The following is a 57671-nucleotide window of genomic DNA, read 5'->3' on the forward strand; positions in this document are numbered from 1 at the left end:
AAAGATTGAAGATTTCAATTTTATCTTGTTTGGATAATTTAGCCATAATAAAAACCTCGAAGTTGTCCTAACTTCGGGGTTCATACCATTTTTAGAAAAACGACTTTTTCATACTAACTTGTTTTTACCAAAATATTTAAATGTTATTTGACTACCTAAACTAATTTAGTTTGCCATGTGGCGGTGCAAATAACTACCTGCCATCGACAACGTAAAACAGATTATAAAATATAGCAGTGTTAATGCTGCAAACATTGGCACAATGTAATTAGCATTTTGGCCATAAATTACTTGTGCATGCTGCATTAACTCTGGAACCACGATAATCGTGGCTAATGATGTATCTTTAATTAAAGAAACGAACTGGCCAATGATAGTTGGAATCATGTGCCGGTATGCTTGCGGCAAAACCACATGCCACAGAGCCTGAACGAACGACATCCCGGTTGAACGAGCACCTTCTATTTGACCAACCGCGACTGATTGAATCCCGGAGCGAACAATTTCCGCTAGCATGCTTGATTCAAAGATTGTCATTGCAATTACTGCTGAAAGAATTGCACCCGGTCTTAAACCGATATTGGGAAGACCAAAGTAAGTAAAGAAAATAATCAACAATAAGGGTAAGTTACGAACTAAATCAACCACAAAACCAATAATCGCTGAAATAAACTTTATTTTAGAGTAACGGATTATACCTAAAATTGAGCCTAAAACAAAGCTTAGCACAATCGCAATTACTGAAATAAATAATGTCACGGCTAAACCTTTTAGTAGAAAACCAAAGTTTAGCCAAGATAAAGCTTCAATCCATGTTTGCATCTTTTTAGTCGCCTCCCTTAAGCTAACTTCTTTTCTAAATATTGCATGTAGTAGCTCAGTGGCATGGTGATGAGCAAGTATAAGACACCAATTACCAAGTAACTGTTGATTGTATCAAAAGTAACAGACGCAATTGCATTTGCCTGGTACATTAAGTCAAATCCTGCCACAAATGCCAGTATTGAAGAATCTTTGATCAGATTGACAAATTGATTGCCTAAAGGTGGAATCACAATTTTTATCGCTTGTGGCAAAACAATATACTGCATTGCCTGCTTATACGTCATTCCAGTTGAACGAGCTCCCTCCATCTGTCCACTTGACACAGATTGAATACCTGAGCGAATGATTTCAGCAATAAAAGCCGCTGTATAAAGGAATAAGCCAATAGTTCCAGCAGTAAAGCCGTCCATTTGCACAAAGTACTTGGGAACAATCAAGTAAAAGAACATTACGATAATTAGTAAGGGAATATTTCGAAAAATTTCGACATACGTCTTACCTATTTTATTAGCAAACTTATTCGGAATAACTTCTAATAATGCTATTAACACGCCAAAGATTAAGCTAAAAATCAGTGTTAATAAACTGGCCAGTAGCGTCCAGCCAAAACCATCAAAAAGCTGATTACCAAAGTGACTGAAAATATTAATCATTTGTAATACATCTCCTTATAGTTAAAACCTGGTACTTGACCAAACCACTTCTTGATTAATCGGTTATATTCACCACTACTGTAAATATGGTCAATCGCACGATTAATTGCTTTATGAAATGGTTCCTGATTTTTATTAACTGCAATACCATACGGCTCCTTGGTAAAAGTACCGCCGCGAACTTCTAAACTGTCTGGGCTTTGAGCGGCTAAACCATATAAAACGCCATTATCACTTGTTAAGGCATCACCTTGGTGTGATTTCAAAGCGGAAACTGCTTGACCATAGTCTTGCATGGCCACCACTTTGGCCTTAGGCGCCACTTTTTTGATTACCTCAACAGAATTGTCGCCCACGATTCCGATAACCGTTTTACCATTTAAATCGCTTGCTTTTCTAATTTTTGAATCTTTAGGGACTAGTAAAGACTTACCTGCCTGAAAATAAGATTTAGAAAAACTAATCACTTTAGCCCGTTCTGGGGTAATTGTTAGTGTCGCAATCACCGCATCAACATTGCCGTTTTTGAGCAAAGGAATTCTTGATTGTGAAGTTGCCAAAGTAAATTTTGCTTGACCCTTAGGGCCTAAAATTTCTTTGGTTATTGCCTTTGCCATATCAATATCAAAGCCTTTTTCTTGGTCATCTCTAATATCAATTAAACTAAATAATCTTTTATCACCTTCAACAGCCCAAGTTATTGTATTGGTGGAACGAACGTTTTTTAAAGCTGACTGATCAGTCACTTTCTTACCACAACCAGTCAGCATGAACGCACTGAAAATTATGACTAGGGGCCACAGTAGTTTTTTCATGCTGGCCACCTCCTAGTGCGAAATAATTTTGCTCAGAAATTGCCGAGCTCGTTCTGTCTTAGGTTGTTTGAAGAAAGCCTGACTTTCATCATCTTCTACGATATGACCCTGGTCCATAAAGATAACTCGGTTAGCAACTTCCTTGGCAAAACCCATTTCGTGGGTCACAATCAGCGATGTCATATCACTTGCTGAAGTTACCTTTTTAATTACCTGTAAAACATCGTCAATCATTTCTGGGTCAAGAGCTGAAGTAGGTTCATCAAATAAAAGTAATTTAGGCCGCATGGCTAAAGAGCGTGCAATCGCAACTCTTTGCTTTTGACCACCAGATATTTGAGCAGGCATATTTTGCGCCTTATCTTCTAGGCCAACCATTTTAAGTAAATCCATCGCCTGCTTTTTATTTTCTTCTTCCGGCATATGGCTAACTATACGCGGTGCAAGCATAATATTTTCTAACACATTTTTATTTTTATAAAGGTTGAAGTGTTGAAATACCATTCCTACATCTTGACGCAATCGGTTCGAATCGGTCTTAGGATTTGATAAATCTTGATTATTAACTATTAACTTGCCGCCCTGAATTGATTCCAAACGATTGACTGTACGAATTAGTGTACTTTTACCCGAGCCAGAAGGACCGATTAAAACTACTGTTTCACCCTTATCTATCTCCAAATTAATATCGTGTAAAGCGTGAAATTTTCCGTAATATTTTTGCACGTCGTGAAATTCTATCATTGACATTTTTAGTGCTCCTTTGTGTTATGCCGATCATTAACCAACTAAAACACATCATGCTTTTCTTAACAATTGATTGAAAAATCAAAAGTGCATCCCGTCAACACTACATTTTGTTACCCGACCTGCAAAGTTCCAGCAGATTTTATCATTAATGTTCAAGTTGCTATTCTACAATTGTTGGCCTCTTAAATAAGTAATTAAAATTTAAATTTGCTATTTTAGTCATTTCTTGAATATGACTTAACATCTTGTTTAATTTCGGTTAAGAATTCGTCAAAGCTCTTAGCTACTTCTTCTTCGGTACCATAGCGACGAACGTTGACATTATTTGCTTCCATTTCCTTGTCACCCAAAACTAAGGTATATGGTACTTTTTGGGTTTGCGATTCACGAATCTTATAGCCCAATTTTTCATTGCGCAGATCAGCTTCAGCCCTGAAACCTTGCTTGTTGAGCTCATCGCGAACCTTCTTAGCATACTCTGAATGAGCATCGAGATTGACTGGAATTACTTCCACTTGAACTGGTGCAAGCCAAGTTGGAAAAGCACCCTTATAAATTTCAATCAGATAAGCAATGAACCGTTCCATCGTACCAACGATTCCGCGGTGAATCATGACTGGACGGTGTTCTTCACCATCTTGACCCACATAAGATAGGTTGAAGCGTTCTGGCAACATAAAGTCTAATTGAATAGTTGACATCGTTTCGTCTGCACCCAAGGCAGTCTTAGTTTGAATGTCAAGCTTAGGTCCGTAAAAGGCAGCTTCGCCTTCTGCTTCAACGTAGTCAAGACCCATATCATCCATTGCCTTTTTCAGCATTGATTGACTTCTTTCCCACATTTCATCATTAGCAAAGTACTTCTCGGTGTTCTTTGGGTCACGATATGAAAGTCTAAAGTAGTAATCAGTGATATCAAAGTCCTTGTATACTTCCATGATCAATTTCAAGATCTTCGAAAACTCTTCTTGAACTTGATCAAGAGTTACAAATGTATGACCATCATTTAAAGTCATTTCCCGAACACGTTGCAAACCTGATAAAGCACCGGACTTTTCGTAACGATGCATCATTCCCAATTCAGCAATTCTAATTGGTAATTCACGGTATGAACGAATATGATGCTTGTAAATTTGAATATGTGATGGGCAGTTCATTGGCCGAAGTTCAAGCATTTCACCGTCGCCCATGTCCATAGGTGGAAACATATCATCACGGTAATGTGCCCAGTGGCCCGAAGTCTTATACGCATCAACGTTCATTAAGACTGGCGTATAAACATGTTGGTAACCATCAGCGACTTCCTTATCGATAATATAGCGTTCAACAACGCGACGAATTGTTGCTCCCTTTGGCATCCAGTAAGGAAGACCAGCACCAACCTTAGGATCAACAAAGAATAAGTCTAAATCACGGCCAATTGTTCGGTGATCACGCTCTTTGATCTCTTCACGGCGCTTAATGTCAGCGTCAAGATCTGCTTTTTTAAAGAAGGCAGTTCCGGAGATTCGTTGAAGCATTGGGTTAGAAGATTGACCTTGCCAGTATGCGCCGGCAACAGATAGTAACTTAAACTGCTTAATTTTACCTGTATTTGGCAAAAGTGCTTCAAAACCAAAATCCACAAAGTCACCTAGCTTGTATGCGTGGACTTCTTCATTTTCTTCTTTTAATAATTCTAATTTAAACGGATCATCCTGATATCTATCAGCTAATTCTGCTTTTGGTAAAATTACTGATTCAATTTTTTCACCAGCTTTAACCGCCTTTTTGACAGCATTTTCTAGTTGCGGCAGTTCACTGATTTTAATTTGGTTTTCCTTGTCAGTATCAACGAAAAAGCCATCATCATCAGCTGCATGTTCCCCAAAATGAAGTTCAGGATATGCCTTTTTAGCAACAGCTTCAAATACAAATGCTACTGTTGCACGCAAAACACCTAAACCTTCTTCATCTTTATCAGTAATAATTGCCACTTGGGCATCTTGGTTAAGTTCAAAGTCAACCGGTTGCAGCCTGCCATCAACTTTCCCGGCTAATGCCGCCTTACCAAGTGAAGTTGAAATGCCGTGTGCCAATTCACCGATTGTAATTGCCTGGTCAAATTCACGCTTTGATCCATCTGGCAAAGTAATTGAAAAACCCATATATACCTCCAAAATTAAAAACAAAAAAAGTCCCAGTGCACTTAATTGCACTGGGACGCATTTAACGTGGTTCCACCCAAAATTCAGTTAGTCAGACTAACCCTCTTAATATGAATTGATAGTGGAATTCACCCATTTTAATTACTTTTTAAGTTTGAATGATTGGGGTAAAACTCATTTGTGCAACTTTCAGAATACTGTTCCACTCTCTGAATTGAGTCCTATCATGTTCATTCATTGCATTTTATTATACATGCTTAACTTGTAAATGCAAGAAATTTTTAAAAAATTCTGGGAAAAAGGTTATGGAACTTGAATCAGTCAGCTTGAAAATATTTTGCTTGTTCATAATACAACTGCTGATATAGGCCTTTCTGACTCATCAACTCATCATGCGTGCCACGTTCAATAATTTTTCCGTCTTTTAAAACTAAAATACAATCACTAAACTGTGTCGAACTCATTCGGTGTGATATAAAGATTGCCGTTTTACCAGCCGTTAGTTCGTTAAACTTGCTAAAAATATTGGCTTCAGCAACCGGGTCAAGTGCGGCAGTCGGTTCATCTAAAACCACCGCTGGCGAATCACGATACAGCGCCCGAGCAATGGCAATTTTCTGGCGCTCGCCGCCGGAAAACTCCACCCCGTCTTCATCCAATTCCTGCGAAATATTCGTTTCAAGTCCTTGCGGAAGTTGGTTAATTCGGTGAAACAGTTCAACTTGACTAAGTATTCGCCTCATTTTCGCTTGATCAAAAGGCGCACCCATTAAAATATTATCCTTGATTGACCATGCAAAAAGCGTGAAGTCTTGAAAGACCGTACCAAAAATCCGCTGATAACCAGTCAGATCTAGCTGCCTAATGTCTTGCCCATTTAATAAAATTTGCCCCTTGCTGGGCTCATAAAGGCGTAAAAGCAGCTTGATCATTGTCGTCTTGCCACTGCCGTTAGGACCAACAATCGCAATTTTTTCACCCATAGTAATTTTGAAATTAAGGTCTTTTAAAATGTCTTCTTGGTCTTCAGGATATTTAAAATAAACGTGTTTAAATTCAAACGTTAATTTTTCAATCTTATCTGTTTTTTCACTGTTTAAACCAGTCTCATCTTCTGTTTGCATCAAAGTAATGTACTGCTGAACAGTTGCCAGTGAAGCATTGCGGCTATTCCAGGCATATAACATGCTGCTCAGATTATTGATGATTACCTCCAAATAACCGACACAAGCAATCATCGTGCCCAACAACAGCTTGCCCCTTAAAACGCGAACTGACAAGATGCAGTACATTAAACCGATTACTATACTGGTAATAATATCACTTAAATTGCCAATGCCATCGGCCTTTAATTGATATTTCGTATCTTCATTCACTTGCTGATTGATGTCAGCAGCAGCTTGTTTTGCGACTAAATCATCTGGATCATATATCCGCAACAGCTTGGCGTAATTAACATTTCCAAACAGAATGTTGGAAAAATAGTCGAGTGCACGATTGAATTGAATATTAAAATCAAAGAACTTAAGCATTACTTTATTGCTCTGTTTGGAACAAAAAATAGCAGCCATTATTGGAATTATGATTAAAACGCAAATGACAAAATTGGAGACAAAATAAATAGAGTAGTTAGGAACAATGATTAAAGCATTGACTAATAAGCCACCAGCAATAACTAGGGTCAGAACTAACTGAGCCACGCTATTTACTAGTCTTGAAACAAATATTTCAAAACCACCAGTGAAATCCAGACCGTTTTTGGTCGCGCTATATAACTTGCGAAATTTGGCACTGATAAAAGTACTGTAACTAACCTCCGTTAATTTTTCCGTCATATCAGCATAGGCATTTACGTTTAACATTTGCCTACCTTTTTCAGCTTGCTGTTCTATCAAAGCTTGAAGAATTTTTATTATAAATAGTAACAGTAAAAAAATTATTGTGAATAAAAATAATTTATTTAATGTATTTGCTCGGGTTTTACTTAATAAGTTAATAATGATACCTAAAAAACTAATTACCAGTATTTGATTTAAAACATTTAATAGGGCTGTCACAACTTGGTAAAGAATAATATGTGGATATAATTGATTAACTGTACGCAGTATTTCAAAGGTGTGGTTATTTCTTTTCATTTTTAACCTCCTTTTGGTAATACTTTTTCTGTAAATTAAACAGTTCACGGTAATCGGGAGAAGCAGACATTAATTCATCATGAGTACCCCGAGCGATGATTTTTCCTTTATTCATCAAAATAATTTGGGTGGCAAACTTAGTAGAAGCAAGACGGTGCGAAACAAAAATGCTCGCTTTATTCTTAAAAAGCTCGTGTATTTTCTGGTAAAGCTTGCTTTCCGCCAAGGCATCCAATGCAGCTGTTGGCTCATCAAGGATAGTCAGTATGGTATTGCGATAAAGCGCCCGCGCCAAAATGATTTTCTGAGTTTCTCCTCCAGATGGCGTGATTCCTTCATCGTCTAGATAACGCGTCAATTCAGTTTGCAAGCCTTGGGGAAATTTGGCAATTACTTTCGGTAAATCCGCTCTAACAATTGTTTTTTCTAACAATTTAGGTTTGTTATTTTGCTTGATCGTAATATTGTTTTCAAGGGTGGCCGCAAGCAAAATATTTTCTTGAAAAGCTGGTGTAACCAACTTTTGATAATCTGTTAAATCAAGCTCAGATATATCGTGACCATTTAATAATATCTGACCGCTGACCGGTTTGATTAAACCAAGAATTACCAAAGTCAGCGTGGTTTTTCCCGCACCATTAAGTCCAACTAAAGCCAAGTGAGTGCCGGCTTTTATTTTGAGATTAATGTTCTTTAAAACATAGTCATTCGAATTGGGGTATCTGACTGCTACATTTTTCAGTTCCAAAGAAAAGTTTTTCCCATTCATCTTAATATTTGGCTGCTTTTTAACAGGAGTATTTGACAAATTTGTCAATATCGGATCAAGATAGGTGCGGCTTTTAGTAATATCGCTGTCCGCATTCAAAAGTAGTGACAGACTATCACTTGTTTGCTTAATGAAATCGTTAAGCATTCCCAAAAAGGAAAACAAAAAAGAAAATAAAACAAGGTTAATTTTTCCATTAAGAGTTTTAGCTATTAAAAGAATATAGATCGGTACACTGCAAACAAAGTTTAATAAAAGCAGTATTATCTTCAAGTTAAAATTATTTCGCGCAATTTTTTTCTTCAGATTCGCTACTTTCTCTCGATAATTTTCAACTTTTTTTTTTAACAAATTTGACATCTGGTAAATTCTAATTTCCTGGCCAGCAGCTATGTCAAATGATTTTCGATAGATATAATTTGCTTCCAAATACGTCTGTGATAAGTTGGCTTGCAACTTTTTTCTCTTTTCAGTATAGTGAGGAATTATTTCTAGAGATAGGCAGACTGTTATCAGTACCAAAAGAGGGCACCACCACGCAATCAAAAATGTCAAAATACACACTAAAATCAATGATAGCGCATTTTCCAAAAAACCGTTTAAACTAGGCGTAAACATGCCAACCCCACTGTCATCATTGTCATAGCCATAAGCTGCGCTTTCTTGACGCGCACGGCCTGTTTCAGCGTTAATCACTTTAAAGTAGGGCAAATGAATAAAGCCCCGTCCCTCTTCAGCGACCAGATTCATCCGGGTATTAACGCCATCCCAGAAATTTTTCGTTTTTAATAAGCCTTGGGCCCAGTTAATCATTCCAGTGATAACACTAAGTATAATTATTATAATTAGTCCAGCAGTAACTGAGTCCTTTTGTAAAAGCAAGGCCATAACAATTGAAGGAAAAGCAGTAGTTAAAAACTGCTGAATAATGCCAAAAGCGACTGACAAAAAAGAGTTAACAGTCATTGATTTTTTCTGGGTTTTAGTCAAATTTTTTAGCCATAAAAAATTATCTTTTATTTGGGCAAGCTTCATTTCGGATACCTCACTTTGTCCGGCAAGTAAGTTAACAATATTGATGACAAATCGTTGATGCCTCATATTTAATTCTGCTAAAAGATTTTTGATAACCACAAAGTTTATCTTATTTTAATAATTTATTTATTATTTTATTATATTATAGTCATTTTATTAGAGTCGTGCAACTAAGTTAGCAAACAAATTAAGATGAAAATCTATATACCAGTTTGATATTAGGAATGATTTTTAAACAACTTTTCACTTAGCAACTACCATTTTTAAAAGGGCTCTTTGTCAAATCCTGTTGATAGAGTTTTATAATGTTTTGAAAGAGTATCAGGCTACTAAGTAGCTTGATGCTCTTTTCTTAATCTTAGTTTTGGGCTCTTCTAGTATAATCCGAGCAACTAAATGATTAAAATTGCGATAGCCATAGGCTGTGTGTTCAATCTGCTTAATTTTGCGGTTGGTTCCTTCCAGACAACCGTTGGACTGACTGTACGTAGCTGCATTAAGCAGATCAGGCAAGCAGCGTTTGAAAGTTTTACGCGTGATTTCCATTTGCCAGCCCAATTTATCTGAACGCTTGAGACAGGTCCTTATTTGCTTAACATCTTTTTCTTTAAGAGCCTGGCGCAGATCCTGCATGAAGTTGTAAGTATTCTCCAGGATTGGGTCAAGCGCTAACCCGTCTGCTACAACCTGGGCTTGCGTCAACCGATCCTTGAGGTGCCAATTGTAGCCGGGATGCTTTCTTTCTAACTGGTCAAAAGGCTTAAGGTAGAGCTTCCAAGAATATTTAAGTAAGCGGTAGCTGCGGCTGGACTTGGGATACTGTTTCATCACCTGAATCCGGCAGGCATTAAAGGAACGGTTGAGCATCTGAACAATGTGAAAACGATCTAGGACCACTTGCGCGTTAGGAAAAAGCTCCTTGACCATAGCGGCATAAAAGTAGTTAAGGTCCATGGAGACCGTTTTAACCTGGCGGCGGACAAGTTCCGGATAATGTTTGAAGTAGGTCATGATGGTTTGTTTATAGCGTGTTGGCAGAATCTTAACTATTTGGTGAGTGCTTGCATCTAGGGCAATAAAGTGCAACTTACGTCCAACACCGCAGAATTCATCGAAGGCTAGATGCTCGGGCAGCCAGTTATCGTCGTCATGAAAAGGACTGCTGTATTGCTCAAGAACTCGTTGGATGGTATTAACGGAAACATTAGTAAAAGCGGTAATGGAGGTCATGGTCCAGTCGTCACGCAAGCTAGACAGAATCTTGCGTTTAACGTGGTTGGTAATTACTTATCAACAAGGCTGGTTTTGGCCATGTCGCTTTGTCCGCAGTCGCGACAGATATGCTGCTTGGCTAATTTAAGTATAAGTGGCCGACTGGCATCGCTGCTCAAGTATCTGACTTTGACCGGAGCGTAGCCATTACGCCAGATATGAGCCGAATGACAATCAGGACAAGTCGGCAGTTTAAGGTTGCAGCAGGCGACAGTAGTTACTACTGAATCAATCGTTTCAGACTTAAAAGCAAGAAATTCAAGATTAGGGTCTTTAATATTGAGCAAAAGTTTAATACAATTAGATAGAGAGGTCATAAGAAAACTCCTAAATAGATCTGAAGAGTGGTTTCAAAGGATTATATGGACAGAGGACTTAGGGCCTCTTTTTTGTGTGCAAAAAAATCCTGCCAATAGAATACCATAGAAACTAAACTAAGATAATCTATCAACAGGATTTAGTATAAAGCCTTTAAAACAAAATAACCGACCAGCTCAACTAACATTGAACTAGTCGGTTATTTTTTTACTTTTAATGCTTAATTTGCAAATAAGCATTTTACAATGTTCTTAACGGCGCCTGTTTGGTCCAGAAACAATGACTTCTTTAGCCAAAGTACGTACACGTTCCATCAATCTGGCAGCCTTAATTGGATCAATAGCATTTTTGGTTTCCTTAAAGTGCTCTTCCAAATCATCCATTGAAAAGTTGGAAGAGAAAAATGTCGGTAGTTGATTATCCATTCTTGATTGCAAAATAACAGCCAAAACTTCATCGCGTGACCACTGGCTCAAATTTTCAGCGCCAATATCATCCATAATTAGTACATCACAGTTTGCAATCCGGTTAATTTCAGTCATTAGACTATTATCATTAAAGTGACTGGATAAGCTGGCAATAAAATTAGGTACATGGATAAAGATGACGTACTTGTTCATCATCGCTAAAGAATTAGCTAAACCAGCCAGGATAAATGTTTTACCGACACCAAAGTTACCTGATAAATACAGGCCTTTTTGATACGCATTCTGCGAATAAGCCGCCAAAAATTGCCCGATCTCAGCCATTGCTTGCTGACGCTGCGGTGTTATTTCCACCTGACTTAAACGAACATCATGCAAGCTGCTAGGCAAATTAATTAGACGCAAGTGCTTTTTAGCTGCAAGTTCACGATCATGTTCCAACTTGCTATTTTCAGGAGCATAAATGATATCAATTGCATTTGTATTCAAGATTAATTTAGGCCGATAACCCTTGGTCACCGGATCTTTTTTATTCTGCTGATCTAGGTAAAATTCGAATAAAGCAGACATGCTTTTATCAATCATTTCAGAGGTTATTTTATCTTGATTTTCACTAATAAACTGTTTAATTTTTGGCTCGGATAGAATCTCGGCCCGAATCTTAGCTACATCAAGATGGTCGGCTTTTTTCTTGTCTAAAAAATTATTGATTGACTTCATTTTTTCACCTACTTCATGCCATTTTGATCTTCAAATTTTTTGAAAAAGTCTTTTAAGTCAGCTGAAGAAACATCAGACTTAACACTAGATTTTTTCTTACTCCAATCGGTACCTTTTTCAACGCGTTTATTTTGCACATAACGGGGGTACTTAACCTTATTTTGCTCCCTTTTTTGCATATATTCAATTGCTTGGGCCCCATCTTTAACACCATGTTGAAGCCAATCATGTAAAATCCGATTAGCCAAGCGGTATGAAATATTCGGTGCACTTTTTAAGCAGGCATAAGTTAAGATATTAAGCAAATCAGCTGGGATTCCCTTTTCATTATATAAACTATCAAGTACTTTATATTCACTGGCATCAACATAATCATGCCGATCAGTCTTCAACCGGTACAAAAATTGAGCTGGTGATTTACTTTTAGCTAGCTGCAATACTTGCTGCTCATTTTTACTCAATTTAGCATTTATCGGTTGATCATCATTATATTTCTTAGTCTCTTGCTTAATTCGAGCCCTAGTATGAGAGCCGTGAATGCCACTAGCAATCGCTTGTTTAATTTGCACTATATCCAAGTGATAATCACCGTGAATACTTGTCAGGGCCTCATCGACAAATTCTTGTTCTGTTAACCCGTAAGTGCGCATTACAGAGCGGATTGCTTCCCGATTACGGTCAATCTCCGTTCTTGGAATCTGGTAAATTTCAAATTGCTGTTTCATGAAATTCCAGTCAACCGTATCATGCTCATTAATAGTAGCTTTGATATTATTGTCTGTTTTATTTTCTTTTGCGGCATATTTGACATCAACTGAAGGCTCAATTGCTTCTTGCTCAGGCAAACGAAAAACTTCCATAAACGAAGCAGAGATATCATCAGCATTCTGCATACCATTAACTTGGTTCTGCTTAGACTTACTTTCACGAGCAAAATCTTTACTTAATTTTTGAAAGGCAGAAATACCAACTTTTTCTTTAAGTAAGCTTGCTAAAAGAGGCGTTGAAAAAAATTCACTGCTGCTAGGGATGCAGGTTAAGCGAAAAATCAGTACTTGTCCCATGATTTCATTATTAAGTAAACGCGTCTGAACTAGGCCAACGCCCTCGAGTTTATGTAAAGCAGAAAATAAGTGCTTAACATCACAGTCAAGCTGTTCTTGCAGAGCATAAATACCCGTTGAGTCCGATAGCATTGCATGCGCATTAAAATCCGCATTTAAACTAAAATATAAGGAAAATGCTAGTGAACCAATCAGCGGCTGATAAAGTTTAACCAGAACTCGCACATCTTCTGGGAAAATATCAACTCGGTTAGCAATAAAAAATGGTTGTTTGGGATTAGGGGTCTCAAACATTTCTAGTTCCCCTTCTCTCGCTTAGCAATCATATCCTCCATTGTTTTCATGAAACTAGACATATCTTTAAATTCACGGTAAATGGAAGCAAAGCGAATGTAAGCAACATCATCTAGTTCAGCCAATTCATCCATCACTAGTTGACCGATTTTCTTCGAAGAAATCTCACTTACTCCCTGCTGTCTAACCTTATTTTCAACGTGATCAACCAATTGCTCGAACTGCGAGCTTGTAATTGGACGCTTTTGACCAGCTGCCATGACACCATGCAAAATCTTTTTCCGGTTAAAAGGTTCCCGGGTATTGTCATTTTTGATTACCAATAATGGTGTTGTTTCAATTCGCTCAAAAGTAGTAAACCGAAAACCACAGTTTTCGCATTCACGCCGTCTTCTAATAGCACGATTTTCATCACTCGGTCGAGAATCAATCACGCGCGAGGCATTTTGCCGACAATTAGGACATTCCATACTGGTCCTCCTTTATTAATTTAAGTAGCAGCTCGTTTAATTTGTCTTCTAGTTCTTTTATTGTACCAGTATTTGTAACAACATAATCAGCTAATTTTTGCTTTTGCGCCAAAGGCATCTGACTATTAATTCGCTTTAATGCTTCAGCTTCAGTTATGTGATTGCGCGCCATCAAGCGTTTTACTTGCATTTTTTCAGGTACAGCAATCAGCAAACTGCGGTCACAATAGCTTAAACCACCTGACTCAAATAATAACGGTGCATCTACTATGATAAGTGGCTCATTTTCCTGTTTATGTTGGCTAATTTTAGTCTCGATTTCTTGAAAAATCAACGGGTGGGTAATTTCATTTAATTTAGCTAAGTCTTTAGGTGAATTAAAAACTAATTTACCTAACTTTGCGCGATCAATTGCTTTATTTGCTGCTAAATACTGATCGCCAAAATAATTAATTACTAAATTGTAGCCCTTTTCACCTATATCTAAAATATGGTGAGCAATTAAATCACTATCAATTACTGGAATATGCTTTTTTATAAAAAAGCTATCAGCTGTACTTTTACCGCTAGCTATTCCCCCAGTAAGACCTAAGACAATGGTCATTGATAATTCACCTGACATTTAGGACAATATGTTGTTCCACGACCATTTACCTTGATTTTTTCAAGAGGGGTTCCACATCTTGCACATGGTTCACCTTTATGCCCGTATACCCGCAACATTTTCTGAAAGCCGCCAGTTTCACCATTAGCATCCAGGTAAGTGTGCACGGTTGTCCCACGCTCAGCAATAGCTAATTTGATCAAAGAATTAATATTGTCATGCAATTGTTTCACTCTGGAAGGTGGAATCTTATTGGCCATACTTAACGGATGAATTCTAGTTAGCCATAAAACTTCATCGACATAAATATTGCCTAAACCGGCAACTACAGATTGATCAAGAAGCGTATTTTTAATATTTTTCTTTTTATGCTTAAGACAATTTGCAAAATAAGCAACCGTGAATTTATGAGAATTAGGTTCAAAGCCCAGTTTACTAATTCCTGTTGTTCTTTTTTCTGTTCCAGTTTTAACTAATTGCATTCGGCCAAATTTGCGGACATCATTATAACGCAAGGCTGTATTATCAGTAAAAGCAAACTGTACGTGATCATGTTTATCTTTCGGTGCAGCCACGTCAACTAGACGATACTTTCCTTCCATGCGTAAATGAGAAACTACAGTTAAATCATTCGTCAGCCGAATCAATAAATACTTTGCATACCGGTCAATTGCCACTACTTCTTGACCCGTAAGCTTTTGAACGAATTCTGTTGGATCACTAGCAATAATTTTGGGATACCACAGCGTGATTTCTTTAATCGTTTTTCCTTTAATTAAGGGGAGAAGAGTACGGCGAACCGTTTCTACTTCCGGCATTTCTGGCATTTATTATTACTCCTTATTTTGCATCAAACCAATTATGACCGTACCCTGAATCAGCAACAAGCGGAATATCAAGAGTAACGGCAGACTGCATTACCTCTGGGACAATCTTTTTAATTGTTTCTATCTCATCTTTTGGCACATCAAAAATCAACTCATCATGAACCTGAACCACCATTTTAGTCTTAAGGTGTAAATCATTCAATTTCTTCTGCATATTGATCATCGCAATTTTAATAATATCAGCAGCGGAACCCTGAATTGGTGAGTTAATTGCAGTTCTTTCCGCAAAAGACCGCACATTATAATTCTTTGCATGAATATCAGGCAAGTACCGTCTTCTATGCATAATTGTTTCTGCGTAACCTTTTTCGCGAGCAAATTTAACGGCCTTATCCATATATTCTCTAATTTGCGGGTATTGCTCAAAATAATTATCGATAAATTCTTTGGCTTGTTTTCTACTAATATTCAGATTTTTCGATAAGCCATAATCCGAAATGCCGTAGACAATACCAAAATTGACTGCCTTTGCTCGACGCCGCATTAATGGCGTAACATCATCGGTTGATTTCAAGTGGAATATTTTCATTGCGGTATGAGCGTGAATATCGTAGCCGGTTCTGAATGCTTCTTGCATTTGTTCATCACCAGAAACTTGAGCCAAAACACGCAATTCAATTTGTGAGTAATCACAAGAAAAGATATAACCATCAGGTTCACTAGGAACAAAAGCCTTTCGAATTTGCTTACCTTCTTCTGTTCTCGTCGGAATGTTTTGTAAATTAGGATCAACCGAAGATAGGCGTCCAGTTGCCGTTAGAGTTTGCAAATACCGTGTATGAACTCGGCCATCTTTTTGAATAACATCTAGCAGGCCATTAACATAAGTCGACTGAATTTTAGCAATTTGTCGGTAAGAAAGGATTTGCCCGATAATTGGATTTTCATCTTTTAACTGGTTCAAGACATCAACTGATGTTGAATAACCGGTTTTAGTCTTTTTAATTGGCTTGAGCCCCATTTTTTCAAACAGAATATGACCAAGTTGTTTCGGCGAATTAATATTAAATTCTTCACCAGCCTCATCATAAATCTGCTTTTCCATCTTTTTAAGTTCTACAGCAAATTCATCTTGCAGCTCAGTTAAAGTATCAGCCTGAACCTTGATTCCATTTATTTCCATAATCGCTAAAACGCGTGCCACTGGAATTTCGATACTTGCAAACAAATCATCTTGTTCATGCTCTTTTAGTCTGGCAAGCAGCGTTTCTTTCAAGGTTTCAATTGCTTCGACTTTGGTGGCTAAATGATTATACAGCACATCGTCATCAGTAGGAATCTTTTCACTTTTACCTTTGCCATAAACGTCAAGATCACTTCTGACAGTGTCATTCCCATACATCCGGCAAACTTCGGCCATATCGTCCGAATTATTTTCATTATTAATCAAATACGAAGCTAGCAGCATATCATATTCAATCCCATGCGCGTGGATTCCTAAACGATTTAGTCCCACAGTTGTCCGCTTAAGGTCAAAGACATCTTTGCTAATTTTCTTATCTTCTAAAATCTGTTTTAGCTTGGCATCCTGTAATAGCGTTACGTCGCGACTTAGAAAAATCTGTTTGCTAATCTTAAAGGCAAAACCGACGAACTCAGCCAAATGATAATTTGGTCCCAGCATCCCTAAGTAAAAAATGACCTCATCGCCTTCATTAACCGTAATTTTAGCCAAATTGTCCTTGGTTAACTCGGTGTATTCCATTTTGACATGCGAATCTTGGGATGTCTCATTTTTACCAGAATCACCATCAGGCGCTAATTCACTCAAAAACTTGCGGAAATTCATTTTCTCGTAAAAACGCCGCAACTTTTGGTAATCAACCGGCCTTCTTTTAATATCATCAATTCCAATGGTTACTGGCGTATCACAGTTGATCGTAGCCAATTTTTTACCTAACAGGGCTTTATCCTTATCATTAAGCAAATTTTCTTTTAGCTTTGATGCTTTCATGTCATCAATATGATCATATAAGTTTTCAACTGAACCATATTCTTGAATTAACTGCGATGCTTTCTTTGGTCCTACTTTGGTGACACCCGGATAATTGTCCGAGTTATCCCCCATCAAGGCCTTCATATCAATAAATTCAGTTGGGGTAACACCATTAACTTCCTTCATATGTTCAGGCGTATAGGACTCAAGGTTCATCACACCTGACTTGGTTACCATCACCGTGGTGTGCTCAGAAGCAAGCTGCGTTAAATCCTTATCCCCAGTTACGATGGTTACATCAAAACCATTTTTTTCACCAATTTTTGCAAAGGTTCCGATAATATCATCGGCTTCATAGTTTTCTAATTCATAAGTCGAGATGCCTAAATCGTGCAATAGTTCTTGCACATATGGTAGCTGCTCCGAAAGTTCACCTGGGGTTTTTTGTCTGCCACCCTTGTAATCAGCATACATCTTATTTCTAAAAGTAGTTTTACCCGCATCAAAAGCAACTAAAACATGATCTGGCTGAACATTGTTTAAAACAACATCAAGCATATTCTTAAAAGTATAAATGGCATTTGTATGCAATCCTTCAGGGTTTCTGAAATTTTCAAGTTGACGATAAAGTGCATAAAACGCACGAAAGGCAACAGAATTACCATCAATTAAAAGTAATTTTTGATTAGCCATTAGATCTCCTCACAATTATCACTGGTCTTTAGTTCAACTACCATTTTACCAGTTTTTACGGCATTCTGGCATAATACTGTTTTTATTCAGATTTGCTATACATTTTAGCCAATTAACTTCAATTCAGAAGTCAAATTTTAAATTAAGAACCTACTTTTTTAGCTAATAAAAAGCATTGAAAACTTAATTTCAATGCTCTAACTCGCTATTTATTGAATAAAATTCTGACGCTCTAACAAATATGGCGTACTGGTTCCTAACAACTGATCGCCTTTTTCTTGTTTTGGTGTGCAATTCAACACGTTACTATGAGCTTTTTGCAAAATTGCAGTCGCTTCTTTTACCTCGGCAATTGTGGCCTTTTCAGATTTTAAGGTATTTTGTGCTAATTGCAACGCATAACCAAATCTAAAACCACAAAGGGTAAAATTATTGTCTTTTTGGTATGGTGTAATCAATTCTTGATCAACTAAAGTCTGTAATTTTTGTTTATCTTCTTTAGTAGCAATTTTAGCATCCGCTTGCGCTTGTTCAGGAGTGTTATTTGGTTTCAAGTATGGGCCTGAAATGTAATTTGTTCCCTCAACCTTAACATAAGTTAAACTTGGCGTAGCTGCTGGCTGATAATTTGCTAGCGAATAAAAACGTGGTTTAGCCCATGAATCTTTTAACAGGTAAAATAATTCAGCCTTCTTTTCACTAGAATCCCATAAATAAGTAAGTTTTTCAACTGGATACATGTCACCAGTGTTAAAAGTCGAATTTGCACTTTCAGTCGGAAGTGCTGTTGCGGTGATATCATAAGTCCCAGCTGTTTTTAAAAAGCCGACATATGTAGCTTGCGTATACAGTTTCAAATTCTGCCGGGGGGTTACAGCTAAATCTTTCTTAGGAATAAAAGCTTCGATCGTTCCGCTAATTCGGTAATTAACTACAGGCTTAGAATCGGTCGTTAATGCAGTAATACTGTCTACTCGATAAGTTTTTCCGGGCTTGATAACCGTCTTATCTTTACCAATTCCTGCTGTATAAGGTTTTACCTTTTTAGCGATTTTGACCTTTGCCTCATGAGTATAAAGTGGTTTATTGTTAACTTGACCAACATTTACTGCCTTAACAAAGCCGCCTGAACCCAAGCTGTAAAAGTATTCTCCACCAATTTTATGGTAAGGCAACCATGATTGATGATAATTATCATCATTTAAAAGATAAAATTGTTTGTCACTATGCTCAATCGGTTCGATTTTACCGACGAAAGCTACACTTAAGCCCCTTTTTAAATGCGCCTTTTGCTTGCTTCTTTGAAACTTGCTTAAACGCTTACCGTGTTTATTATAAACATAGGCGTTATGTGCTAGTGTTATTTCATTAGTTTCTTCGGTTGCCTCGATTGGCTTGGCTGGGCACCCAAACTTAAATTAGCTACCAAGGCAAGAGCAAACATACTGACTACTGAACCAATTGCTGCTTTTTGCTTTAATTTCATATAATACCTCTACCTGTTTTAGATTTTAGTATTAATTTTATAACAAAATCGAAATTAATAAAGAAAAAACTCACATAAAATTAAAAGCGTTTAGTAATAAAACGCTTTTAATTAACTAATTTGACTTAAACTATAAAAAACAAATGACAATTATTTCTGACCTTTACTTTTAGGGAAAATAATTTGAGTTTGTTTAGCAATTTCGGGATCACTGCTATCAGAAATCAGAGTGGCATCCTTCAATTCCAAGGCTTGAACATTTGATGATATTCCAAATTTACTACTGTCAGCAAGAATAAAGGATTGTGTAGTACGCTTTGCAATCAGCTGCTTTTTTATCGCCTCGTCAAATTGTGGGGTAGTGTAACCACTATTAAGACTAATACCGTTCATACCAAAGAAAGATTTATCAAACCGCAACTTAGAAAGCAAATCATTAGTTAAGGCACCTGTAAGTGAAGACGTAACCCCATTATATTTACCGCCAATTAAAATAATTTCTGCCTTAAAATTGCCACCTATATGACAGACCTGAGTGTTAGTCGTATAAACTGTTACTTTCTTGTTCTTTATCTTATCAAGTAACAGTGTACAAGTAGTACCAGAATCAATGTAAATGGCATTATTATCGTGAACTTCTTTTGCTGCGAGTTCAGCAATTAGCTTTTTTTCCTTTTGATGATTGTGCTCTTTTTTGGCAAACTCAACCTCACCAGCACCATCGCAAAGCCTCACAGCTCCACCAAAAAGATATTCAATTTTTCCTTCATTTTCTAAGGCTTTAATGTCTCTTCTCAATGTTGAAATTGAAACGCCTGGAATTTGCGCGTGAAGTTCCTCAAGTTTACTCATATCTTTGTTTTCAAGAATTTGCAAAATTTGATTTTGTCTTTCAATCGGAAGCAAGTTAATTCCCCTTCTTTATAATTTTCATGCTCCCTTTATTATACTCTTATAATATGTTATTTCATTTGCTTTTAATCACATTAGGCAAGATGTTCATCACGCCTTGTAACTATAAAACCTAGTGCAATTCCGACAATAGTGGAAATTGCTAAGCCAATCATTGCATTAAGAAAATTATTACTGTTTTTAGCAATGAAAGCGGGAAAAGTGGTTACTGACCCAAAAACAAATGCATTTGTATATACCTTAGTTAGTCCTAGGTATGCGCCGCCCAAAGCGCCAGCAATTATTTGAGCTGCCCAAATTCTACGATTTTTTACTAAGAGTCCGAACAAAGTTGGTTCAATAATTGCCGACAAACAAATAGTGATTACACCAGTCAGCGAAAAGCTCTTTAATTCTTTATTGCGCGTCTTAAGCCAGACACCAAGAGCAGTGCCAATTACACCAAAGTTGCACGCAAACGTTAGTGGACAAATAAAGTCAAACCCTTGAGTTGCAATATTATTAATCATAATTGGATTGACGGCCCAATGGATCCCCAGTGAAACGAGAAAACTCCAGCCCCCGCCAACAACAACACCAGCTAATAGCGGAACATTTTTAATTAACCAATTAACAATATTAGCAACTAATTGTCCGCCATAGACACCAAGAGGACCAATAACAATTACCGTTAAAGGTACCATAATAAGCAGACAAACTAATGGCACAACGACTAATTCCAAGTTCTTGCTTACATGTTTATCAAGCCATTTATATAGATAAGAATACGCCCAAATTGCTATTAGAATTGGAACAACCGTTGAATTGTAATTCATTAATACAACAGGAATTCCTAGAAATGATGTCATTGCCCCGTTGCCGTGACTTCCCATTAATTGGATAAAGTCTGGATACAAAAGGGCGCCAGCAATTAAAGCTGCAATATAGGGACTAACTTTAAATCTTCGTGCAGCCGAAAACGCCAAGAGAATAGGTAGAAAATAAAAAACAGCTTTTGATGCAGCGGTCAAAATAACAAATGTACCGCTCTTTTGGCTAATCCACCCCAGTTCGCTGCAAAGAAGCAATAAGCCATATAGAATACCTGATCCAGCTAAAGCTGGCAATAGTGGCGCAAAAATACCTGCTATTGCAGTAAATAATGCATTAACATATCCCTTAAAACCCTCAGGCTTGAGATTGGTACTGACTGTTTGAGCGCTATTACCATTTACTAGTTTTTCAAATTCACTAAAAACTTTAGGGACTTCAAGTCCAATCAAAACTTGGTATTGACCGCCTCCCCGCGAAACGTTAATTACACCGTCTACCGCTTTGACTTTGTCATCATTAATTTGGTCATTTTTTAAGTTTAATCGTAATCTTGTTGCGCAATGCGTCATATTAGAAATATTATCAGGCCCACCAACAGCATCTAAGACACCTTGTGCCGTTTTTTTATAATCCATCATATGCCTCCTTGAAATAAATCTAGGCTTTGTTAGTTAATTTTTCATAAATTCAAGTAATAGTTCGCGTGCCTTAATTGCATCATTTTCTTGAATTATGGTCTCGATATGATCCATTCCAATTCGGTCTAAAAGGTTCAACAGATACTTCAGCATTTCAATATTTTTCGCAGTTTCCTGACTAGGATTTTCAATTACTGGAGCGGTATCAAAGTAATACATCCCATCAAAATCATATTTTTTCATGTAATACAAAAATTCTAAGGTTTTAAATGGTGTAACAGTTCCAACCATTAGACCATCATCATGTACGCCATAACCGTCATTAATGTGAACACCAAACAATTCTTTTTGACTTGCAAATAAAGCAGCACCCATGGCAGGATTTTCATGTTTCATTAGCATATGACAATAATCTAGTAAAACGCCAAAATTTGGTCGGTTAATATCTTTCAGCATCATGCCCAAAATTCCCATACTGTCAACGAAGGCATAGGCACGAGGCTCATATGGTTTATATTCAATACTAAATTTAATGTCAGGAGCATAATCTGCAATTTCTTGACATGCTTTGACGATTCGTTGCCATACCTTTAAATAATCAATTTGAAAGCTGTAATCAAAACCGTCGTGAGCACTCCAGATATTAATCATTGTTCCACCAATTGCATGACAATAATCAGCGGCTTTTTTACACATCTCAATGGCATCTCGATAAATTCGATCATCCAAGTTGCTTAGATCGCCATTAAGATAATGATCCTCAAAGCGCATTTCCATTCCATTGGGACACAAGTCATTTTGCTGAAGCATTTGCTTCATTTTTGCTGCTGGAATACCAATTGTCTGCTGCGGAAAGTTAATATCAACATAATTGATTCCTACCCTTTTTAATTCCTTAAAAACCTGATTGATATCATTATTGTAATGTGGCAGATATGCATTTAATCTTGTCGCCGTTTTAATTGTAATCATTGCTTTCTCCTTGTATTTCAATTGTTATCGTTTACATTTTCATTATATTCCATAAGTTTTCATTTTACAACCACCTATTTTCAATTTATTTTATTTTATTTCAAAATATTGCATAAAAATGACTAAACCTTTTACATGCTAAAAAGTAAAAATAAGAGCGCTTGCTAAGACTTAAATAGCAACAAGAAGATCAAAAGCTAAAACATGCAAAAAAGCGTTGAGTTTATTTCTCAACGCTTTCTTTAAAAAAATCTACCGCAGTCTTTATAACCCGATTATTTTCGCTCGTGGCTACTAAAAAGCTCGTTGTTAATTTGGCTTTATTAATTGCATTTTTATTATGCTTATTTATGTGAAGCTTGCTAGTTAAAGTAACGTTAGTATGCGGCTGTTTAGCCCTACTATTTGGTCTTAATTTTTAACCCATAACCTGGAATATCTTTGGCACTAACCAGCAACTTTGTTATGACAACATTAAACAAGAAAAATAGAGTTTACGTTAATTAAACATAAACTCTACTTAAACTATTAACAAAATTTTAGATACAATTACAGCAGCTTTTCTAAAGCATCTTCATATTTCTGAATGTCGCCTGCACCCATAAAGACAATAACACTATCTTGGTTTTGAGCTAAGTCAGCAATATTATCTAGATTAATAACTTCGGACCCAGGGATGTTAGCAACTAAATCATTACTGGAAATATCTCCACTTGCTTCACGAGCGGAGGCATATATCGGCGTAATGTATGCCTTATCAACCCCGCGTAGAATTTCTTCAAAATCTTTTGCATATTTCTTTGTCCGGGTGAATGTATGAGGTTGAAAAACAACTACTAATCGCTTGTTAGGAAACTTTTGACGTGCTGCTTGAATTGTTGCTCGCATCTCAGTAGGATGATGAGCATAATCATCAATCACATTAATGTCACCAAAATCTTTTTCTGAAAAGCGTCTTTTGGCCCCTGTATATGACAATAACCCCTTTTTAATGTCATCTAATGGAACTTTTTCAGTGTAAGCGACGGCAATAACGGCGGTAGCATTTAAAATATTATGGTCACCAAATAGATGAATGGTGAACCTACCAATTTCCTTACCATGTGTAATAACAGTAAATTCAGCCCCCGCAGTCGTTCTGTTGACATCAACAGCCTGAAAGTCATCATTGTCCTCAAAACCATAAGTATATTTAGGGATCTTAGCTTCTAACGCCTGCAAACGCTCATTGCCTCCCCAAACAAACAAAGCCTTTTTAGTCTGATTAGCAGCAGTTTGAAAGGCTGAAGTATAGTCATCTTGGTCTTTGAAATAATCCGGGTGATCAAAATCAATGTTGGTCATAATTTGATAATCAGGATGATACGCCAAGAAGTGTCTACGATATTCATCAGCTTCATAAACAAAAAAGCGCGAATCTTTCACTCCCTTACCTTCCCCATCACCAATTAAATATGAGGTTGGAGCAGCTTCACCCATGACACGGGCAAGAATACCAGTTGTAGAAGTTTTCCCATGCGTTCCGGAAACACCAATACTTGTATGCATTTGAACGATTTCTTCAACAGTATCCGGATAACTTTGCCAGGCAATCTGCTTATCTTCACAAGCTTTAACCTCGACATTATCATTCTTAAAAGCATTACCTTTAACAATTACTTGACCTGAATCTTTAATGTTATCTGGCGAAAATTGTGTTACCGGTATGCCAGCTTTCTCTAGTGGTACCTGCGTAAAAGTATATTTTGCAATATCACTACCAGCTACATCATAACCTAAATCCTTAAGCAATAAGGCTAATGAAGCCATTCCGGTACCTTTAATTCCGATAAACCAAATTTGTTTATTTTTATCTAACATTTTCTAAGCTCCAAAATTCTATTTAACATCGTTTCTTATTTTACCATTACTACAATAAAAAGAGCTTAAACTCCCGAAAAACTGCCGGAAAAATTTCGACAGTTTAAGCTCATAATTGTTCACAAACGATAGTTAATTAGTACCATTGCGGTACATTAATTATACTTAGCTCTAAGTAAAACATCCGTTGTTAAATTTCAACTTTACCACCAAGACGGTAGTGGTCCAATTAGCTTTAGCACAAGCCAGTTAACTTGGAAATTTTTTTAACTATTAATACCACTAACTTTTTTCAAGCAAAAAAGGCCCCACATTGATGGAGTCTTTTTACTTTATAAACTAATTTTGCCGCTGGCAAGCAATTCATCACATTTCTCAGCGTCAAATGCATCCCCAACGGAGAAATCATCAGGTACAACCATGATGCCACGCTTTTGTGGTGCATGTTCTAAGCCTAATTCACGAGCAGAACAAATCATGCCATATGAATCAACTGACCGTAATTTACCTGGCCAAATCATCTGACCATTTGGCATTAATGTCCCTGGAAGGGCCACAACTACTTTTTGCCCTTGAGCAATATTTGGCGCACCACAAACTATTTGATGCTCCTCACCATTACCAACATCGATGATTGTAACATGCAGGTGATCAGAATCAGGATGTTTTTCACAAGTTTTCACATAGCCGTAAACTAGTGTCGGCTTACCATAAGCAAGCTTATCATCAAAACCTGCATCGGCAAGTTTTTGATTTAAAGCAGCTAAATCCTTTTCAGAAAGTTTAACCTCACCATTTGGTAACTTGTCATAATCAATTACTTGGTCAACGTTAAAGAAATTGTAGCCTGTGACATTACCTTTTTCGTCAGTAATACGCGTAATATCTTCTTTTTCTTCGTATTCACTTTTACCTTGATCTTGACCTAAAATCACAATCAAGGTATTAGGATAACTTTGTTTATTAATACTAGTAATCATTTACAATAATCCTCTTTCACTTAGTCAAGTGACCGCAAAAAGTCTTCGACTTCTTCCTTGGTTTTGCGATCCTTATTAACTAGTCTACCAATTTCTTGACCATCTTGGTAGACAACAAAAGAAGGAATTCCCATAATATTTAACTTTTTAGCGACATCTACTGCGCCATCACGGTCAATTTGATAAAATTTGCTATCAGCAAAATCACTTTCAATTTCCGGCATTAATGGGTCTAAAAAGCGGCAATCTGGGCACCAATCAGCTGAAAACTCAAGAACTACTCGACCAGTTTTGGTAATTTCAGCTAATTTTGCATCATCAAATTTTTTTATTTGTTCCATTTGTAAACCTCTCAATTCAAATCGCTTCTCAACTATTTTACTCCAAAGTCTGCATGGAGGGCATAAATTGGATTACCATTAGCTACAAATTTATGTTCATATTCAGTTTCAATATTTCGCGTCACAATTTCTTCATTTTCATGATGTAAATCAACGGAGACAAAGTCAAAGTGCATGCCAAAATTGTTCATGCTCAAAACAGAGTAAGCATAAAGACCAGCATTATCTGTTTTAAATTCTAAATGGCCGTGTTGCGCCAGAATTGCTTGGTATTTTGCCAAAAAAGTCTTATAAGTTAAGCGCCGCTTTTCATGACGACTCTTTGGCCATGGATCACTGAAATTTAAGTAAATCGTTTCGGCGCTATGCGGGCTAAAAAATGAATCTAAATTAGCTGCATCAGCGCAAAGAATCTGTAAGTTTTCGAGCTTCTTTTCCAGTTTTGTTCGTAAGATAATTCCTGCCGCCGTGATTTGCAATTCCACAGCAACAAAGTTCTTTTCAGGATGTTGTTCAGCCAGTGTTGTAATAAAGCGCCCTTTACCTGAGCCAACTTCAATTTCAAGCGGCCTAGAAATATCTGTAAATCTTTTTGACCAGTCGATTTTACTTGCCGGATCCGGTCGATCTAAGACGCTTTCTGGGTGTTCACCGACCAATTTAACAGCCCAAGGCTTATTTCGTAACCTCATTAAATTATATCTTCCTTTTCTTGATTTTTGCGGGTAAATAAATTTGTCCGATTAGTAAGCTAAAGATGAGCAAGGCAGCGCATGCTTCTAATAAGTTTAAATTAATTGGCAGCAATAGCAACCAAAACAGACTAATAATTAACCATTGTAAAACTAAAGCTAGTGCCAAAACGATTACTAAGTCTTTCCCACGATTATTTCGCTGTATTGGATATATCCGATACATAATATTGTTATCAAATTCATTGGCCATTGGCAGCAATTGGTAAACCGTCAAGAAGATTACTAAGCATGACAGTCCGAGCGCCCATAACCAATTTTGCACAAGCCAGGAGACTAAAATGGCAAAAGCAGTCATTCGCACCAATAAGCTGATATTTTCTGGATTCCGTAGAAGTGATCTCCGATACAAAAAACGGTTAGGATTTTCACGTGCAAGTGATTTAGGCAATAAAAAGTCCAAATACTTACGCCGCTTGACTGTCACTCTTTTTTCTTTTACATCGGTAAACATGTTAAAAGCACTGTAAACCCTGCTTTTGCGTTTTTGCTCTAATTCAACCGCATATTGCCAATCAAAAAGTGCATCATGACGCGGTTTAAAAATCAGTAGCCAGACACAAATTACCAATAAAAAGAATACGACATAAAAAATTTTGACCGAAGTCAGACCTAAAATAAAAGCTAATAATAGCACTAGATTGACAGCTAGTAAGGATATTTTGCGATTAAAGAACAGATTATGCTCCATTATTTTCAACTGTAAAATTTTAGCAATAAAAACACCAAAAACAGTCAGAATGTATTCTAACGGTGCTATCTTTGCCTTAATAGTCGCAAATGGAAACAAAATTCCAGCCAGCAAAATGAGGATAATCCCAGGTACAACCAAACTATAATTAAACATTGGCTTTAAATAGTCATCTATCTGCTCATCTTGCGGCAGTAAAAACTGTAAATCAGCTGGTTTCAACATCGTAACCAGTTTTCCAACCAATAGTGGCAGCCATAAAATTGCCCCAACCAAAGGACGATAAAACCAGCGCTGGCTTGGCATTGTTTTCATTGCCTGTGCATACCAAAACATTATGGCACCGAACAAAAAGATTAATGCCAAAATAAAAAAGTCATTAAATACTAAAACCAGATATTTGAGTGATTGTTGTAAATTGGATTGCAGTCTTTTTTGAGCTAATTTACGCATGTCTTTGCTCCTCATTCAAGATTTGGTAGATCTTGTCAAAGGAATCGGACTCATTCAAGCCATAATGCTTTCTAATGTCTGTTAAACTTCCAATTACCTCAATCTTGCCATTGTTCAAGACAGCATAGTTAGAAATTGCTTGTTCGGCGTCTGCCAGTATATGCGTTGACATCAGTATCATTTTTTTCTGCGCCACCGCTTTTTTAATTAAATCAATCAGGTTGCCAACAGCAAGTGGATCAAGGCCAGTAAAAGGCTCATCAATTACCAGCAAATCAGTATCTGCCAAAAAAGCAGTCACAATCATCACTTTTTGTTTCATTCCCTTTGAAAAATAGATTGGCATCCAATCTAGCTTATCATCAAGCCTAAACATTTTTAGCAGTTCATTGGCCCGCTTCCAAGCTTTCTTTTCATCTAATTGATAACTCATCATGGTGAGTTCTAAATGTTCTTTCAAAGTTAATTCTTCGTACAAAACCGGAACTTCCGGAATGTATGCAATTTGGCGTTTAAATTCAGTCGGCTGTTTAATCAATTCAACCGAATTTAATACAATTTTGCCTTTTTGTGGTCTTAGTAAACCAAGAATGTGCTTAATTGTAGTTGATTTGCCCGCACCATTTAGGCCGATAATTCCTAATGCTTCACCTGGCTGAATTTCTAAATTAATATCTTTAATGACTGGTATACCAGTATATCCACCAGTCAAATGCTCTATTTTGAGAACCATATTTCCTATCTTTCTTTTAATGAATTTCTTCATTTAATATGATAGCATGATATTAATGGAAACTACATTTCAAAGTTAAGAGGTTTAAAGATGGCTGAATTAGATAAAGATTGTTTATTCTGTAAAATTATTCGTGGTGAAGTTCCTAGCTACACTATTTTTGAAAATGATGATGTCAAGGCATTCTTAGATTTGTCGCAAGTAAACCCTGGTCATACTTTGATGGTCCCAAAAAAGCACATTGCTAACTTTTTTGATTACACAGCTGACGATGCGCAGAGATTCTTAAAATATATTCCTGCGATTGCTAATGCAATCAAAAATTATGACCCTAAAATTACAGGGATGAATATTAGCACCAATAATGGCGCTAGCGCAAATCAGGTGGTAATGCATTCACATATTCATTTTGTTCCTCGTTTCGAAGGTGATGGTCTAAAAATCGTTACCAGAAACAACGAAGCAAACTATACTGAAGCAGATTACCAAAAAATTGCAGAACAAATTAAGGCCCAGTTTTAAGGAGAAATTATGAAGAAATTTAGTCTTGGACTAGCAGTCGGTGCCGGATTTGGCATGGTTTTATCATTATTTAGAGACAAAAACGGTCGACGTCTTGGTCAACCAATTCAAGATCAATTTCAGGGTACAAAGGAAGATATCAGCGATTTAACGAACGCAATTGGGAGCTTGCAAGAAGCTCGCCAAGAACTAAATGCCTCGTTACCTCCTGTTAAAAAGAATCTTACTGAATTGGAAAAAGATATTCAATATTATCAAATGAGCATTTCGCGGATAATCGCCCAATTGCAGAAACAGACACAAAAAATTAGTGAAGATATTACACAAAATCTGCCAAAGAAATCGGAATAATGCTAAAAAATTATAAAGAAAGTTTGTTTTTTTAGTGAAAACGATAAAATTAAAAACTAGAGCTGCCAGTTTATGTTATATTAATTGACGGTGACTTAATTTATTAAGGATGTGGAGAATTACTTTATGAAAAAATATTTTAAGAAAATTGCTGCAGTAGCCGCTGTAGCCGGAATTGCTTTATCAACTGCTGCTTGTTCTAATGATGGCAAGACAGTTGCCTCCTACAAGGGTGGTAAAATTACCCAAAAAGACTACTACGATGAAATGAAGAAATCGCAAGCTGGTCAAACCGCTCTTGCTAACATGATTATTAACCATGTTTTGGAACAACAATATGGTAATAAAGTTTCCAAGAGTGAAGTTAACAAGCAATTTGATAATTACAAAAAGCAATATGGTTCCCAATTTAACGCTGTATTGCAACAAAACGGTATGACTGTTTCAGGCTTTAAGCAAAACCTTAAGACTAACTTACTTAGTGAGGCAGCTTTAAAAGACGTTAAGAAGATTTCTAAGAGTCAAGAAGACAAGGCTTGGAAATCATATCAACCAAAAGTTACCGTTCAACATATTTTAGTTGCCAAGAAATCACAAGCTGAAGATATCATTAAGCAATTAAAAGATGGTAAGAGCTTCAAGAGCTTAGTTAAAAAATACTCACTTGATACTGGTACTAAATCGAACGAAGGAAAATTACCTGCCTTTGATTCAACCGATTCAACTTTAGACCCAGCATTTAAGAATGCGGCATTCAAGTTAAAGACCGATGAAACCACCAGTAGCCCAGTTAAATCACAATCTGGTTACCATGTGATTAGAATGATTAAACACCCTGGTAAAGGCACATTTGCTTCACACAAGAAGGAAATTGATGATCAGATTTACCGTTCTATGTCACAAGATCAAGAAACAATGCGTAGCGTAATATCGACTGTATTGAAAAAAGCCGATGTTAATATTAAAGATAACGATCTTAAGAATGTCTTATCTTCATACATTTCTACTTCAGATGCAAAGAAATAAGCATAGTTTAATCGCAAATAAAAAAGAAGTTCAAATGAACTTCTTTTTTTTACTCTAATTTTCTAGCTTTAGTTAACGGTTCATCTTTTTTTGGCCGATAAAATTTCCTGCCACCTTGGCTCATAATATTATCAGTAAAATTACCCGGCCGCGTATTTTGCAAAGCGTTAGTAATTGCATAAACAGCAGCATCCAAATCATCTATGCGATGTAACAATTCGGCTTCCAATAACGCTGGTAATTTAGGTGAGCCATACTCAAATTTACCATGGTGCGATAAGACCATGTGCCGTAACAACAAAATATCCTCGGCTTCTAAATCGAAATTAAGTTCCTTAGCCGCCAGCATAATTTGTTCATCTATTAATACTAAATGCCCGACCAAATTACCTTCAGTGGTATATTGCGTTGCAGCTGGTCCAGTTAATTCAAGAACTTTACCCATGTCATGCAAAATACAGCCAGCATATAAAAGCGACCTGTCAACCTGCGGATAGTTGTCGGCAATTGCCTTGGCATCCCGCAGCATTGACAGCGTATGATAGGCTAAGCCGCCTCTAACCGCATGATGATTGCTTTTTCCAGCGGGATAATCATAGAAACGCTCACCCCATTTTTTCAGTAAAAAACGAACTATGCGATTCCATGTCGGATTTAAGATTTCAAATACATACTGATTAATTTCCTCTTTCATGACAGAAATTTTTTCAGGTGCTGACTTAATAAATTGCTTAAGATCATAGCCTTCTTCAGGACCAACAACTCGTAAACTATAAATCTTGATTTGTGGTTGTCCTTGATATTCCTCACGTTTGCCATCTAATTCAACAATGGTGCCAGCACTAAAAGTCGCAGCATCCTGATTATTGGCATCCCAAAAGTTACCACGAATTTCACCTGACGAATCACCAAAGGACATTGCTAAATATAGCTTGCCCTTTTTCGTATGTCGCAGTTGTGAATTTTTAATTAATACAACTGCCTCCAATTCTTCACCATCATTATAATCCAGCAAACGTTTATACATTCTCGGTTCCTTTCCTAAAAGTTAGTGGCTGAATATGCAATTTTTCAACTAAAGTGGATTGCGCTGTAAAAATTAACACCTGATTGTTTTGCGCTACTTGATCCAATAGTTGCTTAATCTGGTCAACTCGTTGATCATCAAAATTGACAAAAGAATCATCAATTAAAATTGGTAAGTTGATTTGATCTTTTATTTGCTGAACAAATGCTAGTTTTAATGCAAAGTACAGTTGTTCAGAAGTACCACGAGACAAATACTGTACCTTGATCTTCTTGCCATCATAACGAGTAACTGTTAGTTTCTTGTCAATTTCAATACTATTATACCGATTATTTGTTAATAGTCGCAAATATTCTTTTGCCAGTACTAACATTTTAGGAAAGCGTTCATTTGAAGCTAAATCTAGTGCCCGCGCAATCCATTTTGATACGGCTAAATCTGCTAAATATTCAGTACTTAAATTCTGAAACTTAGTTTTTAGGTTAGCTAAATCTTGCTTAGCTGAAAAGACGGCGTTTGAGTTAGCTAGGTTAGTCATCTTAACACTCAACTCAGCCTTTGTCGCTTGTAATTGGCGTATCTTTTCTTGCTGATTGGCAATTTGCTGTAATAATTCTTGAAGCTTGGATTGCAAAGCAGTATCTTGCTGAATTAATTTTAACTCAGCCATATCTGGCTTAAGATTTGTCGTTAAAACATTAATTTCAGCCTGGAGTTGTTCCTGCTTTAATTTAGCTGATTTAAGCGCCGTATAGCCAGCCATGTCAGTTACATTAGCTGCAGCAAAAAGTGCATTTAATTTTAAATCGAGCTCCTTAATACGAGAATTATTATCAGCAATTGTACTTTGCAAACTAGCTTTTTCTTCGCTACTCTGACGGGCAAGATTTTCCTGTGCTTCTAACTGGTCTAAAGCGGTAAGAATACTCTCAAAGTCTGGCTGGACTTCTTGGTGAAGAAGTTGACTAATCTTATCAGCAAGTTTGCTAGACTGTAAAAGTAAATCTTCTTCTTGGCTTTCAACTGCTTTTTCTTTTTGAATTTGTAATTGATATTGCCGCCACGCGTTAAGCAAATTCGGTAGATCCAATAGGTCCGGTTCTAATTCATACTTACTAGTAAAAGCGGCCCGCTGTTTTTGAGCTAAATCTCTTTGCTCTTCCTGCTGGGCCTTGACCTCCCTGGCCTGCTTTTGTTTAGTGAAACCACACATTCCACAGGCAATACCACCGAGTAGCGCGGCTCCACCAAAAAGCGGTGAATTGACTACCAACAGAATTAACCCAAGAATGATGATTAAGCCAGAACCAATCAGCCAATATCTTCCATCAGTTTGAGTGTTTTGCCTTGAAGAGTCATCTTTTAAAGACAAGTTTTGGTAATCCGTTTGCAATGTAACCATTTGATCTTGACTAAAATCGACTACCTTTGCCAATGCTGGGTTAAGAGTAACTAACTGTTCTTTTTCACTGGCAATTTGCTTCTGCTTTTGTAAACAAGAGCGATATTCTGAGCGCCATTGCAAAACTTCAGGCTTTTTTTGAACCAATTCATGCCCATTTTGGAGCGAATTATCTTGACCAGCAACTTTGGCAAGTCGTTTTTGCAAATTTTCCGTCTGTTTTTGCAAATTTTGCTTTTCTATCAGCAAATTTTGCGCTTTTTGATATTGTTGTTCATCAAAGGAAACAGTTTTTACTTCTTGCTTTAACTTGGTAAGTTTTTGGTAGCTCGGCAATAATCTTTGCAGTTGTTCAGCATGCTTTTGTTTATCCTGCAGCTTGGTTAAAAGTGCTTCCTGTTCAGTTAATTGTGCTTGCTGATCACTGAACTGCTTTTGCAATTCTTGGTAGTCGGAAAATTCTTCCTCTGCTTCATCAACCTTGATTTTCTGCTCTTTTAACTGCTTAAGCAACTGATTAAGCGGCGGATTAGTCCCACCTTTTTTAAATAATGTACTTGCTTTTTTGGCAAAATCGTCGCGTAGATCAATCAGCTTGTCACTATTAGCAGCGCCTAAATAATAAATGCGTTCAAGCAAATCTGTCTGTCCAATAGTGCCAACTTTGGCTAACATGTCTTGATTAAAGATAAAGCTGTCCGAATAAAATTCACCGTCAATATTTTTTAACTGATCAAAAAAAATATTTTCCGGAACAACCTGTCCATTACGCTTAACAGTTAGCGTACCAACTTTAGAACCCTTGCCCGGTGCATACAGGCGTTCCAATTCAAATGTATTAGCCTGCTCATCCGTAAAAAACAATGATCCACCCATTGGGCTGACCCTTGCTAAAGGCTTATAATCTTCAAAAAAAGCAGAAGTATGCTTGGCTAGGTGAAATCCAAATAGAACTTGTTTAATAAAAGCAACAATCGTACTTTTACCAGCTTCATTAGCACCAAAAAAAACCGTGAGATTAGATTCCGGCAGTTCAAACGTAAAATCAGAGAATTGGCCAAAATTGACAACCTTAATCTTCGTTAATTTCATCGCTAATTCCTTTCAATTTACTATTCAGTTTGACCTCAGCAAGTTGTTGTACTTGCTCTTCGAAAAGCGCACTTTGAGCAAGTTCAGCCGCAAAATCATCTTTTTTAGCCCAATCATTACTGAAAGACTGAAACTCTTGCTGGTCAAAAACTTCTTTTTCAGCTTGCTTGAAATAAACTTGATCATTTTCGGCAATTTCTAGGTGACTGTTGCTGGCCAGCCGCACATCCACTAATTGTGATTCACAATCTAGTTGCTGCGAGATCATGTGCCAGAAATCACTTTCCTGGATCATTTCACGTTCTTTTGCGCTCAAATACTCGGCACCAATAATTTTTAGGCAGTAATAAGTCGTTACCGAAGAAGTGAGATTATCGCAAATTAAAGTCTGCAAATCAGCTTGGAACAGCGGTTTTTGCAATTTGATAGCAACTTTTTGCCAGACAATAGGACAAGTAGGAATAAATTGAATTTTTGTTTCTTTTGTTTGCTCATTTATTTCGCCCAGATAACAGCCTTTTTCGCCTGTTTCATTGATATGGCGCCCTTGCAAATTGCCAGGATAAACAATCCAAGGAGTGGTTGATAAAACTTGCCGCAAATGAATGTGACCTAAAGCAAAATAATCATAGTTTAACTCTTTTAATTCGGTTAAATTAAATGGAGCATATACATTTTGACTACTTTGGCCTGACTTTTCTTGTGCGTGCATTAAGCCAAAAGTATAATGTCTGCTTTTAGCTGGAAATTCACTAATTTTATTGGTAGTGATGTGATTTTTTAAATAAGAAAAACCCGTGACCTCATATTCGAAACCGTTAGCTGTTTGATAGCTGACGGTTTCAACCGTTTCGCCATCACCTAATAATTTAAAATAGGGGCTTGCAGAAATTAACAAGTCTTCTTTTTTCATGTGATCATGGTTTCCAAAAATCATGACAACTTGAATCTTGGCATCGGTTAGTCGGGCAATTTGTTGTGCAAAAAAGATTTGACTACTGGGATTAGGCCGAGCACTATCAAATGTATCTCCTGCAATCAACACAAGATCAACATTTTCTTGTAGGGCCAAATCAACGACTTTTGTTAATGACTGGTTAGGAGCACCATGGATAAATGAAGAACTCCTAAATGGCAAAAAAGATAGCCCCAAAAAAGGACTATCTAAGTGTGCATCAGCAAGATGAATAAATTTCATTGTTTTATCTAATTCCTAAGACCCTTATATAAATCATTTATTGGTTTAGTAATCACTCTTTGAACTTCTTCTACTATCTTGTAAAGGCCCTGTTCTGCCTCCAACAGTTTCAAAATTTGTGGATCTTTTTGAACTTGATCATTTAAGTTCTTATATTCTTCCTGCATTTCTTGTGACAATTCCTGTCCTTGTGATTGAATTTTCATAATTGCATTTTGCATCTTATCCATTTTTTTAAATAGAGTTGAACTTTCTGTGTTTTTTTTAACTCCATCAATCGCAACTTGTAAAGTCTTAAATTCATCAATTTCTTGTAAATCAGAAGCTAACTGATTGGTTGCGTCATAAATATTTACCATGATTAAATCCTCCTAATTAACGGTTAAAAAACCCCTTCAAGTCATTATACCATTCATTTATTTTTTCTCCCGCAGATCCTAAGCCTTTTTGTATTTTTTCATTCAAGCCATTAGTCCAATCCGAATTAGAACCATTGTTCTGAATAATTTGTTTAGGAGCCTGTTCAGCAAACTGATTTTGCGCAGTATAAGGAAGAATTCCTTCCATTTCTGCTTTATATAACCTGGTAATTTCGGTTTCTGAGACACCGTGCATAAAATGTTGTTTATTAGTGCGATCATAACCAACCCAAGTGGCAACAACTACATCAGGAGTATAACCAACTATCCACTGGTCCTTGGTACCAAAGCCATATGAATTGGGCACCTCAGTTGAACCCGTCTTACCAGCAACACGATAACCGGCTGGTTGTGCGGAAGTACCCGTACCACCAGCAAAAACTCCTAAAAGCATTGTTGTCATTTCTTTTGCTGTGCTTTCAGAAATAATCCGGTGTCTTCCAGTATCATGATTTTCACCAATAACATTGCCACTAGCATCCGTAATTTTAGTAATGAAATAATAATTATTTGGAAGATTTCCCTTATTGGCAAAAGCAGAATACGCCCGCGCCATTTGGATGGGAGAAACTCCAGTTGATAGCCCACCTAAGGCCAAAGCGAGGTTTTGATCTTCTTTGGCTACTTTAATACCGAAATTATTAGCGGACTGGACGCCCTTAGAAACACCAATCCGATCAAGTAACCAAACGGCTGGCACGTTTTTACTTTGTGCTAATGCCACATACATTGGAATCTTATCAGAATAACCGTTATCAACGTTATGCGGCTGATAGCCATTTTTACCAAAGCGTTGCAGATTATTCGAAAGCTGTGAATCATAATGGTAGCCCTGCTGGAGAGCAGGTGCGTAAGACACAATTGGTTTAATCGATGAACCCGGCTGCCGCTTCATTTGTGTTGCACGATTATAACCCCGAAAGACATGTTTTCCTCGTCCACCAATGACAGCACGAACAGCTCCAGTACTTGGATCCATCACCACACTGGCTCCTTGAGTCTTTGTTCCGTCAGAAGACTCCTGTGGAAATAGCCAGTCTTGGGAAAATTTTTCCTGAAGTTGCTGCTGATAATTTTGGTTTAACGTCGTATAAATACGAAGTCCCTTATTCATCACATCTTCTTCTTTTAGACCGTAGCGATTAATCGCTTCATCGACCACAGCGTCAAAAAAGTAAGGATAACGATAGCCATCCTGATTATGATAGGTATCACGTAAAGTTAAACCTTGTCTTTGAGCTGATTGTGCCTGCTGTTTGGTTAGCTTATCATTTGAAACCATCAAGTCCAAAACCAAATTACGCCTTGAAAGTGAATAATTCAGATGATCAATTGGATTATATTTACTTGGATTCCGCAAAATTCCAGCTAAACAAGCTCCTTCGCCCACCGTTAACTGACTAGCATCCTTACCAAAGTATTTCCTACTGGCATCTTGCACGCCCCAAACACCGTTACCAAAGTAGGCTTTGTTCAAATACATAGTTAAAATATCTTTTTTTGAGTAAACGTGCGTAATCTCAATCGCAAAAAATAGTTCTTCTACTTTACGTGAGATAGTTTGGCGTTGCGTTAATAAAGCATTTTTGGCTAGCTGCTGCGTTAAAGTTGAGCCACCGCCAGAAATTTGTCCTCGGTGAATCACTAGCCCTAAGGCTGCTCTAACCATTCCCTTAATACTAAAGCCAGGGTTTGTCCAAAAAGTTCGGTCTTCAGTTGAAATTACGGCATTTTTGACGTTAGGTGAAATTTTATTGTATTCAACAAAAGTTCCCTTTTGTGAATATAACGAACCCGCTTTTTGACTTTTATGATCATAAATGGCCGTGGTCGTTGACAGGGATGCTTTTAGATTTGAGATGTTTGAAGTTTTTACTTTGACGGTATAATAAGTACAAACCAAAAAAGTGAAGGTTAGCAGGATCAAGATAATCCAGCGCCCGATATAAAAACGGTGATCAAACCGGTGCCATAAGCCACCAAGTCCGTTTCTCTTTGGTTCATTATTTTCCATTTTATCTGCTCCTTTTTAGAAACAACTAAAATTGTATCATATCAGAAAGTACTACCTTTATTTTCAAAAAGATTTAATAAATATTTATGAGCTACTATTTTACACTTAACTACCCCAAAAATCTTAAACCATGTTCTGTAAATGAACTTTTACGCAAACTTTTAATTCCTCGAAAATGGCGTCATTATTTGCGGTGCGAGCAAAAAGTACTAATTAACGGTTCTTATCTATATTTTAATCGCCTAATCAATCCAGGCGATAAAATTGAGCTTTTTTTAGAACATGTTGAATCAGGCCAAAAAAAATATCCCGCAAATGGTCAATTACCTGATGTAGTTTTTGAAGATGAAGATTTGTTAATCATTAACAAACCCGCTGGACAAAAAACGCATCCAAATTCAAATGAAACCAATACTGCTCTGAACGATTGTGCAACCTATTTAAAGCACACTCCTTTTATTGTTCATCGCTTAGACATGCTAACTAGCGGGCTACTCCTTGTAGCTAAAAACCCAGCTGTTGTGCCAATTTTGAATCGAGAATTGACTACTAAGGCTTTTCATCGCGAATACTTAGCACTTGTTGACAACTCTAAAAATTTACAGGATTCAGGTATGATAGATTTGCCAATTAGTCGCGATCCATTAGATCAGCGGAAACGAATGATAAAAAGCGGTGGACTCAAGTCAATCACTCATTACCAAATTTTAAAACGTTATAATGATCAAACCGCATTAATCAAAGTTACACTTGAAACTGGCCGAACGCACCAAATACGGGTCCACTTAGCCGCAATTGGCTCCCCTATCATTGGAGATCCATTATATAACCCGCAAGGTGACTCAAACGAGCTTTTACATTTGACTGCATACCAAATGTCTTTAATAAAGCCATTTAGCCTCGAACAAATTGAAATCAAACTACCTGAAGAGAAAGTACTGCTGCTGAAAAAATAAAAGCCTTGAGAAAAATCTCATGACTTTTATTATTGTCTATATGCTGTTGCTTCAGCTTCATAGCCCCAATACTCAGGCAACTTATAACTAACTGCATATTCTAATAATTCATCAGATGTATAGGGAAGATATGTTTCTCTTTCCTGACAAATAAACAAGAGTTTACTCTGAATTGGTATAAAGTACTGCAAAATTTCTTTATTTTCAATACTTTTAGCCCAATTTTTTTGTTTAAATGGTAATTCATATGGGTCTATTTTTGAATCATCACGTACTTTTTGATAAATAGAATTAAATAAAGATAAATCATTTAAATTTGTTAAATCAATAAATTTAGGATTTAAGTAGCTTATAGAATACTGAGAAGCTTTTTCTCCAATATACTTTATACGTCTAACCTCAAGATACTTATCACCTTTTCGGAGATGGAGCCTTTTATTAATTTCTTGGTCTTTACCTAAATTAGCTGATAAAACCTTGACGCTTTCCCCCTGACCAACACCCAAATTTAAGTCAGTCAACATTGCTATTCTTTTATGTGATTCTTTAGCAACAAAAGTACCACTACCTTGCACTCGGGTAACCTTATTCTGCTGCTCTAATGTGTTTAAAACTTTAACAGCAGTAGTAGAGCTCACGTGATAAATTTGGGTGATTTCAGATTCACTATAAAAACGGTCCCCAGGATTTAACGTACCATTATTTAGCTTTTCAACTAGTTTTAAAACAATATCTTGATATTTTGACATTACCTTTCACCATATTTTTTAAAAATTGATCTTGGCTACCCTCACACACCAATCAGTTCCATAAGTATAGCCACCAGCATCAATTGTTAGTATTCCCTTATTTTTATCTTGCATGAATGGGACACTCTCACCATTATCTAACCAAGTTATCTTCTTAATTTCTTTGAATATACCACTAAATGACCGTAAATTAATACCTTCTCCTCCTAATACAACATTTTCATTACCAACAATTTTCAAATCATGAATAAATAAGTATATACTATTTTTACTTTTGTTTTGCAATACCACGTCTTTCGTATTTCCACTAGCCCTAAGTTCTTGCTTGGGGCGCGTTTCATAAAGACTCTCATTTGCCATATTTACCCATTTACCAACTTGTTCCATTATTGCTTGATTCATTATAGGAATTTCACCCGTACCAGTTAAGCCAATATTTAATAAAATATTAGCTCCGATTCCTCGAGCGTGAACGATATTTTCGACAATTTCCTTAGTAGATTTGAAATTAACATCATTTTTTGCAAACCCCCAATGTTGATTCATTGTAATTGATGCTTCTCCTGCTACATATTTTCCCCAAAATCCATGGTTGACCTGATCTGGCGTTTTTCTTTCATAAGTTACAACGTCAATTTCTGGATTGCTAATTTTTCCTCTATTCTTGAGACCAGTGTTATTCACAATAATTGCATTAGGCTGATATTTTCTAATCATGCCATACAAACGATCTAGTTTCCAGTTTGCATCTTTTTTGTTCCAGTCCCCATCAAACCAAAATCCGCCTACTGGCCCATAATTTGTACATAAAATTCTGACAGATTCCAAAAGATAATTAAGATAACCCTCAAAATCGTTTTGGTACAAATCAGAATGCCAATCATAGGTAGCCATATATAAAAAAGGCTTGATTTTTTGTTTGTTACATGCATTTATAAATTCTTTGATTATATCTCGTTTGGCTGGACTATGTATTGCATCAAATTTAGATAAGCCCTTAGTATCATATAAGAAAAAACCTTCATGATGCTTTGTAGTTAAAACAATATATTTTGCACCCATTTTTTTGGCATTAGAAACTAAATAATCAGCATCAAATTCTTCAGCATTAAATTTATTTATTAATTGTTCATATTCTCTTTTATCTCTATGATGGATATATTCAGTCCATTCTCCAACCTTAAGTTGAGAGTACAAACCCCAATGAATAAAAAGACCGATCCCTAAATCTTCATATTTTTTTATTCTAGTTAGTTTTCTATTCATGTTAATTCCTTTCTTTAACTTAATACATTAAGTTAATCACTATTATGAAAAAATGTCTACTTTGTTTTTATGCAAAAAGCTTTAAATAAGGTATTGCAATTGCTTTCATTTAGAATTAAAATCTAACTTGTCAGCAAGTTAACACATTAATTTTGATAAGAGGAGTGTGATTTAATGTTTATTCTAGCTAGTCATGGTGATTATGCTTTAGAAACACTGAAAAGTTGTGAAATTATCACAGGATCATTGAGTGGCTTTGAAGTGATTTCTTTTAAAGACCCTATGAGCGTTGATGATGTTGTTAGATGCTATAGAGATATCTTAAAAAAAAGCAATGAAGCATCAGAGAATATAGCAATTATCGTAGATATTCCTAATGGAACACCTGCTAATGCCGCTAAAATTTTTATAGCAGATCATCCAAATATTAGACTTTTTTCAGGACTATCTTTAATGCTAATTTTATCTTTAGCAACAGGGACTCCTATTGATGAAGCCATACAACAAACCATTGAAATGACTGGTGATACGGGAAAGACACACTTAAAAACCGACCCTAAGACCTCAAATGAAAAAGTAATTTCAAAGAATACTGGAAACCCACTAATAAATGTGCGAATTGATTCTCGCTTAATACACGGCCAGGTTGCAACAATGTGGACCAGAAACTTGAATGCAACAAGAATTATGGTAGTTGATGATCAAATCGTTAAAAGTAAAGTTCAAAAAGAAACTTTAAAAACAGCTGTTCCTGCTGGAGTACATTTGAGTATATTAACTATTAAAGGCGCCGCAAAAAGAATAACTAGTGGTCAATATAATGGTCAAAGAGTTTTTTTAATTGTTAAAAAGCCACAAGTACTTTATCAGCTAGTAAACAGCTCAGTCAAACTTCCCGACATAAATGTAGGCAACATGTCTATGTCACAAGGAGCAAGACAAGTCGCCAAAAGTGTTGCTGTGACTTCAGACGATGTTGTTATTTTTAAAAAGTTAGCTGATCAAGGAATTACCCTTTATCATCAGATGGTCCCTAATGATAAGCAAGAAGAGTTTATGCCAATGATAAACGAAAAGGAGAACTAAAATGGGAATTGCATGGTGGCAAATATTATTATTAACAGCTTTAGCCTTTTGGATGATTATAGATCAACTTACAGTTGGTATTTTATGCAATTATCCATTATTAATTGGTCTGGTATCCGGTATTATTATGGGTGATATCAAAACGGGTTTAGTTGTTGGTGCAACATTGCAGTTAATGGTACTAGGTGTTGGTACATATGGTGGGGCAAGTATGCCTGACTTTATGACAGGTGCAATTGTTGGGACCGCTTACGCTGTGATGAGTAATAAAGGGGTTAGTTTTGCAATTGGATTAGCCGTTCCTGTCGGTCTATTAATGGTACAACTCGATGTTTTAGCACGATTTACTAATACTTATTTCTTACACAGAGTAGACAAAGCAATTGAAAAAGATGATGAAATTGGAGTTGAACGAAACATTATTTTTGGTATGTTCCCATGGGGACTATCGCGTGCTGTTCCAGTACTTTTAATGTTACTAGTAGGTAAAAGCACAATTCAAACTGTAGTTAATGCACTACCTACTTGGTTAACTGCTGGACTATCCGCGGCAGGTGGTATTTTACCAGTAGTAGGAATTGCAATACTTCTGAGGTTCTTACCTACAAAGAAATTTATTGCATACCTTTTTATTGGTTTCTTTTTAGCTGCATACATTAAAGTACCAATGTTGGGCGTAGCAATTATCGGAGTAGCAATGGCTATAATTTACTATAAGCAAACTGATAATAATGTTGCAACTAATAATGCTACTGAAGGAGGGCAAGAAAATGAGTTCGGCGAATATGAAGATTAACAGTCAAAATATAACAAAAAAAGATCTATTTCGAGCAAATTGGAGATGGTTATGGAGTAGCCAAATATGTTGGAATTATGAAAGAATGATGTCAACTGGCTATCTGTATACAATGCTGCCAACTATTCAGAAGCTATACCCTGATAAAGATGACCGAATAGCAATGATGAAACTTCATAATCAATTTTTTAATACCAACGCATATATTGGAGGATTTATTGTTGGTATGGATATAGCCATTGAAGAGAAAGAAGGCCGCAAAGCTGAAGAAGCAATTGCAGGATTAAAGGCGGGTCTTATGGGTTCTTTCGCAGGTGTTGGCGACACAATAATAGGCGTCATTTTACCAACTATTTTTGGCTCAATTGCGGCTTACATGGGGTTGAAAGGGAATCCGATTGGAGCAATCATTTGGCTAATAGCAAACATTGTAGTCTTATTTCTTCGCTTTACTCTTCTTCCTTTAGGATACTCGCAAGGTGAAAAATTAATTTATGCTGCTGGAAACAAATTAAATAGGCTAACCGACGCAGCTATTCTACTTGGAGTTACAGTTGTTGGTGCTTTAATACCAACTGTTGTGAACGCAAACGTTCCTTTAGTGTTTAAAACAGGTAAAGTAACACTTCGGGCCCAGACCATTTTAGACCAAATAATGCCAGCTATTGTACCAGTGCTTTTAGTTGCTATTTGCTACTGGCTTTTAGGTAAAAAGAAAATGTCATCTACTAAATTAATTGTTACTGTTCTAGTAGCTGGAATTATATTAGGCGGATTAGGAATTATTGGTAAATAACTGTCTTTTAAATATAAAAACAAAAAACATGAGATAAACCTCATGTTTTTTGTTTTAGTTATTCACCCTTAAAAGTACCTGCTTCCACTTCTCTGATAAAGTCAGCTACATGCTTATAGTAGACGTCGGGGTTATCAGCCATGTGGTGCTGTCCAGCATTTGGTGTAGTTACTAAACGAGAATTAGGGATTTCTTTTTGCATAATTTTAGCAGTTTCTAGTGGCATTGTATCTTCTTCGCCAAAGGTTAGTAGAGTTGGCATTTTAATTTCTTTTAGGTACTTTCTGAAATGCCAATCTTTTAGCTTACCTGTAACGACAAACTCGTTATCACCTTGGAAAGCATGGTAGACAGGTAAACCACCAATTCGCTTAATATGGTAAAGTTTGCACGGCTGACGACGATCAAGGAAGTTAATGTTCAATATTTGAACATCTTCCTGGTAACGCTTATTGTCATAGTCATTATTTTCTTCACATTCACGCATAAAATCAATTTCCGTTTGTGGGAAAATCTCTTTTCTACGCCAGTTAATTGAAGCGATATAGTCATCAGTATCATCAACCATTGAAGAAATAATCGTTCCTTTAAGGTGTTGACCATATTTAATGGCGTATTCTCGCGCCAAAAGTCCATTCCAACTTTGACCAATTAAATAACAGTATCGAGTCCAAGTTTATCCCTAACTTCATCTACTTCATCAAGGAAATATTCATAGGTTAAATACTTAGCGGCAATTTCTGGATCATCATAATCTGGTTGATCAGAGTAAAGTGAACCAAGTTGATCATACATCGTGACCTGGACATCTAATCCCTGCTTTTTCAATTGGTCAGCGGCATCTTCCCAATATTCATGGTTACCACCAGGTCCACCATGCAAGGCTAACAAGTGGATGTCACCTTCACCCTGTGTACTCGTCCATAAGTGGTAGCCGTTGTCTAAAGTGATAATTTTTGATCCTGTTCTCATTATTTGATTTTGTCCCCTTCTAGTCTTTTAATAAGATTATTTTGCATAACCAACCTTGTACCATAATGGATGTCCATTATTGCCCTCTGAAGGCTTGAGTGAATATCCCGTAAGCTTGTTATTCACAGCTGTAATTTGGTAAGAATTATCAATTGGAATGACATAAGCTTCATCATTCATGTATTGTTGCCATTCGTGGAATTTTTGTACCCGATATTTATGGTTAAATGCCTTCTGCGAATTCATTTCTGTCAATAACTTATTGTTTTTAGCAGTTACAAAGCGGGTCATGTTAAATGGTGCGGATTCGCTGTAGTACGGATGTGGAGATGGCTCAGTTGGTGTTGACCAGCCACCGATATACATATCAATACCCTTATCATCGTTTTGTAATTTGTCATAAAACGAGTTGTGCGCAATCAAGCGTCCCGTGGCCAGCTGAACATTTAAGCCTACCTTGTGCCACTGTTGAATATAATTTTGAATGATTGGTTCTTTAGTCGCATCCCCACTCATTGCGGCTACATTAATTTTAAGTGGTTTACCATTAGGTTGGACACGACACTTACCCTTCTTCTTATAGCCTGCCTTATCGAGAATATCATTTGCTTTCTTAAGGTTATAATCAAAGCCTTTAGCACCCTTATCGTAGTAATCACCAAAGATTTCCGGAATTAGAGTTTTTACTCTAAAGGTTAAAGAATACGTATAACGTTTATTGACGGCATCAACGTTCATTGCATAACCAATGGCTTGACGTAAAGCCTTGTTATTCATCTTAGATTTAGGATTTTCAACGTTTTTGCTGAGTTTTTTATCCCACTTACCAACTTTAAAACCAAGGTAATGGTAAGCAATTGGAATTTGTGCTACAAAGTTAACATTCTTGGTATCTTTTACCTGAGGCCATTGAGTGTTAATCACAGGAATCACATCAAACTTATGACTCTTAATGGCCTGCGAAGCAGAATTAGGGGAAACGACAGAAACAACGATTTTATCTAATTTTGGCTTGCCACGCCAGTAATACTCATTAGGAAACCAAGTGGCGGATTGTCCTCGAACCAGTTTTTCCATTTTATATGGCCCAAAGAATAATGGATTCTTTCTAATTTTATCAGATGATTTTAATTTAGAGAAAGGAACATCTTTAAGGTAATGATAAGGTTCAACTGCTTCCCAGAGAGAACGACTACCTGCATTAGACATACTTGGACTTAATTCCGTGAAATGGAGAACTAATTTACGACCATTTTCCCCATCTGGCATTTCAATGCCAAAATCGTTTTTGCCTTGCCTTCATGAGATTCTTTCAAACCTTTTAAAACTTCAAACTGACTACTATACCGAGGGCAAGCTGTGTCCTTGTTTGCTAAAATTTCATAAGCATATTCATAAACTTTAGCAACAACTTGTTTACCGTCGGACCATTTAACACCTTTTTTAATATTAATGGTAATGGTTTTGTTCTTTTGATCCAATTCACGCGTTGCTGCACCCTTATCAGTAACTTTAAAGTGATCATCACTGTCAAACAGGGTCTCTTGACCTGGAGAAGCTACCATTGAATCGACATCTTCCGAAGATAATTCCTGCGAAAAAATTCCAGAAAACGGTGTGTCTGTTTCAACTGCAATCTTAACAGTTCCACCTTGTTTGACAGCCTTTTTTGGAGTTTCAATTGGGAATTTAGAAACATTTTTAGTTTCATCATTACTAGTATTATTCTGCTTGCCACAACCAACTAAAGAAATTGCAGAGAGACTTAAAACACCAATTGAGGTTAACAATTTGTTCTTTTTTATATATTTTCTCATTTCTATATAAATTAATTTTATTACGCTAATAAATATATCATAATAGTCAAATAATTACATCATAATTATGAGAAGAATATTTAATTTTGCCTTTAAAAAGAGTAAAATGTTTTATAAAAGATTGTTATTTTACTTTTCGCCTATTTTAGATTAGTAATTTACAAAAGGAGTAGTAATGGATAAACAAAAAATAAATGACTTTGCTGAAAAAGTAAGAGATACATTCAATCTGCCAAGTTTAGGCTTTGGAATTTATCACAAAAATGAAAGCTACAGCCATGTTTACGGCGACGCTAACGAAGATAGCTTATATCCTCTAGCTTCAATTTCTAAGTCCTTTTTAGCAACAGCAATTTGTCAATTAGCTGATGAAGGTAGAATCAGCCTAGATGATCCTTTAAAAAAATATTGGCCAGACTTTCAACTCGTTGATAAATATGCCCAAGATCATTTAACGTTTAGAGATGCCCTAAGTCATCAAAGTGGACTGCCTGCTCACGACTTAATGCGTTTTACTAACATGAATAAGCATGATTTAACTTTAAAAGAAAAAGCTGAACATGTCGGCTATTTAGAGCCTAACCATGAATTACGAGTTAAAATGCAATATAGTAATCTGGTTTATGCCGTTGCAACCTACGTAATGGAACAAGCAATAGGTCAGGATTATGGCTCATACGAGCGTGAACACTTACTTAAGCCACTTCATATGAATAATACTTTCATTAATCATCATGAAGCACCACGTAACAGAATTCCTAAGCCTTATATTCGAGATAACGATGTTACGCAAGAGGTACCGTTTATTGCACCTGGTAAAGTTGGCGGAGCCAGCAGCATGTTAGCAACAATTTCCGACTTGCTAACTTGGGGCGAATTTCAATTAAAAACCCAAAAATCAACTTCAACTGAGGTTACTGCCCAGCGTTATCAGCCGCAATCAATTATGCCTCCTAGCCGAGCATATGGTGGTGCTAATTTTGGTGCTTATGGTTTAGGAATGATGATGGAAGACTACCGTGGTCACAAGTACTTTTATCACAGTGGTTCATATATAGGATATTGCTCATTTTTGGGCTTTGTTCCTGACCTTGATTTGGCCTTTGTTGTAACTACCAACATGGATTCAACCGAATCAATTTTTGCTTTAGCTTACCAAACAATTGATGAGATCTTAGGAATTCATGACACTGACTGGGCCGATAAAATAAGTAAAATTATGGAGAAGAAGAACCAGGCAAGAGAAGATAAAATTGCCAAACTTAAAGGAAATGACTGCCATGCAGTTAAGGCAAAATCTGAGTTACTGGGTGATTATCATAATCCTGGCTATGGTTTGGTTACTCTTTGTGACGAAAATGGCGAGCTTAAAGCAACTATCGGTAAATGGAATAATCCAATACTTGTGGGAGCGAATGGCAAAATGTACATTGAAGCTCGACTTTACCAACATGAATTAATCCCGATTGAACTAGGTACTGATAAAATTTACTTACAATCAGATCCTGCACTTAAAAAGCCGACTGAATTTATTAAAGTAAAGTGAGTTTCAGGCCAAAAAGCACTGCGAAATTAATCGTAGTGCTTTTTTACTGTTTTAATTGATACTGGCTAGGATACGCTTCGATGAATGTGAATAATTAAATACATCATTTCTTCATTGATAATTTTGATAGTATTCTTTTTTCTATATTATTTAAAAATTTTCCTTGCTTTAAGAACCAAAACAATTGAAAAGGGAATATTAAAGAAAATAACATCTAAAAATGATCATATGATCAACTCGATTTATTACTATTACTCTGCCTTGTATTGAATTGAAGTTAATTTATATATAATTCTTAGTTTGTGCAAAAGCTCTCATTTGTACAAATCAAGCAAAAAGTAAATTTAAATACGCCAAATAAGCTATCAAGAAATTATCAACAGTTATATTCATGAAAAAGGTATCACTTTTTATCTACAAGTTCATGTCCATGATTCAATCACTACACTCAATCTAGCTGAAGAATAGCTTGAAAATATTTTGATTTTTATAGAAGTCATTTAGAATGGAAGTTATAACAATATTAAGTTACCTTCTGATGAAGCCAAATTGATTTTTCCAATACTATTGCTTATTGCAATATGAGTGTTCTTTATATCACATGCTTTAGTATATTGACAAAAACAAGTTTAGGACAATTATAAAAAGCGTTGAAAAATAAATTTCAATCCTTTTATCATAGTTTTTACTCCATTTGTTTTGTAATCCATGGAATCATCTTATCATTTAGTTCATTCAGTTTAGTGTAATCACCTGTCTTGGCATTAAATGTATGATTTGCATTATTAATTACTATAGAATCAACGTTATTCATATTGCAATTTTTAACAAAATTAAATCCTATCTTTGGATTTAAAGTTGGATCATTGGCAGCAATACATACTAAAATTGGATTTTTAAAATTACGTATATTATTATTAAGAGTATCTTTCATATCTTCTTCAAAACGATGATAAATTAATTCTGCTCTGCCATCACTTGTATGAATAATACTATATCCTAGTTCTCTCATTTCAAGTTTGTTATAACTAGGAACCATCATTTCCTCTGTATTAATTGCACCATTTAAAGTAACTATTAATTTTGCGGGCAATGTTGAACACGTAAAAACAAGTCTACCACCCAAACTGTGTCCGAGAAGACCAATATAATCAGCTTTTACATAATCCAATGTTTTGAGATAATTAAAGCTTGCTTTTACTTCGTCAATCATTGTTCTCATACCATATTTTTCTCTTGAGCAAAGATTTTCTCCCATACTGCACAGGTCAATTCTAGCTGCAATGATTCCCTCTTTCACAAGTCTAGAACTAATCTTTTCAAGCATGTGACCATCACAATTTTTGGCAGACATATATCCATGTACTAGCAACATTGCTGGACATTTTCTTTTTCCCTCTGGAATTTCAATTTGCATTGGAACTTCATGATCAATGCATTTTAAAAAATGTAATTCTTCTTTCATTAGATTCCTCCTAAACTTTTGCAATTAACTTATTACTATCTAAAGTTACGCTGTGATAATCACTAGAATTTAACAGTATCGTTATCACGGTATCATCAAGCTTTCTTTGCTGCAGCTTCTTACGGTGAAGAATAGCAATTTTTTGTCCCTGCACTACTTGTTCTCCTTTTTTAATCAATATTGTAATATCATCAGGTTGAACTTTCATTGAATCAAGTGTTAAATGCAACATTACATTATCCCCGGCGTTTCCTTGTATCGTTATTGCATGCTTTGTTGGAGCAATGGAATTAATAACTCCATCAATTGGAGAAAAAATATCATCATTAGCTGGTTCTACGCCAAAGCAACTACCTAAACTACCACTAGAAAATGCTTGATCTTTAATTTCTTTTTGATAAACAATTTTTCCCGCTACTGGTGCATTGATAGTCGTATCAGATAATTTATGGGCAAATTTAACAGGGGAATTACTACTTATTTCTGTAGACCGACCACGACCAAAGATAGATTTAAGTTTCGGAAGTGTATCACTAGCTTCGTCGTTCCAAGACCATTTAGTAAACCAAACTCCAACAAAAGAAATAAGAGCTACGAGTATGATACCACCAATTGCTTTGTAAAGATTTGACGGATCTTTTGAATTATAAAATAGCAATAAATTAGTTAAATAATATGCCCCATAGGCATAAGCCTTAGTTCCGACGATTCCGTTATAAATGCTAAGTGTAAGTCCTGTAATAAAGTTTACACCATAGAGAACTGGTATCTTGTATAAAATACCATACAATGTAGGTTCTGAGATTCCGCCAAACAAAGCTGATATAGCAGCAGTCCAAGAAATATTCTTCCCTTTAACATTCTTAGTCTTCAATGCTACCCATAAAGCAACAAATCCCGGTACCATAGTACCTGCCATAAACCAAATATTAATAATATCGTCGTATCCTAATGTACTTAAATTTTGTGTGGCAATTGGAATTAAAGCAAGATGAAAGCCTGGCATAAAAACGCCAACTGTCATCGCAAATGTGTAAATTGCTGGCACAGTCAGCCACGGTACATTTTTTCTCAAAAAGTCGATGAAAAGACTAATACTATTTGTAAATAATCCGCCTAAAGGACCTGTAATAGTTAGTGTAATCACTGACATTATCAACATTAGTAAAACAGGTTTCAAGAAATATCGAACAGCATTTGGAATTATTTTTTTTAGCCAGCGATCAAGAACACTCATTATCCAAATTGACAAGATAATTTGAACAACTTGTCCATTATAAGTTTGTAAATGTACTGGTAAGCCAAAATATGAAGTAAATCCAGATGAAGTTCCTTTGGCTACAAGACTATTCCAATCCGGGTATAGCAGAAAACTAGCAAGCATAATTGCCAAAACTGGATTCGTATTGAATTGCTTGGCAGAAGAATAGGCAACCATTACCGGCAAGAAATATAGTGCTGTCTGCCCTAAACTATTTAAAATAATGTATGTTGAATTTGTAGTCTTCAGGTGGAAGAACATCTGTGCAATGATAATTATTAATGAAAAAAAACCGGCACAAATTAAAGCGGGAATAACTGGAGCCATGATTTTGGCAACTAATTCCAAAAAGTCGATAAAAAGTGTGCCAATATTTTTCTTTTTACCTAACGATTTTGCTGAACCCATTGAAGGAGTATCAGAAAACTCAGATACTTGCTTAAACGAATGATATAAATCTTCAATTATTTGACCAACTATTATTTGAATTTGGTCAGGCATTACTTCTACTCCTAATACCCCATCAATTCTAGATAATTCACTTTTATTTATCTTATTAATATCTTTGACGCCTAAACGTAATCTGGTTGCACAATGATTAACAGTAGTTAAGTTTTCTGCTTGACCAATATTTTGCAAAATTTGTTTAGACATTTTTTCATAATCTAAAGCCATTTTTCCTCCAAGTTTATTAACAATTCGAATAAATTAGTCTTTGTAAATGTAGTAGCAAATACTTTTGTTCAACTTTATCCATCGAATGGCCATATTTCTCATTTAATTTTTTATTAATATTATTAATCAATTCTTTAGTACTATTAATAAAATCTTCATCAAAATCAAAACTAATATTTTGATCTATATATTCTTTATTTGAAACAAATCGAAATCCATAATATTGTAGATGTGTTTTAAATCTTTTATAAGAAAAACTCTGTTTATCAAGATTTGTAAAAGCATTATTTACTTCATTTTCAACCAAACGAGCGACTTCCATAATTAGTTTTAGTTTCTCCATTCCATTGTTATTTCCAATAAGATTGACAACATCAATAGTTAAGAAACCAATTTCATCTTCAGGTAACTCTACATTTAATGCTGCATCAAGGTAATCAAGAATCCATGCTGCAACACGATATTCATTTCTATAAAATAATTCTGCTTCTTGCATAAAACCAAACGGCATCTGAATATTATGTTTATAGCGATACATAATTCCTTTAATATGATCCGAGATAACAAAATAAGCATCATCAGTTAATGTTTGATCCAACTTCCTTTCAGCATATCTGATTATGACCATTGACATTTCAAAATATTCATCAGGAATTTTTTGAATTAAGTCAATAGTTTCCTTATTTGAGCTTGTATAGATTTTATCAATTCTTGATTTATCAATTTCATCACCTTCCTTTTTACCGAATGTTATTCCTTTTCCAATAACAATTATTGAATTAGAAAATCCATTCGAACAAATAGCCGCACTATTATTTAGTTTACGAAGGACTTTCATGATTAGTTTCCTCCCAATTTAACAAAAAAAAGACTAAATTCCTGATAGCAAAATATGCTATCCTTCCTTTAGTCTTGCTTTCATAACGAAATAACACCTATATTCAAAAAATAAAATGACGAATTTTGCGCCTAAGCTAACAATTTCATCTTATTAGAGTATAAACAATTCTGGTTTTATTTGCAAGCGATTTCAAAAAATGAGTATTTTAAATACTTAACTTGTTTTTGGCTAGTAAAAGACAACCCATTGTACCAGCATTATCACCCAGTTTTGCATGAACAATAAAATCATTTAGTGATAGAGTTTCTAAATAATGTCCAATCATCTTATTATATTCGTAACGAATTTTTGGAAACAATTGCTCTTGGTTCGACACACCCCCACCAAAGATAATTTTTTCAGGTGATAAAACCATTGCTACATCGACACATGCTTGCGCAAGATAGTAAGCTTCTAAATCCCATTGTTTACTACTTTTAGATAAATCTTCAGCTTTTTTACCAGCTCTTTTTTCAATTGCAGGTCCACTAGCCAAACTCTCTAAGCAGTCAAAATGATAATTACACGTTCCGTCAACATGATCGTACTGGTTTCTCACAACCAATATATGCCCCATTTCAGGATGCGATAGGCCCGTAAAAATTTTTCCATTACATATTGCTCCAGCACCAATACCTGTTCCCACTGTCCAGTAAACAATATTCTTAAGTTTTTTCCCAGCACCGAGTTTAAATTCTCCGTAAGCGGCAGCGTTGACGTCTGTTGTCCAAAATACAGGTACATTTATGTGATTCTTTATTTCCTCTAAAAATGAATAATTTACCCATCCTTTCTTCGGAGTTTCTAATATTTTGCCGTAGTTTTTACTAGTTTCATCAATTCCTATTGGGCCAAAGCACCCAATGCCAATCGCGTCAGGCTGATATTTTTGAAAAAATTGATAAATTAGTGGCATAGTGACTCTGGGTAAAGTAGTAGGTATCCTAGTTTTGGCAATAATATTCAAGTTTTCATCACTAACTGAACAAACAAACTTTGTTCCTCCAGCTTCAATTGAACCTAATCTGGTCATTACTTTTCCCTTCAAAAAAATGAGGACCGACGCCCTCACCCATTATCTATTGCTATATCTTGTCTGCACGCCAAGGATTCATTCCCTCGTATAATTTGGCTTTGCCAACAGCATCAAATAAATTATTCTTATGGTGAACAACCAGCTTTGCTGCTTTAATTGCATCTGGAAATAAATTATTAGGATCCCAACCATCATCTTTAGTCAAAATTTCGCGAGCTTTTTCAAAAAATGCATGTTTATAGTCAGAAGAAATATTTACTTTATTTATACCATTCTTTACTGCTTCAGCAATTTGCTCATCTGGATTTGATGAACCACCATGCAAAACAAGTGGTGTGTCCGGAACAGCCTTAACAATATCTTTTAAAATATCAATTCTAATCTTTGGCGTGACATCTGATGGATAGATACCGTGACTAGTACCTATGCCAACTGCTAACGTATCAACGCCTGTTTCTTCAACAAATTTTTGTGCTTCTTCCGGCGTGGTATAAATACCCTCTTTTTTATGTCCTTCAACGTGAACTCCAGTTTGACCGATTGTACCAACTTCACCTTCAACAGAAACACCTACTCTGTGTGCCATTTTAACCGTTTCCCTAGTTAAAGCAACATTAGTTTTCCAATCTTCTGCTGATAAATCAATCATTACTGAGCTAAACCCATCATGAATTGCTCGAGTTGCGCTATCAACTGAATCACCATGATCAAGGTGAAGGGCAACAGGAATCTTACTGTCACGAATACGAGTAAGAACATAACTAATGAAGTCATCTTTGCAATATCGCAATTCTGTTGGGTGAATCATGATAATTGCTGGAGCATAGTCTGCTTCACATTGCTCGATTGCAATACGCATTAACTCCAAGTTTGAAACGTTATATGCACCTACTGCAAAATTATTTTTTCTAGCTACTTCCATTAATTGGTTCATATTTACTAAAGTCATTGTTTATCTCCTTAAATATTTTTAAAAACTTTTTGAATAATTTTCTAAAACTAATTTACAAGTAATTTATTGAAGGTTAATTCCTGACAAATCAACATCTTCTTCTTTTTCATCTTCTTTTTCAGAGGATCCATTAACTTGTTCATCAGTTAAAGGTCTTTTTATAATTGCTAATAAAATTCCCGTAACAAAAGAACCTGCAACCAAAGCAATTATTGCTACAAGAGGTTTTGACATTGCAGGAATCACGAAAATTCCTCCTGAAGGAACGGGGCTTTCATTTCCCCATGCATAGCTAATCATGCCGGTAATACCGCAACCTATCCAAGTACAAGGAAGTGTTCTAAGCAAATCATTCATTGCAATTGGGATAACCCCTTCAGTAATCATGCAACACCCCATTGGAAAAGCAACTTCGATTGTTTCAACCTCACGTTTAGTGTAAATTTTCTTATGAAAAAGTTTGGCAAATAAGTATGACATAGCTATCCCAAATGGAGGTACCATTGCCGCCAAAACTTTTATCCCTTCAGGTCCCTTAATTCCGTCTAATAATAACCCATCACAAATCAAATTAGGAATCTTACTAATTGCTCCGCCAAAATCAGCACAGCCAATTAAGCCGATTAAGAAGCCATATAAAGCTCTTTGCGAGCGATCTAGCCCAGTTATAAAATGATTTAGAGCAATAGTCGCAGCAGTTAAAGGATTGCCTAATAAGAAAAACATAATTAATGCTGTAAAAATTGAAGTTATAGTAGGAACAATAAGCATTGGCATTAGCCCACTTGCCCACTTTGGAACCTTGATTTTCTTTATTCCTAAAGCTATATATCCAGCTATAAATCCTCCAATAATGCCTCCCAGGAAACCTGCTCCAAGAAATGAAGCAATTTGACCTGATAAAAAACCCGGAGCGATACCTGGTCTATCAGCTATTGAGTAGCCAATATAACCAGCTATAAATGATGGTAATAAGCCCATTCCTAAAACACCTAACGTTGTCATTGCATTAGGAAAATTCATTTGAGCCAAGGTAGTAACTTGCTTACCTCCCATTAGATTACCAATTGCAATAAGCAGCCCCGAGGCAACAATTAACGGAAGCATATACGAAATTGAGGTTAACAAGTGTTTTTTAACAGCTGATCCCGCTTTTTTGGCACCATTAATAAAATTATTCACTTATCTCACGCTTTCTGACTTTTCTTTACTTTGACTTCTTTTTCAATTTTCTGAAGCAATTGCTTTGGCGCCTTTACAACCAATGAAGTGCCAATTTTGACAATTGGTAGATTCTTAAAGCGCTCATCACCAGTTGTTGCAATATCTACTGCAAGTAGCGCAACGTCTGCTTTAGCAATTTGTTCAGGAGTCAGTTCATTTTCTGTACCAATTGTTCCTTGGGTCTCAATATGTATCTCATCTCCAAGCTCTTCTGCTGCCTTTTCTAATTTTGCTTTTGCCAGATACGTGTGAGCTATTCCCGACGTACAAGCACATACACAAACAATTTTCATATAAATCATCTCCTTATTTCTTACATAAAAGGTGAATCACGTTTTCTTTAGTTTTTGCATGATGAAGCTTACTAATAAAATCGTCGTCTGATAATAAAATTGCTACTTGTTGCAAAAGTTTCAAGTGCAAGGTGCTTGCATCTTGATCCCTTACCGCAAAGAGAATCACAGCGGTTACCGGCTTATCATCAAGTGTTTCCCATGGAATTGGATGATCACTTAACCCAATTGCAATTGTTGTATTTTTAACTGCTGGTGACTTACCATGAGGAATCGCAACACCTTGACCGATACCTGTTTCTCCTTCAGTTTCACGCTTAAACACATCTTCAACAAAAACCTGTTTATTATCTACATCATTATCCTTTTTTAAAAGATCGCTAAGTTCGTCTATTACCTCTTTTTTTGTAGTGCCGACTAAATTGAGTTTAATTAAGTCAGGATTTACAATTTTAGCAATGTCTACTATTTTTTCCGACAAATTTTTAACTCCTAACTTTCTAAAATATTTATTATCTGTTTGGCAGTTTTAGTTTTGCTAATTTGTGAAACAACATCTTCTTCTGCTAATTTGTTGATAACATACATTATTTTTTTAAAATTACCATCTTGTTGATTAATTTTTTTAGGAACTACTAAACAAATTAAAACTGTTACTTTTGAGTCATCTAGGCAGTGCCAATCAGCAATGCATTTGTTAGATTTAAAAACATACAGCCAAGGTGAAAAATTCTTTTCCAAAATTATATGAGGAATTGCTAATCCCTGAATTAAGGCAGTATTGTTAGCTTTCTCTCTTCTCTCTAAACTGTCAATTACATTTTTTGAATCGATTTTCATAATTCTGGAAATATTAATTGCCACTTCCTTAAAAGCACTTTTTTGGCTAATTACACTACTATCCGCGCCTTTAAACAAGGTTGCGCTCATTTTGGATTTTTCTGACAACGTTTTTCACCTTCTGTTCGTCCTTCTTTGTAAAAAATGCACTTACCAGTTCAATCGGAACCTTTCCATGGCAATCTATTGGAACAGTACTAATTAATAAATCAACAGCTGGCTGTTTCTTTAAAATTGCTCTAATGTCAAAGTTTGATGCTAATCCAACAATTTCAATTTCTGGAATACTATTTTTTATCTTGGTTGAAATAATTCCCGAAGTACCAATTCCAGTTGTACAGATTACATACACTTTTACCTTTGCATTAGACTTATTTTTTTCTTCGTAGTATTTGGCAAAATACAAGCAGATAAAGCCTGTTTCATCATCTGAAATTTTTGGTAATCCAAACTTTCGACTTACTTTTACTGCGGCTTTCTTTGTTGCAGAAAATACAGCGGGATATTCTAACTTAATATCATTCAACAGAGCATTAGGCAGAGAAATTTTCATCTTTAGTCTACTAATCATTGCTAGGACATGATTTTTTATCTCATCTTTAATTGATAGCTCAAAACTGCAATCTAAATTTTGTGAAACTTCTTGTATAAAGAAATCAGTTACTTCTTCCGCCAAATCACGATCATCCAGAACTATTCCATCAAATGAATTAAATCTCGATGTTAATAAGTATTTAAATAAGTAATAAACTTCCGAATCTATATCAGTTCCGGTAATTCCAAGATATTTTTTAATGTTATTAATAATAGTCTTGCAAACACTGAAAATTTCAGGGTTTATTTTTATTTCTACTTGTAAATTACCTTCGGAGGCAATTGATTTGTCAACTGACTTGTACTTTCTTGCCCTTGTAAGCAAAATATAAATATGAGCAAAAAAATTTATATTATATGGATAGGTCAGTGAACCATTCAAAACGCGTAAAGCCATTTCAACCTGACTTAGTGCAAAATTGAAATCTTTTTGATGAGACCGATCCGTATTCCTGCGTAAAGTTTCTATATCAGTTGAGTTATTAATGTGAAGCACTAATTCAATGAGCGCACTTCTAATGTCTTTTTCATTACCAACTATTTGAATAGATCGTTGCTTACGCTTAAGCTTTAAGTTCCATTTTTTTATTTTTTTGCTTATCTGCTTTTCATCATTCCATAAAACTGATTCACTTATGTATAAACTATTTGCCAAGTCATAAATCTTCACTTCGTTTGGTGACGCAAATAGTAACTTAGTTAACATGTTTTCTTGTCTTAAATGTGTTGACGAATCATGATGAAAATCTTGGTTCGCGTAATCTAAATAATTTGAATAGTCTAGTTCATAACCTCGCCCCCTCTGAGAAACAATAATTGGTTTAGGATACTTTTCATTTAAACTATTGATATGGCGAGAAATTGTTTTTTTTGAAACATTTAACCCATCAGATAGTTCATCAGAAGTTATGAACCGATTGTGGACTTTAAGATAATCAATAATTTGTTGACTAATTTCTTTTTGCACTTTTCA

General features: G+C 36.0%; 49 protein-coding genes and 4 pseudogenes. 8 read left to right on the plus strand and 45 right to left on the minus strand.

Annotation, left to right across the window (positions count from 1 at the left end):
• Positions 1 to 165: 165 nt before the first annotated feature.
• The 26 genes and pseudogenes from J3U71_RS10065 to J3U71_RS10185 form a co-directional block, all read right to left on the minus strand.
• Positions 166 to 822: an amino acid ABC transporter permease gene (locus J3U71_RS10065; protein WP_103751875.1), complete on the minus strand. Its 657-nt coding sequence runs from the start codon at positions 820 to 822 to the stop codon at positions 166 to 168.
• A 17-nt stretch (positions 823 to 839) separates the two neighbouring features.
• Positions 840 to 1478 (minus strand): amino acid ABC transporter permease, encoded by a 639-nt coding sequence (locus tag J3U71_RS10070; protein WP_103751876.1) that lies wholly within the window; start codon positions 1476 to 1478, stop codon positions 840 to 842.
• A complete protein-coding gene (locus tag J3U71_RS10075) occupies positions 1475 to 2302 on the minus strand; it encodes a transporter substrate-binding domain-containing protein (RefSeq protein ID WP_267394088.1) in 828 nt (275 codons plus the stop codon). Before J3U71_RS10075 ends, J3U71_RS10070 begins: the two co-directional genes overlap by 4 nt.
• 3 nt (positions 2303 to 2305) lie before the next feature.
• Entirely contained in the window at positions 2306 to 3043 is a 738-nt protein-coding gene (locus J3U71_RS10080) for an amino acid ABC transporter ATP-binding protein (RefSeq protein WP_270262716.1), read from the minus strand.
• A gap of 215 nt (positions 3044 to 3258) precedes the next feature.
• Positions 3259 to 5190 carry a threonine--tRNA ligase gene (thrS, locus tag J3U71_RS10085; protein WP_267394089.1) on the minus strand — a complete coding sequence of 644 codons (1932 nt, stop codon included), beginning with the start codon at positions 5188 to 5190 and terminating at the stop codon, positions 3259 to 3261.
• Between the two features lie 317 nt (positions 5191 to 5507).
• Positions 5508 to 7325: an ABC transporter ATP-binding protein gene (locus J3U71_RS10090; protein WP_267394090.1), complete on the minus strand. Its 1818-nt coding sequence runs from the start codon at positions 7323 to 7325 to the stop codon at positions 5508 to 5510.
• The gene (locus J3U71_RS10095; RefSeq protein WP_267394091.1) at positions 7312 to 9195 is read right to left on the minus strand and encodes an ATP-binding cassette domain-containing protein; all 1884 of its coding nucleotides are present in this window, start codon (positions 9193 to 9195) and stop codon (positions 7312 to 7314) included. Before J3U71_RS10095 ends, J3U71_RS10090 begins: the two co-directional genes overlap by 14 nt.
• A 255-nt stretch (positions 9196 to 9450) precedes the next feature.
• Positions 9451 to 10718 (minus strand): annotated as a pseudogene (locus J3U71_RS10100) (ISL3 family transposase).
• Between the two features lie 252 nt (positions 10719 to 10970).
• A complete protein-coding gene (gene dnaI / locus J3U71_RS10105; RefSeq protein ID WP_267394092.1) occupies positions 10971 to 11864 on the minus strand; it encodes a primosomal protein DnaI in 894 nt (297 codons plus the stop codon).
• Positions 11865 to 11872: 8 nt separating this feature from the next.
• The gene (locus J3U71_RS10110; protein WP_267394094.1) at positions 11873 to 13222 is read right to left on the minus strand and encodes a DnaD domain protein; all 1350 of its coding nucleotides are present in this window, start codon (positions 13220 to 13222) and stop codon (positions 11873 to 11875) included.
• Positions 13223 to 13224: 2 nt separating this feature from the next.
• Entirely contained in the window at positions 13225 to 13692 is a 468-nt protein-coding gene (gene nrdR / locus J3U71_RS10115; RefSeq protein WP_103751882.1) for a transcriptional regulator NrdR, read from the minus strand.
• Positions 13679 to 14296 carry a dephospho-CoA kinase gene (coaE, locus tag J3U71_RS10120; protein ID WP_267394096.1) on the minus strand — a complete coding sequence of 206 codons (618 nt, stop codon included), beginning with the start codon at positions 14294 to 14296 and terminating at the stop codon, positions 13679 to 13681. Before coaE ends, nrdR begins: the two co-directional genes overlap by 14 nt.
• Positions 14293 to 15123 carry a bifunctional DNA-formamidopyrimidine glycosylase/DNA-(apurinic or apyrimidinic site) lyase gene (mutM, locus tag J3U71_RS10125; RefSeq protein WP_103751884.1) on the minus strand — a complete coding sequence of 277 codons (831 nt, stop codon included), beginning with the start codon at positions 15121 to 15123 and terminating at the stop codon, positions 14293 to 14295. The genes coaE and mutM overlap by 4 nt, the downstream gene beginning before the upstream one ends.
• 13 nt (positions 15124 to 15136) lie before the next feature.
• Positions 15137 to 17812, minus strand: a complete 2676-nt coding sequence (polA, locus tag J3U71_RS10130; RefSeq protein WP_267394099.1) for a DNA polymerase I — start codon at positions 17810 to 17812, stop codon at positions 15137 to 15139.
• A 209-nt stretch (positions 17813 to 18021) separates the two neighbouring features.
• Positions 18022 to 18948 (minus strand): hypothetical protein, encoded by a 927-nt coding sequence (locus J3U71_RS10135; RefSeq protein WP_267394102.1) that lies wholly within the window; start codon positions 18946 to 18948, stop codon positions 18022 to 18024.
• A 111-nt stretch (positions 18949 to 19059) separates the two neighbouring features.
• A pseudogene (locus J3U71_RS11660) lies at positions 19060 to 19203 on the minus strand (SLAP domain-containing protein); the annotation flags it as partial.
• Positions 19173 to 19298: a hypothetical protein gene (locus J3U71_RS10140; protein WP_267394104.1), complete on the minus strand. Its 126-nt coding sequence runs from the start codon at positions 19296 to 19298 to the stop codon at positions 19173 to 19175. The gene J3U71_RS10140 and the pseudogene J3U71_RS11660, both read right to left, overlap by 31 nt.
• Positions 19299 to 19448: 150 nt before the next feature.
• Entirely contained in the window at positions 19449 to 20204 is a 756-nt protein-coding gene (locus J3U71_RS10145) for a DeoR/GlpR family DNA-binding transcription regulator (protein WP_267394106.1), read from the minus strand.
• An 80-nt stretch (positions 20205 to 20284) separates the two neighbouring features.
• On the minus strand, positions 20285 to 21661 hold the full coding sequence (locus J3U71_RS10150; protein ID WP_220232137.1) for a PTS transporter subunit EIIC: 1377 nt from the start codon (positions 21659 to 21661) through the stop codon (positions 20285 to 20287).
• Positions 21662 to 21694: 33 nt separating this feature from the next.
• Positions 21695 to 22633, minus strand: coding sequence for a sugar phosphate isomerase/epimerase family protein (locus tag J3U71_RS10155; protein ID WP_323848351.1), 939 nt, complete (start codon positions 22631 to 22633; stop codon positions 21695 to 21697).
• Positions 22634 to 23182: 549 nt separating this feature from the next.
• On the minus strand, positions 23183 to 24493 hold the full coding sequence (gene murC / locus J3U71_RS10160; RefSeq protein WP_103751887.1) for a UDP-N-acetylmuramate--L-alanine ligase: 1311 nt from the start codon (positions 24491 to 24493) through the stop codon (positions 23183 to 23185).
• 332 nt (positions 24494 to 24825) lie between these two features.
• The gene (ytpR, locus tag J3U71_RS10165; RefSeq protein ID WP_267394110.1) at positions 24826 to 25473 is read right to left on the minus strand and encodes a YtpR family tRNA-binding protein; all 648 of its coding nucleotides are present in this window, start codon (positions 25471 to 25473) and stop codon (positions 24826 to 24828) included.
• A 20-nt stretch (positions 25474 to 25493) separates the two neighbouring features.
• Positions 25494 to 25814: a thioredoxin family protein gene (locus J3U71_RS10170; RefSeq protein ID WP_220219936.1), complete on the minus strand. Its 321-nt coding sequence runs from the start codon at positions 25812 to 25814 to the stop codon at positions 25494 to 25496.
• Between the two features lie 32 nt (positions 25815 to 25846).
• Complete coding sequence (trmB, locus tag J3U71_RS10175; protein WP_220268195.1) at positions 25847 to 26506, minus strand: tRNA (guanosine(46)-N7)-methyltransferase TrmB; 660 nt, start codon at positions 26504 to 26506, stop codon at positions 25847 to 25849.
• Positions 26507 to 26510: 4 nt separating this feature from the next.
• A complete protein-coding gene (locus J3U71_RS10180) occupies positions 26511 to 27710 on the minus strand; it encodes an ABC transporter permease (RefSeq protein WP_267394113.1) in 1200 nt (399 codons plus the stop codon).
• Positions 27703 to 28443 (minus strand): ABC transporter ATP-binding protein, encoded by a 741-nt coding sequence (locus J3U71_RS10185; RefSeq protein ID WP_267394115.1) that lies wholly within the window; start codon positions 28441 to 28443, stop codon positions 27703 to 27705. The genes J3U71_RS10180 and J3U71_RS10185 overlap by 8 nt, the downstream gene beginning before the upstream one ends.
• A 90-nt stretch (positions 28444 to 28533) precedes the next feature.
• Between J3U71_RS10185 and J3U71_RS10190 the strand changes: the two genes are divergently transcribed.
• The 3 genes from J3U71_RS10190 to J3U71_RS10200 all read left to right on the plus strand — a co-directional run bounded on the left by J3U71_RS10190 (position 28534) and on the right by J3U71_RS10200 (position 30342).
• Positions 28534 to 28965 (plus strand): HIT family protein, encoded by a 432-nt coding sequence (locus J3U71_RS10190; RefSeq protein WP_103751893.1) that lies wholly within the window; start codon positions 28534 to 28536, stop codon positions 28963 to 28965.
• Positions 28966 to 28974: 9 nt separating this feature from the next.
• Entirely contained in the window at positions 28975 to 29316 is a 342-nt protein-coding gene (locus J3U71_RS10195; protein ID WP_103751894.1) for a hypothetical protein, read from the plus strand.
• Between the two features lie 126 nt (positions 29317 to 29442).
• Positions 29443 to 30342, plus strand: coding sequence for a peptidylprolyl isomerase PrsA (locus J3U71_RS10200; protein WP_267394118.1), 900 nt, complete (start codon positions 29443 to 29445; stop codon positions 30340 to 30342).
• A 49-nt stretch (positions 30343 to 30391) separates the two neighbouring features.
• On the opposite strand, the gene J3U71_RS10205 is transcribed toward J3U71_RS10200, so the two are convergent.
• Genes J3U71_RS10205 through J3U71_RS10225 form a run of 5 tightly spaced genes read right to left on the minus strand, consistent with a single transcriptional unit; the run spans position 30392 to position 37494 of the window.
• Entirely contained in the window at positions 30392 to 31369 is a 978-nt protein-coding gene (locus tag J3U71_RS10205; RefSeq protein WP_220219940.1) for a 3'-5' exoribonuclease YhaM family protein, read from the minus strand.
• A complete protein-coding gene (locus J3U71_RS10210; RefSeq protein ID WP_267394120.1) occupies positions 31362 to 33863 on the minus strand; it encodes an ATP-binding protein in 2502 nt (833 codons plus the stop codon). Before J3U71_RS10210 ends, J3U71_RS10205 begins: the two co-directional genes overlap by 8 nt.
• Positions 33844 to 35061 carry a metallophosphoesterase family protein gene (locus J3U71_RS10215; RefSeq protein ID WP_267394122.1) on the minus strand — a complete coding sequence of 406 codons (1218 nt, stop codon included), beginning with the start codon at positions 35059 to 35061 and terminating at the stop codon, positions 33844 to 33846. The genes J3U71_RS10210 and J3U71_RS10215 overlap by 20 nt, the downstream gene beginning before the upstream one ends.
• 8 nt (positions 35062 to 35069) lie before the next feature.
• Positions 35070 to 35420, minus strand: a complete 351-nt coding sequence (locus J3U71_RS10220; RefSeq protein ID WP_220268202.1) for a YlbF family regulator — start codon at positions 35418 to 35420, stop codon at positions 35070 to 35072.
• A 16-nt stretch (positions 35421 to 35436) separates the two neighbouring features.
• Positions 35437 to 37494, minus strand: a complete 2058-nt coding sequence (locus J3U71_RS10225; protein ID WP_267394124.1) for a PBP1A family penicillin-binding protein — start codon at positions 37492 to 37494, stop codon at positions 35437 to 35439.
• Between the two features lie 86 nt (positions 37495 to 37580).
• Here J3U71_RS10225 and J3U71_RS10230 point away from each other — a divergent pair, with 86 nt between their 5' ends.
• A complete protein-coding gene (locus J3U71_RS10230; protein WP_220268204.1) occupies positions 37581 to 38450 on the plus strand; it encodes an RluA family pseudouridine synthase in 870 nt (289 codons plus the stop codon).
• A gap of 29 nt (positions 38451 to 38479) precedes the next feature.
• Here J3U71_RS10230 and J3U71_RS10235 read toward each other — a convergent pair whose 3' ends face one another.
• Positions 38480 to 39199: a GntR family transcriptional regulator gene (locus J3U71_RS10235; RefSeq protein ID WP_220268205.1), complete on the minus strand. Its 720-nt coding sequence runs from the start codon at positions 39197 to 39199 to the stop codon at positions 38480 to 38482.
• An 18-nt stretch (positions 39200 to 39217) separates the two neighbouring features.
• Positions 39218 to 40465 carry an alpha-L-fucosidase gene (locus J3U71_RS10240; RefSeq protein ID WP_267394128.1) on the minus strand — a complete coding sequence of 416 codons (1248 nt, stop codon included), beginning with the start codon at positions 40463 to 40465 and terminating at the stop codon, positions 39218 to 39220.
• 174 nt (positions 40466 to 40639) lie between these two features.
• Here J3U71_RS10240 and J3U71_RS10245 point away from each other — a divergent pair, with 174 nt between their 5' ends.
• Genes J3U71_RS10245 through J3U71_RS10255 form a run of 3 tightly spaced genes read left to right on the plus strand, consistent with a single transcriptional unit; the run spans position 40640 to position 43143 of the window.
• A complete protein-coding gene (locus J3U71_RS10245) occupies positions 40640 to 41551 on the plus strand; it encodes a PTS mannose/fructose/sorbose transporter subunit IIAB (protein WP_220268207.1) in 912 nt (303 codons plus the stop codon).
• 1 nt (position 41552) lies between these two features.
• Positions 41553 to 42347, plus strand: coding sequence for a PTS mannose/fructose/sorbose/N-acetylgalactosamine transporter subunit IIC (locus J3U71_RS10250; RefSeq protein ID WP_220268208.1), 795 nt, complete (start codon positions 41553 to 41555; stop codon positions 42345 to 42347).
• The gene (locus J3U71_RS10255) at positions 42322 to 43143 is read left to right on the plus strand and encodes a PTS system mannose/fructose/sorbose family transporter subunit IID (protein ID WP_374106766.1); all 822 of its coding nucleotides are present in this window, start codon (positions 42322 to 42324) and stop codon (positions 43141 to 43143) included. Before J3U71_RS10250 ends, J3U71_RS10255 begins: the two co-directional genes overlap by 26 nt.
• Positions 43144 to 43201: 58 nt before the next feature.
• Here J3U71_RS10255 and J3U71_RS10260 read toward each other — a convergent pair.
• Together J3U71_RS10260 and J3U71_RS10265 are read right to left on the minus strand one after the other, a co-directional pair.
• Positions 43202 to 44115: pseudogene (locus J3U71_RS10260) on the minus strand (proline iminopeptidase-family hydrolase).
• Positions 44116 to 44151: 36 nt separating this feature from the next.
• Positions 44152 to 45920, minus strand: a pseudogene (locus tag J3U71_RS10265) (oligopeptide ABC transporter substrate-binding protein).
• A gap of 187 nt (positions 45921 to 46107) precedes the next feature.
• On the opposite strand from J3U71_RS10265, the gene J3U71_RS10270 reads away from it, so the two are divergent.
• Positions 46108 to 47478 (plus strand): serine hydrolase domain-containing protein, encoded by a 1371-nt coding sequence (locus J3U71_RS10270; protein WP_267394130.1) that lies wholly within the window; start codon positions 46108 to 46110, stop codon positions 47476 to 47478.
• A 685-nt stretch (positions 47479 to 48163) separates the two neighbouring features.
• Here the strand turns inward: J3U71_RS10270 and J3U71_RS10275 are convergent.
• The 10 genes from J3U71_RS10275 to J3U71_RS10320 all read right to left on the minus strand — a co-directional run bounded on the left by J3U71_RS10275 (position 48164) and on the right by J3U71_RS10320 (position 57665).
• On the minus strand, positions 48164 to 48943 hold the full coding sequence (locus tag J3U71_RS10275; protein ID WP_267394132.1) for an alpha/beta hydrolase family protein: 780 nt from the start codon (positions 48941 to 48943) through the stop codon (positions 48164 to 48166).
• A 10-nt stretch (positions 48944 to 48953) separates the two neighbouring features.
• Positions 48954 to 50879: a PTS glucose transporter subunit IIA gene (locus tag J3U71_RS10280; protein ID WP_267394134.1), complete on the minus strand. Its 1926-nt coding sequence runs from the start codon at positions 50877 to 50879 to the stop codon at positions 48954 to 48956.
• Positions 50880 to 50895: 16 nt separating this feature from the next.
• Positions 50896 to 51717, minus strand: coding sequence for a PRD domain-containing protein (locus J3U71_RS10285; protein ID WP_267394136.1), 822 nt, complete (start codon positions 51715 to 51717; stop codon positions 50896 to 50898).
• 208 nt (positions 51718 to 51925) lie between these two features.
• Entirely contained in the window at positions 51926 to 52792 is an 867-nt protein-coding gene (locus J3U71_RS10290; RefSeq protein ID WP_267394139.1) for an ROK family protein, read from the minus strand.
• Between the two features lie 52 nt (positions 52793 to 52844).
• Positions 52845 to 53744 carry a ketose-bisphosphate aldolase gene (locus tag J3U71_RS10295; protein ID WP_267394142.1) on the minus strand — a complete coding sequence of 300 codons (900 nt, stop codon included), beginning with the start codon at positions 53742 to 53744 and terminating at the stop codon, positions 52845 to 52847.
• Positions 53745 to 53810: 66 nt separating this feature from the next.
• A complete protein-coding gene (locus J3U71_RS10300) occupies positions 53811 to 54854 on the minus strand; it encodes a PTS fructose transporter subunit IIC (RefSeq protein ID WP_416381437.1) in 1044 nt (347 codons plus the stop codon).
• Between the two features lie 80 nt (positions 54855 to 54934).
• Positions 54935 to 55264, minus strand: coding sequence for a PTS fructose transporter subunit IIB (locus J3U71_RS10305; RefSeq protein ID WP_267394147.1), 330 nt, complete (start codon positions 55262 to 55264; stop codon positions 54935 to 54937).
• Between the two features lie 13 nt (positions 55265 to 55277).
• Positions 55278 to 55745, minus strand: coding sequence for a PTS sugar transporter subunit IIA (locus J3U71_RS10310; RefSeq protein WP_267394149.1), 468 nt, complete (start codon positions 55743 to 55745; stop codon positions 55278 to 55280).
• Positions 55746 to 55756: 11 nt separating this feature from the next.
• Complete coding sequence (locus tag J3U71_RS10315; RefSeq protein WP_267394151.1) at positions 55757 to 56212, minus strand: PTS sugar transporter subunit IIA; 456 nt, start codon at positions 56210 to 56212, stop codon at positions 55757 to 55759.
• Positions 56175 to 57665: a BglG family transcription antiterminator gene (locus J3U71_RS10320; RefSeq protein WP_267394154.1), complete on the minus strand. Its 1491-nt coding sequence runs from the start codon at positions 57663 to 57665 to the stop codon at positions 56175 to 56177. Before J3U71_RS10320 ends, J3U71_RS10315 begins: the two co-directional genes overlap by 38 nt.
• Positions 57666 to 57671: the final 6 nt, after the last annotated feature.

This window comes from Lactobacillus sp. B4015 (genome assembly GCF_026536055.1).
Classification (GTDB): Bacteria; Bacillota; Bacilli; order Lactobacillales; family Lactobacillaceae; genus Lactobacillus; species Lactobacillus panisapium.

Bases quoted from the DNA above. Each gene is read 5' to 3' on its own strand.
- J3U71_RS10220 (WP_220268202.1), bottom strand. From the start codon at position 35,420: ATGGTAAATATTTATGACGCAACCAATCAGTTAGCTTCTGATTTACAA.
- J3U71_RS10255 (WP_374106766.1), top strand. From the start codon at position 42,322: ATGAGTTCGGCGAATATGAAGATTAACAGTCAAAATATAACAAAAAAA.
- J3U71_RS10280 (WP_267394134.1), bottom strand. From the start codon at position 50,879: ATGGCTTTAGATTATGAAAAAATGTCTAAACAAATTTTGCAAAATATT.
- J3U71_RS10205 (WP_220219940.1), bottom strand. From the start codon at position 31,369: ATGTATAAACGTTTGCTGGATTATAATGATGGTGAAGAATTGGAGGCA.
- nrdR (WP_103751882.1), bottom strand. From the start codon at position 13,692: ATGGAATGTCCTAATTGTCGGCAAAATGCCTCGCGCGTGATTGATTCT.
- ytpR (WP_267394110.1), bottom strand. From the start codon at position 25,473: ATGATTACTAGTATTAATAAACAAAGTTATCCTAATACCTTGATTGTG.
- J3U71_RS10200 (WP_267394118.1), top strand. From the start codon at position 29,443: ATGAAAAAATATTTTAAGAAAATTGCTGCAGTAGCCGCTGTAGCCGGA.
- J3U71_RS10090 (WP_267394090.1), bottom strand. From the start codon at position 7,325: ATGAAAAGAAATAACCACACCTTTGAAATACTGCGTACAGTTAATCAA.
- J3U71_RS10180 (WP_267394113.1), bottom strand. From the start codon at position 27,710: ATGCGTAAATTAGCTCAAAAAAGACTGCAATCCAATTTACAACAATCA.
- J3U71_RS10235 (WP_220268205.1), bottom strand. From the start codon at position 39,199: ATGTCAAAATATCAAGATATTGTTTTAAAACTAGTTGAAAAGCTAAAT.
- J3U71_RS10270 (WP_267394130.1), top strand. From the start codon at position 46,108: ATGGATAAACAAAAAATAAATGACTTTGCTGAAAAAGTAAGAGATACA.
- J3U71_RS10210 (WP_267394120.1), bottom strand. From the start codon at position 33,863: ATGAAATTAACGAAGATTAAGGTTGTCAATTTTGGCCAATTCTCTGAT.
- J3U71_RS10110 (WP_267394094.1), bottom strand. From the start codon at position 13,222: ATGTTTGAGACCCCTAATCCCAAACAACCATTTTTTATTGCTAACCGA.
- J3U71_RS10290 (WP_267394139.1), bottom strand. From the start codon at position 52,792: ATGACCAGATTAGGTTCAATTGAAGCTGGAGGAACAAAGTTTGTTTGT.
- J3U71_RS10070 (WP_103751876.1), bottom strand. From the start codon at position 1,478: ATGATTAATATTTTCAGTCACTTTGGTAATCAGCTTTTTGATGGTTTT.
- dnaI (WP_267394092.1), bottom strand. From the start codon at position 11,864: ATGAAGTCAATCAATAATTTTTTAGACAAGAAAAAAGCCGACCATCTT.
- J3U71_RS10080 (WP_270262716.1), bottom strand. From the start codon at position 3,043: ATGTCAATGATAGAATTTCACGACGTGCAAAAATATTACGGAAAATTT.
- J3U71_RS10065 (WP_103751875.1), bottom strand. From the start codon at position 822: ATGCAAACATGGATTGAAGCTTTATCTTGGCTAAACTTTGGTTTTCTA.
- J3U71_RS10215 (WP_267394122.1), bottom strand. From the start codon at position 35,061: ATGAAATTTATTCATCTTGCTGATGCACACTTAGATAGTCCTTTTTTG.
- J3U71_RS10150 (WP_220232137.1), bottom strand. From the start codon at position 21,661: ATGATGGATTATAAAAAAACGGCACAAGGTGTCTTAGATGCTGTTGGT.
- J3U71_RS10250 (WP_220268208.1), top strand. From the start codon at position 41,553: ATGGGAATTGCATGGTGGCAAATATTATTATTAACAGCTTTAGCCTTT.
- J3U71_RS10240 (WP_267394128.1), bottom strand. From the start codon at position 40,465: ATGAATAGAAAACTAACTAGAATAAAAAAATATGAAGATTTAGGGATC.
- J3U71_RS10300 (WP_416381437.1), bottom strand. From the start codon at position 54,854: ATGCTTCCGTTAATTGTTGCCTCGGGGCTGCTTATTGCAATTGGTAAT.
- murC (WP_103751887.1), bottom strand. From the start codon at position 24,493: ATGTTAGATAAAAATAAACAAATTTGGTTTATCGGAATTAAAGGTACC.
- thrS (WP_267394089.1), bottom strand. From the start codon at position 5,190: ATGGGTTTTTCAATTACTTTGCCAGATGGATCAAAGCGTGAATTTGAC.
- J3U71_RS10095 (WP_267394091.1), bottom strand. From the start codon at position 9,195: ATGAGGCATCAACGATTTGTCATCAATATTGTTAACTTACTTGCCGGA.
- J3U71_RS10190 (WP_103751893.1), top strand. From the start codon at position 28,534: ATGGCTGAATTAGATAAAGATTGTTTATTCTGTAAAATTATTCGTGGT.
- J3U71_RS10185 (WP_267394115.1), bottom strand. From the start codon at position 28,443: ATGGTTCTCAAAATAGAGCATTTGACTGGTGGATATACTGGTATACCA.
- coaE (WP_267394096.1), bottom strand. From the start codon at position 14,296: ATGACCATTGTCTTAGGTCTTACTGGGGGAATAGCTAGCGGTAAAAGT.
- trmB (WP_220268195.1), bottom strand. From the start codon at position 26,506: ATGAGGTTACGAAATAAGCCTTGGGCTGTTAAATTGGTCGGTGAACAC.
- J3U71_RS10140 (WP_267394104.1), bottom strand. From the start codon at position 19,298: ATGAAATTAAAGCAAAAAGCAGCAATTGGTTCAGTAGTCAGTATGTTT.
- J3U71_RS10295 (WP_267394142.1), bottom strand. From the start codon at position 53,744: ATGACTTTAGTAAATATGAACCAATTAATGGAAGTAGCTAGAAAAAAT.
- polA (WP_267394099.1), bottom strand. From the start codon at position 17,812: ATGGCTAATCAAAAATTACTTTTAATTGATGGTAATTCTGTTGCCTTT.
- J3U71_RS10230 (WP_220268204.1), top strand. From the start codon at position 37,581: ATGAGCTACTATTTTACACTTAACTACCCCAAAAATCTTAAACCATGT.
- J3U71_RS10275 (WP_267394132.1), bottom strand. From the start codon at position 48,943: ATGAAAGAAGAATTACATTTTTTAAAATGCATTGATCATGAAGTTCCA.
- J3U71_RS10195 (WP_103751894.1), top strand. From the start codon at position 28,975: ATGAAGAAATTTAGTCTTGGACTAGCAGTCGGTGCCGGATTTGGCATG.
- J3U71_RS10225 (WP_267394124.1), bottom strand. From the start codon at position 37,494: ATGGAAAATAATGAACCAAAGAGAAACGGACTTGGTGGCTTATGGCAC.
- J3U71_RS10170 (WP_220219936.1), bottom strand. From the start codon at position 25,814: ATGGAACAAATAAAAAAATTTGATGATGCAAAATTAGCTGAAATTACC.
- J3U71_RS10285 (WP_267394136.1), bottom strand. From the start codon at position 51,717: ATGAAAGTCCTTCGTAAACTAAATAATAGTGCGGCTATTTGTTCGAAT.
- J3U71_RS10155 (WP_323848351.1), bottom strand. From the start codon at position 22,633: ATGATTACAATTAAAACGGCGACAAGATTAAATGCATATCTGCCACAT.
- J3U71_RS10245 (WP_220268207.1), top strand. From the start codon at position 40,640: ATGTTTATTCTAGCTAGTCATGGTGATTATGCTTTAGAAACACTGAAA.
- J3U71_RS10305 (WP_267394147.1), bottom strand. From the start codon at position 55,264: ATGAAAATTGTTTGTGTATGTGCTTGTACGTCGGGAATAGCTCACACG.
- mutM (WP_103751884.1), bottom strand. From the start codon at position 15,123: ATGCCAGAAATGCCGGAAGTAGAAACGGTTCGCCGTACTCTTCTCCCC.